Below are 57,671 nucleotides of genomic sequence, written 5' to 3'. Positions count from 1 at the left end.
TTCAGGTACGGCACCGACTCGATGGCCTGAACACGGCCACCCTGCAGGTCCGACACCCGGGCGGAGGCCTCCGACGTGGTGTTCCACGTCATCGTCTCGACCTTGGCCGGCTTCGGGCCGTTGTAGTTCGGGCTCTTGCTGAGCTTGACGCCCGACTCCTTGGACGCGCTGTCCAGCTTGAACGGGCCGGAGCCGATCGGCGCGGTGTCGAAGGACTTCGACGCGGCGGGGTCCGCGGTCTTCGCCTTCGGCACGATCTTGATGACGGAGATCCGCTCGGAGAACAGGGCGAACGGGTACTTCAGCTTGAACTCGGCGGTCGTCGCGTCCTTGGCGGTGACCGAGTCGATGAACGACACGAACCCCTGCATCAGCGGCGGGGCCTTGGGGTCCGCCGGCTTCAGCACGCGCTGGAAGGACCAGGCGACGTCCTCGGCGGTGACTGGCGTGCCGTCGGAGAACTTCGCGCCGTCACGAACGGCCACCGTGTAGGTGAGCCCGTCCGGGCTGGCCACCGGGTCTTCCTTGGCCAGGGCACGGTAAGGTTCCCGCGTGACCGGGTCGAGATCGATCAGACCCTCGAAGATGTGCTGGTTGACCGCGGTCGCCACCGCCGACGAGGCGTTCCCGGGGTCGAACCCGCTGGAAAGGGTGAACGCCAGAGTGGTCTCGATCGAGGTCGCACCCCCGTTACCGCCTTCGACGGCATTGGTCGAGGCGGGGCCGCCACTGCACGCGACCAGCCCGAGTGCGAGGGTTGCCGCGGTGGATGCGACGGCCAACGAGCGGAACCGGCGCGGGGGGAAGCGCCGACTCTCCTTTGGCTCAACGGTGGTGCTCACGTAGCTGCCTCCATAGGCTCTTCATGCGCTCGCGTACCGCTCGCGCTGAGGGATTCGAAGGTAATGGGGTCTGACGTCAGACATCTGATGCCGATAGGGTGAGCGTGTCAGATCCGTGAACGAAGGGCAAGTGGCAGATGACGACCATTGACGCGTCCCCGCTGCGCGGTGCGGAGCGCCCGGGTCCCCGCCGGCAGGAGGTGGCGACCAAGGTCAAGGATTACATCCTGCGCAATCGCCTCAAGCCGGGAGACATCCTGCCCACCGAGGCGGAGCTGTGCGAGGCGGTGGGCGCGAGCCGCTCCAGCGTCCGTGAGGCCGTCAAGATCCTCTCGGCCCTCGACATCGTCGAGGTACGGCACGGTCACGGCACCTTCGTCGGCCGCATGAGCCTCGCCGCGCTCGTGGAGAGCCTGACCTTCCGCGGCCTGCTCAGCGGCGAGGAGGATCACCACGTGCTGGGGCAGGTCGTCGACGTCCGGCAGACCCTCGAACAGGGGCTGGCAGCCCAGGTCATCGCCGTCCTCGACAGCGGGCACCTGGCGGAACTCTCCACCCTCGTCGACGAGATGGAGACCCTCGCCGCCCAGGGGACGGACTTCCTCGACGTCGACCGCGCCTTCCACGTGAAGCTGCTGGAGCCCCTCGGCAACGACCTGATCCTCCAACTGACCGAGGCGTTCTGGCAGGTGCAGGCCATCGTCGCCCCCACGCTGCGCACCGAGCCGGAGGATCGGGTGATCACCGCCCAGCGGCATCGGGCAATCGTGAACGCGGTCGCGGCCGGGGATGCGTCGGAGCTACGCGCCGCCATCGCCGATCACTACGCACCCATCCGGGCCAGCATCGCGCGCGTCGTACAGGCTTGAAGCGACTCCGCCAACGCCGCCGGATTCGTGACCGCACCGATACGCCCCGGGCCGGAATCGCGCCCGGATGAGAGGGGCCGGACGCCCCACGGCCCGTCGTGACGCGGGTTCCGGGGCCCCCGTTCACAGCGTCCGGCGGAGCCACTCCTCGACACCGGCGACGTGCACGGTGGCCCAGGAGCGCGCCAGCTCGGGCTGCCCGGCCGTGATCGCGTCGACGATCGCCTGGTGCTGCTCACGGGTCCGGGTGACGGCGCCCTCCTGCGTGACCCCGCGCCAGATGCGGGCCCGGGTGGTGGGGCCGGAGAGCCCGTCGAGCAGCGAGCACAGCACCGCGTTCCCGGCGCCGACGGCGATCCTGCGGTGGAATTCCAGGTCGTTGGCGACCAGCGCCTCGACGTCGCTGGTGTCGCCGACGTCGTCGAGGACGGCCTGGAGGCCGGCGATGTCCTCGGCGACCATCCGCTGCGCGGCCAACGCCGTGGCGGCGGGCTCGAGGATCCGCCGGACCTCAAGGAACTCCAGCACGGTGTCGTCGCGGTGGAAGTCCACGACGAAGCCGAGCGTGTCGAGCAGCAGGTGCGGGGCAAGGCTCGTGACGTAGGTGCCGTCGCCCTGGCGGACGTCCAGGACGCGGATGATGGACAGCGCCTTCACGGCCTCGCGCAGGGAGTTGCGGGACAGGCCGAGCCGCCGGGCCAGGTCCGCCTCCTTGGGCAGTCGATCGCCGGGGCCGAGTTCGCCCGAGGTGATCATGCTCTTGATCTTGCCGATCGCCTCGTCGGTGAGCGCCATCGCTACCTCCGCGTCGGTTCGAGCCCGTTGCCGTGACCGCGAGGATTCCATTCCTAGCTGATGGATGCCGACAGCGACACCCGAAGAGCGTCTGGGAGCCATACATCGGATGTTTTTTGCCTCCGGAGCTCTGACATCGGACGTCTACCAGGAGACTGCCCCTTCGGCGACAGGCCGATGAGCTGATGATTGGCCACCAAGCCCGCGATCTTCCTCCTCGAAGGCCACAGTAGAACTTAAGTATCCGGTCCATTGACAATAATAAACATCCCACGTTAACTCTCCTCTACATAGAGGAGGTCCTATGTTCGGGAACAGCAGTCTCCGGAGGATCCTGCGGGCGTCAGCCGCGCCCCTTCTCGTCGCCGCGTGCCTGACCTCCGTGTCCGTCGGCACGCCTCCCGCCCGTGCCGCAGCCGACCCGAGCCTGGCGCTCTGGTACGACGAGCCCGCCGCCGCCTGGGAGAGCAACGCGCTGCCGCTGGGCAACGGCGCGCTCGGCGCCATGGTCTTCGGCGGCGTCCAGACCGAACACCTCCAACTCAACGAGAAGAGCCTCTGGACGGGCGGACCGGGCGCCACTGGCTACAACCACGGCAACTGGGCGTCACCACGGCCCGGTGCCCTGGCCGGCGTACAGGCCCAGATCGACCGGGACGGACGGATGGCGCCCGGCCCGGTGGCGACCGCGCTCGGGCAACCGGCCACCGCGTTCGGCTCGTACCAGAACCTCGCCGACATGTACCTCGACATGACCGGCACCCCGACGACGGTGAGCGGCTACCGGCGCGAGCTGGACCTCGCCGAGGCGACCGCCCGCGTCGCGTACTCCCACGGCGGGGTCACCTACCAACGCGAGTACGTCGCCAGTTACCCCGGCAACGTGATCGTCGCCCGGCTGTCGGCGAGCCAGGCCGGGAAGGTCTCCTTCGTCCTGCGGACCGTCCCGGCCCAGCCCGGCAGCACCGTCACGGTGGCGAACAGCCGGATCACCGTGCGGGGCACCCTGCCCGGCAACGGGTTGATCCACGAGACGCAGTACCGGGTCGTGACCACCGGCGGCACCCGGACCTACGGCGGCGACCGGGTCACCGTCACCGGCGCGGACTCGGCGTTCGTCGTGCTGTCGGCCGGCACGTCGTACGCCGACACGTACCCCACCTATCGCGGCGCGGACCCGCACACCCGGGTCACCCAGGCGGTCGACGCCGCGGCGACCTCGACGTGGGCGGCGCTGCGCGCGGCTCATCTCGCCGACTACCAGCGGCTCTTCGACCGCGTCCGGCTCAACGTGGGCGGGCAGATGCCCAACGTTCCCACCGACGAGCTGCGGTCGGCCTACACCGGCGCCGCCGAACGGGCCCAGGACCGGGCGCTGGAGTCGCTGTACTTCTCCTTCGGCCGGTACCTGCTCATCGCGTCGTCGCGCGACGGCTCCCTGCCGGCCAACCTCCAGGGCATCTGGAACAACTCCAACAACCCGCCCTGGCAGGCCGACTACCACACGAACATCAACGTGCAGATGAACTACTGGCCGGCGGAGACCACGAACCTCACCGAGACCGCCGCACCGCTGTTCGACTTCATCGACGCCCTGCGGGCGCCGGGCCGGACCACCGCGCAGACCATCTACGGCACGACCGGCTGGGTCACCCACCTCAGCACCAACCCGTACGGCTTCACCGGTGTCCAGGACTGGGCCACCGCATTCTGGTTCCCGGAGGCCGCGGCCTGGCTGTGCCAGCACCTCTACGAGCACTACCGCTTCACCCGCGACACCGCGTTCCTGCGCGACCAGGCGTACCCGGCGATGAAGGAGGCCGCCGAGTTCTGGCGGGCCAACCTGCGCGTCGACCCGCGTGACGGCAGGCTGGTCGTGACGCCCAGCTACTCGCCGGAGCAGGGTGACTTCTCGGCCGGCGCGTCGATGAGCGAGCAGATCGTGGGGGACCTGCTCACCAACACCATCGAGGCGAGCACCACGCTCGGCGTCGACGCCACCCTGCGCGCGCAGTGGCAGACCACGCTGAGCAAGCTCGACCCCGGCCTGCGGGTCGGCTCCTGGGGCCAGTTGCAGGAGTGGAAGGCCGACTGGGACAGCCCGACCAACGACCACCGGCACGTCTCGCACCTGTTCGCCCTGCACCCGGGCCGGCAGATCTCGCCGCTGACCACCCCGGCGCTCGCCGACGCCGCCCGGGTGTCCCTCACGGCGCGCGGCGACGGTGGCACCGGCTGGAGCAAGGCGTGGAAGATCAATTTCTGGGCTCGGCTGCTCGACGGCGACCACGCCCACAAGATGCTCGCCGAACAGCTCAAGAGCAGTACGCTCGCCAACCTGTTCGACACCCACCCGCCGTTCCAGATCGACGGCAACTTCGGGGCCACCGCCGGCATCGCGGAGATGCTGCTGCAGAGCCAGAACGGCGTGGTCGACGTGCTGCCCGCCGTGCCGGCGGCGTGGCCCACCGGCTCGGTCAACGGCCTCAGGGCACGCGGCAACGTGACAGTGGACGCCGAGTGGCGCAACCGCCTGGCCAGCCGGATCACGCTCACCGCCGGCAGCGGCGGCGCCCTCACCGTCCGCAACCCCATGCTGGCCACCGCCTCGCTGGTGGACCTGAACACCAACCAGACCGTGCCGGTGACCCGCAACGGTGACCGGGTGACGTTCACGGCCGTGGCCGGACACCGCTACCAGGCCGTCTCCACGGCCGCGACCGGCACGATCGCCGGTGTGGCGAGTGGCCGTTGCGTCGACGTGCCGGGTGCGGCCACCGCCGACGGCACCGCACTCATCCTCTGGGACTGCTCCGGCGCCGCCAACCAGACCTGGACCCGACAGGCCGACAACACCATCCGCAACCGCGGCAAGTGCCTCACCGCCGCGAGCACCACCAACGGCGCCGCGGCGACCATCACCACCTGCGGCACCGCCACCAACCAACGATGGACGTACGACACCACAGCGAAAACCCTGCGCAACCAGGCCACCGGCACCTGCCTCGACGCCAACGGCGGCGGCACCACCAACAACACCGCGGTCATCCTCTGGACCTGCACCACAGCCACCAACCAGCAGTGGCTGATGTAGCACCCGCCACCCACCCGTACCGCCCCTGCCTGCCCGTTCCCGGGAAGGACGCCCCCATGACCCGTACCCTGCGCCGTCATCGTCCGCACGCGAGCGGGGCCGTCCTGGCCGCCGTGGTCCTGCTCGCCACCTGCCTGATCCAGCTCACCCCATCGGCAGCGCCGGCCGCCGCGGCCCCGGGGGACGGCACGATCACGGGCGTGGCCAGCGGTCGCTGCGTCGACGTGCCCGGCGGCGCCACCGCCGACGGCACCGCAGTCATCCTCTGGGACTGCACCGGCGCCGCCAACCAGACCTGGGCCCGACAGGCCGACAACAGCATCCGCAACCGCGGCAAGTGCCTCACCGCCGCGAGCACCACCAACGGCGCCGCAGCCACCATCACCACCTGCGGCACCGCCACCAACCAACGATGGACGTACGACACCACAGCGAAAACCCTGCGCAACCAGGCCACCGGCACCTGCCTCGACGCCAACGGCGGCGGCACCACCAACAACACCGCGGTCATCCTCTGGACCTGCACCACAGCCACCAACCAGCAGTGGCGGGTGGCCGCCGCGGACTACCAGCCGCTGCTCGACGTGGGCTTCAGCGGCACCTTCACCTCCGCCACCGGCTACACCCCCTCGACCGGGGAGCTGGTCGACGGGCAGCTCACCCGGCTGGCCGGCAGTGAGGCGATCAGCGGGACGTCGGTCACGCTCACCGGCGGGGGCACCGGCATCGGGTTCTCCCCACGGATCCCGGTGACCAGCACCAAGTACGTCAACCGGAGCCTGTTGGCCGAGGCGGTGGTACGCCGCCAGAGCGGCGCCACCCTGACCTTCGACACGGTGCTCAGCCTCGCCGGTGGCGGCTACTTCCGGTACGCCAGCGGCTCGCAGACCACCACGGAGTTCGGCATGTACGGCCCGGACTCGCCGTACCACGACACCCGGCAGAGCGGGCCCAACCTGTCCGACACCCAGGACACCCACGTGGCGTTGGCCTACGAGTACGTGAGCGACACCTCGGCCCGGCTCGTCGCGTACGTCAACGGCTGCCAGGTGGGCAGCACCGTCACCACTCCGGTCGCCGCGGCCAACGCGTCGCAGGGCCTGCTGGCCTTCGGCAACGACGCCGGAACCCGTAACCGTGGCTGGCACGGCACCGTGGACGCCATCGCGCTGGCGACGATGACCGGCGCCGCCGGCCCGGTCGACTTCCAGCTCGACGCGCCGGTCTGCGGCGGCACCCCGCCGCCACCCGGTTGCGCCGGCAATCCCGGCAGCAGCGGTCCGGTCACCCCGGCCACCGTCATCACCGTCGACAGGTGCGACACGCTCGACCGGATCCGGCAGAAGGCCGCCCAGGTCGTCCCGTCGGCCGCCCAGCTGGCCTGGCAACAACGGGAGCTGACGGCGTTCCTGCACTACGGCATGAACACCTTCACCGACGTCGAGTGGGGCAGCGGCAACGAGGATCCGGCCCTGTTCAACCCGACGGCGGTCGACCCGGCACAGTGGATGGACGTCCTCAAACGCAACGGGTTCAAGCAGGTCATCCTCACCGTCAAGCACCACGACGGCTTTCTGCTCTACCCGTCGCGGTACAGCACCCACTCGGTGCGCAGCAGCCCCTGGTGGGGTCGTACCGGCCAGAGCGACATCCTGCGGGCCACAGTCGACGCCGCCCGCTCGGCCGGTCTGGCCGTGGGCTTCTACCTCTCCCCCGCCGACGGCGCGGAGATCCCCGGCCGACGCGGTGGCGACCGGTTCGGCAACGGCAGCGCCAAGCGGGCGGTGAGCATCCCGACGCTCGTCGCCGGCGACACCCGCACCCCGACGCAGACGTACGCCTACCAGGCCGACGACTACAACGCCTACTTCCTCAACCAGCTCTACGAACTGCTCACCGAGTACGGGCCGATGGCCGAGGTGTGGTTCGACGGCGCCAACCCGTACACCGCGTACCCGCAGCCGTACCAGGTCGGCGACTGGTACCGACTGATCCGGGCGCTGCAACCGAACGCCACGATCGCGATCAACGGCCCGGACGTGCGCTGGGTCGGCTCGGAGTCCGGGGCGTTCCGGGCCGACGAGTGGAGCGCGCTGCCGTTCCGGGGCACCGATCCCGGCGCGCTGAACCGCGACGACGACCTGCTCGCCGGTGCCTCGTCGAGCGACCTGGGTTCCAGTGCGCTGATCGGCCGGAACCTGGGGACGGTCACGTACCTGTCGTGGTATCCGGCCGAGGCGGACGTGTCGATCCGGCCCGGCTGGTTCTGGCACTCCGGGCAGAACGGCTCGGTGAAGCAGCCGGCCGCGCTGATGCAGCTCTACGAGAACGCGGTGGGCCGCAACGCCAACCTGCTGCTCAACGTCCCGCCGAACCGGGCCGGTGTGATTGACGCGCCGGACGTCACAGCCCTCGACGGGTTCGGCACCGCCCAGCGCGCCCGGTACGGCCGGGAGCTGTTCGCCAGGGCGGGCGCGACCGGCACCCCCGCCGCCCTCACCGACACGGCACTGAACACGTACTGGTCGCCTTCGGGGGGTGCCACCACCGGCGCGGTCGAGCTGACCGCCTGCCGGGCCCGCACGTTCGACCGGCTCCTGGTGCAGGAGTCGGTCGGCAACGGCCAGCGCATCGAGGCGTTCGCCGTGGACGCCTGGATCAACGGCGGCTGGCAGCAGGTCGCCGCCGCCGGAACTGTCGGCTACAAGCGGATCGTGCCGCTGTCCACCGCCGTGACAAGCGACCGGCTGCGGCTGCGGGTCACCGCCGCGCGCGGCGTACCGCAGGTCGCGACGCTCACCGCGTACGCGACCGACAGCACCGCCAACCCGGCGTCCTGCTGAATTCCCCGCCCTATCCCGAGAGGAACGGTTCATGCGTCTTCGACGTATCAGCGTCACCGGAGCAGTGGGGGTCCTCGCCACCGCACTGCTGACCGTGCCGGCGACGCCGGCCTCGGCCGTACCGGGTGACCTACAGGTGATCCCGGCGCTGAAGCAGTGGACGGCGGGCACCGGCAGCTACACCTTCGGCGCCGCGACCCGGATCGTGGTGGACCCCGCCTACACCGCCCAGCTCAACGACGACGCGGCCACCTTCGCCGCCGACCTGCGGGACCTGACCGGACGCACCGTGCCGGTCGCCACCGGAGCCGCCGCCACCGGCGACATCCGGCTGACCCTGGGCGGCAGCCAGCCCGCCGAGGGCTACACCATGACCGTCGGGTCGAGCATCGCCATCCAGGGCTCGACCGACGCGGGCGCCTTCTACGGCACCCGCACGGTGCTGCAACTGCTCAAGCAGTCGACAACGGTCCCGGCGGGAACGACAACCGACTCCCCGACCAAGTCCGAACGCGGTCTGATGGTCGACGTGGGCCGCAAGTACTTCACCGTCGACTGGCTCCGCCGGCACGTCAAGGAGCTCGCCTACCTGAAGATGAACCGGTTGCACCTGCACCTGTCCGACTCGCAGGGGTTCCGGCTGGAGAGCACCACCCACCCGGAGGCGATGTCGGAGCAGTACTACACCAAGCAGCAGATCCGCGACCTCATCGCCCTGGCCACCCAGTACCACATCGAGGTCGTGCCCGAGATCGACATGCCGGGCCACATGAACGCCATCCTGGAAGACCACCCGGACCTGCAACTCGCCGACACGGCGGGCAACCGCAACCCCTACTACCTCGACCTGTCCAAGCCGGGCGCGTACACCCTGGCCCGCGACCTCATCACCGAGTTCCTGCCGCTGTTCCCCGGCCGGTACTGGCACATCGGCGCGGACGAATACATCGGCAACTACGCCGCCTACCCGCAGCTGTTGACGTACGCCCGCGCGACGTACGGGCCGAACGCCACCGCCAAGGACGCCTACTACGGCTTCATCAACTGGGCCAACGACATCGTCCGTGCCGGTGGCAAGACGACCCGGATGTGGAACGACGGAATCGGCACCGACGGCACCATCCGTCCGGCGTCGAACATCCACGTCGAGGTCTGGTACAACTACGGCATCTCGCCGCAGGCCCTGCTGGACCGCGGGCACACGATCTCCAACCAGGCGTGGAACCCCACCTACTACATCCTCGGCGTCGGGAAGCCGAACGTGACGTGGGGCTACGAGACCTGGAACCCGGATCTGTTCCAGGGCAACAACACCATCAACACCCCCTCGCGCAATCTCGGCACTGTCGTGCACGTCTGGTGCGACAACCCGAACGCCGAGACCGAGGAGCAGGTCACCGCGGGCATCCGGACGATCCTGCGGGTGGTGGCCCAGCAGACCTGGGGGTCGCCGAAGCCGGCCGCCACGTACACCGCCTTCAGCGTCATCATGGACCGCATCGGTCGGGCTCCCGGCGGCCCGGCGGCGACGACCGGCAGCCTGTCGCTCAACCGCCCGGTGACCGCGTCGTCGACCGAGACTCCCAGCTTCCCGGCCTCGGCGGCGGTGGACGGTGACCTCAGCACCCGCTGGTCGTCGGCCTACACCGACCCGAGCTGGATCCAGGTCGACCTCGGCAGCAGCCAGGAACTCTCCCGCGTCGCACTGCGCTGGGAGGCCGCCTACGCGAGGGCGTACCAGATTCAAACGTCGACCGACGGCACCACCTGGACCACCGCGGTGACCGTCACCGCCGGGGACGGCGGCCTCGACGAGCACGCGCTCAACACCACCGCCCGGTACGTGCGCATGCAGGGCACCGCACGGGCCACCACCTTCGGCTACTCCCTCTGGGAGTTCGAGGTCTATGGGCCGAAGAAGGGCATCATCACCGGCGCCGCCAGCAGCCGCTGCATCGACATCCCGGGCAGCAACACCACGAACGGCACCGCGGTGAACCTCTGGGACTGCAACAGCGGACCCAACCAGACCTGGACCCACCGCAACGACGGCACCCTCACCGCCCTCGGCAAGTGCCTGGAACCGGCGAACGGAAGCGTCGCCGACGGCACCACGATCGTGATCAACGCCTGCACCAGCGCCACGACCCAGCGCTGGACCTACGACGCCACCTCGGGCAGCTACCGCACCGGCGGCAAGTGCCTCGACGCCAACGGCGGCGCGACCGCCAACGGCACCCGCCTCATCCTCTGGCCCTGCACCAACGGCGCCAACCAGCGCTGGAGCACCCCCACCGTCTGACCACCGATGGAGGCACGATGCAGCACGCCATGCCCCTGCCATCCTCATCGACAACACGGCCACGGCGGTTCGTCGTGCACACCATCGTCCTGGGTCTGATCGCCGGAGCCGTCGCGACGGTCGGGGGCCATCCGGCCCCGGCCGGCGCGGCGGTCCCGGCGGACCCGACCTACACCGACGCCGCCGGCCTGGTCTTTCCCGGCGTTCAACCGGGCGCGGCGACGGCGTCGCTCTCCGGCGGCAGCTTCACCCTGGCCAACGCGGCGCTCTCGTCCACCTGGAGCGTGCAGGGCAGCACTGTGTCGCTGACCCGGTTCGACAACCGGGCGGCGAACGCGACAGTGCCGATGAGCCTGCGCGGGCTCTTCACCCTCACCCTGGCCGACGGCAGCACCATCACGACGGCGAACACGAGCGTCTCGGCCGGTCCGGTGGTCAGCGACCTGGCGGCGAACGCCGGGTCGGCACGGCTCGCGGAACGCTTCGCCGGCAAGGCGGTCACCACCACCTTCCGGTACGGCGGCGGCACCCGGACACTCGACGTGCAGTGGCAGGTGCGGCTGCGCGGCGGGGCCAACTCCGTACAGCACAGCTTCACCGTGCGTTCGGTGGCCGGCACGTTCGACGTGACCTCCCTGCGCCTGGTGGAACTCGGCCTCACCAACGCGCGGGTCCTCGGCAGCGACGACGGCAGCCCGGTGGTGCACGGCGCGGCCGGCAGCGAGACGGTGTTCGTCGGCATCGAGAACCCGATGGCGAAGGCGACAGTGAACGGGTCCGCCGTCGACATCGCGGTGCCGCGCGCCGGTGACCTCACCACCGGCGCCTCGTGGGTCTACACCGCCTCCACCGGCGTCTCCCCCGCCGGGCAGTTGCGCCGCTCGTTCCAGTACTACCTGCAACGCGAACGGGCCCACGACCGCCGGACGTTCCTGCACTACCAGAGCTGGCTGGACCTCAAGCCACCCGGCGAGGTCATCAACAGCGCCGAGCTGACCCGGGCCATCAACCTGTTCGGCACCCAGTTGCGCAACCGGGGGGCCACCATCGACAGCTTCTGGGTCGACGACGGCTGGGACTATCTGCGTACGCCCCAGGTCGACGAGACGAACCTGAACGTCTGGTCGTTCGACCCGACCCAGTTCCCCACCGGCTTCGCCCCACAGAAGGCCGCCGCCGCGCAGTACGGGGCCTCGATGTCGGTGTGGATGTCACCGTTCGGCGGGTACGGCACCAGCGCCGCCACCCGCCAGGCCATCAACGCGAGCAAACCCGCCGACCAGCGGTTGGAGACGCACAGCGGCGGCCAGTTCAAACTCGGCGGCGCCCGCTACCACGACCGGTTCCGGTCGGTCGCCTTCGACATGATGGACAACCAGGGGGTACGCGGCTTCAAGCTCGACGGCATCGGCGGCGGGCTCTACCAGTCCGGCCCGAACGCGAACTACATCGCCGACTACGAGGCCCTGCTCGGGCTGACCGGCGACCTGCGCGCGCACCAGAAGGACGTGTTCGTCAACGCCACGGTCGGCACCTGGGGCTCACCGTACTGGTTGTGGTTCACCGACTCGATCTGGCGCGACGGGCACGACGCCAGCCTGGTCGGCGCGGGCAGCGCGCAGCAGCGCTACGTCAACTACCGCGACTCGGAGACGTTCCGCAACAACGCCACGCAGAACCCGCTGTTCCCGATCCCGAGCCTGATGAACCACGGGATCATCTTCTCCGACCGCACCCCGCAGTTCACCGCCGACTACGACCTGACCAAGCCCAGTGTCCAGGCCGAGGTGTCGCAGGACATCCGTGCCTACTTCGCGCTCGGGCTGAGCCTTCAGGAGCTGTACGTCCGCAACACGCTTGTCGACGCGAGTCGGCCCGGCGCGGCCTGGTTCTGGGACACCGTGGCCGCCAACGCGAAGTGGGCCCGCGCCAACCAGGGGCTGCTCAGCGACGTGCACTGGGTCGGCGGTGACCCGGCGGCGGGCGCCGTCTACGGCACGGCCGCCTGGAACTCCTCGGCCGGCGCGTCGAAGGGCATGCTGATGCTGCGCAACCCGTCGGCGTCCGCGCAGAGCTTCACCGTCAATCCGCAGACGGTCTTCGAGCTGCCCGGTGGGACCCACCAGCGGTACCGGTTCACCGAGCGCGACGGGCGGCGGGCCGGCTTCGTGTCGGGTCCGGCCGCACCGGTGAGCATCACGCTCGCGCCGTTCGAGGTCGCGATCTTCCAGGCCAACCCGACCGACGAGCCGATCGGTGGCGGGGACAGCCCACAGCTGCCCCGCACCCGGTGGACCGCGACGGCGGACAGCGTCGAGACCGCCGGCGAGAACGGCGTCGCCGCCAACGCCATCGACGGCAACCCGGCCACCATCTGGCACACCCGCTACGTCGGCGGGGTCGCACCCATGCCGCACCAGCTCACCATCGACCTCGGCGGCAGTTTCCGCGTCGACAGACTCGACTACCTGCCCCGTCAGGACGGAGGCACCAACGGCACCATCGCCGACTACCAGATCCTGACCAGCGTCGACGGCACCACCTGGACGCAGGTCACCGCCGGCACCTTCGGCGCCGGCAGCACCCTGAAGACAGCGGTCTTCGCGCCCACCACGACCCGGTACGTGCGCCTGCGCACCACCCGCGCCGCGAACGGGGCCGGGTACGCCTCGGCCGCCGAGATCAACCTGTACGGATCGACGGCCTGACCGAATTCGCCGTCCCGGGGCGCCCCCTGTCGACGCCCCGGGACGGCAGCACCTGTCGCCCTCAGCGGGCGAGGACGTGGGCGAGGATCGCCATGCCGCCGACCGCCACCAACGCTCCGGCAGCAGCCAACGGTGCCGCGCCGTCGGGACGCCCGAGCCCGGTGGGCAGCCGCACGGTGCGGTACCGGCGTCGGGCCACCGTGACCACCGCGACGGCCAGCGGCGCGCAGGCCAGCACGATCCCCGCGGCGAACGGACGAGTCGGCAGCAGCTCCCGGCCGACGGCCACCAGCACGGCGGCCGTCGCCAGCGCCGTGCGTAGCCACGCCAGCAGGGTGCGTTCGGCCTGCGCCCCCCGGTCGGCGGGACGCGGTGGTGGATCCGTCACCTCAGCACCACGACATCAGAGCAGCACCACGACGGCGATCGTCACGCCGGCCGCGACCACCCCCACCGCCGACACGGCCACGACAGGTGTGGACGGCAGCGGCATCTGGAGCCGCAACGCCCGTTCGTTGCGGCTCCAGCGGGGGAACGCCTCGGCGGCCACCCCGACGGCGAGCACCGCGAGCACGACCGCCGCCCACTGCGAGCCGTCCGTACCGAAGGCCTTGACCGCCGCGGCGGCCACCATGAGACCCAGCGCGGTCCGCAGCCACGCGAGGAACGTGCGCTCGTTGGCGAGGGTGAACCTCGGGTCCGGCTCGGTGCCCACCCCGTAGACCCGGCGTGGCCAGCGGCGGTCGGCTCGTCCCGCCGACTCGTCAGTCACCCGGTGACCGCTGCCGGCGGCTGCCAGGGCGTGTCACCACACTCCTGCTGGACGCGGGCGAGCTCGGCGGTGAGGGCCGCCCGGATCGGCGCGTACGCCGGGTCGTCGTAGACGCTGCGCATCTCCCACGGATCGGCCCGCAGGTCGAACATCTCCCACTCCGGCTCCTGCGCCGTGTCGGAGGTGCCGGGCAGACCCAGCCCGTCGGCGTAGTAGTAGACGAGCTTGTGGTCGTGGGTGCGGACGCCGTAGTGCGCCCACACGTGGTGCTCGTCGTCGTCGTGCTCCCAGTAGCGGTAGTACACCGACTGCCGCCAGTCGTCCACGTCCTCGCCGCGCAGCAGCGGGCGCAGTGAGCGCCCCTGCATGCGGCTGTCGGCCGGGACGCCGGCGTAGTCGAGGAACGTCTGGGCGAAGTCGACGTTCATGGCGAGCGCGCCGGTGGTGGAGCCGGCCGGGATCTCCGCTGGGTAGCGGATGAGGAACGGCATGCGCAGCGATTCCTCGTACATGAACCGCTTGTCGTACCAGCCGTGGTCGCCGAGGAAGAAGCCCTGGTCGGACGTGTAGACGACGATCGTGTCGTCGGTCAGCCCGTGCTCGTCGAGGTAGTCGAGCAGGCGGCCCACGTTGTCGTCGACGCTGGCGACGCAGCGCAGGTAGTCCTTGATGTACCGCTGGTAGGTCCAGAGCGCCGCCTCGTCCGGGTCGAGGTGCGGCGGCAGCATCTCCTTGATGTCGTTGGCGGTCAGGTCCCGGTCCACCCGCATCCGGGCGGCCCGGGCGGCAGCGGCGTGCCCGGAGTGGTCGTCGTCGAACGAGCCCGGTACGGCCACGTCGTCGACGTACATGTCGCGGTGTTTGTCGTCGGGCTCCCAGTTGCGGTGCGGCGCCTTGTGGTGCACCAGCAGGCAGAAGGGCCGCTGCGGGTCGCGCCTGTCGAGCCAGTCGACGGCCAGGTCGGTGATGATGTTCGTGCAGTAGCCGGGGCGGACCTGCTCGGTGCCGTCCATGCCGATGAACACGGGGTCGCGGTAGTGGCCCTGACCGGGCACGACCTCCCAGTAGTCGAAACCCCGGGGGTCGTGCTCCGGGCCGTGCCCGAGGTGCCACTTGCCGACCAGCGCGGTCTGGTAGCCGGCGCCGCGCAGCAGCTCCGGGAAGACGAGCTGGCGGTTGTCGAACTCGGTCGACAACGTCTGCACACCGTTGACGTGGTTGTAGGTGCCGGTGAGGATGGTGGCCCGGCTGGGCGCGCACAGGGAGTTGGTGCAGAAGCAGTTTTCCAGCAGGGCGCCACCGGTCGCGATGCGGTCGATGTGCGGCGTCTCGTTAATCTTGCTTCCGTAGGCGCCCACCGCGTGCGCGGCGTGGTCGTCGGCCATGATGAAGACGATGTTGGGCCGCACGGGTTGATCCCTTCTCACCGGACTCAGGACGCGTACGCGGCGGCGTCGTAGTAGGTGCCCGGGTCCACGACGTCCGGCAGCTTGCCGAGGTCCTTGAACAGGCCGTTGAGGCCGGTGAGCCAGCCCGCGACGGTACCGTCGGTGGACTTGGCGGCGAGTTCGGCCGACGGCAGGAACCTTGCGTTGCTGGCCTCGGCGCGGAGTTGCTCGACCGGCGCCGACTTGAGGAACTTCGCGGTGACCTCGACGGCGCGGTCCACGTTGGCCGCCCGCTCGTCGTTGGCGGCGCGCAGCACCGCGAGCACCTTCCTGACCAGCTCCGGCTTGCCGGTCACCACGTCGTTGCGCCCGACATAGGCGGACGGGAAGCTGATGTCCGGGTAGAAGTCGTCGTTCTTGGCCAGCTCGGCGAGGTTCGGGACCCGCTTCTTGATCGTGCCGATGAGCGGGTACCAGATGCCGGCGGCGTCGATCTGGCCGGACCCGAACGCGGTGACGACGGTGCTGGGATCCATCGTGACCTTCCTGACGTCGTCGATGGAGAGTCCGGCGCGTCGCAGGGCCAGCCGCACCATCATGTCGCCGGAGGTGCCCTCGGGTACGCCCACCTTCTTGCCCTTGAGCGCGGCCATGGAGGTGATGCCCGGCTGGGCGATGACCCGGTCGGCGAAGCCGAGCGAGTTGATGGCGATGACCCGGGCCTTGCCGGACGCCGGCAGCCACAGCGCGCCCGGACCCAGGTAGCCGAAGTCGAGGTCGCCCGCTCCGAGGGCCTGCACCTGGAGCGGCCCGTTGGTGAAGACCTTGAGGTCCGGCTTCAGGCCGTGCTGCGCCCAGAGCTTCTTGTCCTCGGCGATCGCCATCAGGCTCGCGCCGGTGAAGTCGGCGATGTAGCCCAGCCTCACCGGTTCGGTGGCCGAGCCGCCCGAACCGGACTTGTCGTCGTCGCCGCAGGCGGCGAGGGCCGCGGTGGCGCCGAGGCCGGCGATGCCGGCGAGCAGGGCGCGACGGGAGAGAGTGCTCATCGGGATGCACCTTCCTGAGGGGTCTGGTGGTAGACAGCGCGCCAGACCCGATTGCGGATCCGGGAGAATTCCGGGGAGAGGCGGACCGCTTCGGTCCGCGGGTAGGGCAGGTCGACGTCGATGACCTCGTGCACCCGGCCCGGCCGGGCCGCCATGACGACGACCCGGTTGGCGAGGTAGACGGCCTCGTCGACGTCGTGGGTGATGAACAGGACGGTCCGTCGCTCGGAGCCCCAGGTGGCCAGCAGCTGATCCTGCATCTGCACCCGGGTGAGGGCGTCGAGGGCGCCGAAGGGCTCGTCCATGAGCAGGACGCCCGGGTCGACGGCGTACGCGCGGGCGATGGCGCACCGCTGCCGCATCCCACCGGACAGCATGCGGGGCAGCGCGTCGGCGAAGTCGGTCAGGCCCACGAGGTCGATGAAGTGCTGCGCCCGTCGGCGCCGTTCGGCCCGCCCCACCTTGGCGATCCGGAGACCGAACTCGACGTTCTCGCGCACGGTGAGCCAGGGGAACAGCGCGTACTGCTGGAAGATGACGCCGCGTTCCGGGCCGGGCCCCCGCACCTGTCGTGCGTCGACGAGCACCTCGCCGCCGGTGGGTTCGACGAGGCCGGCGGCGATGTTCATCAGCGTCGACTTGCCGCAGCCGGACGGCCCGACCACTGTGACGAACTCCCGGTCGGCGATGTCCAGGTCGACGTCGCGCAACGCGTGGAACGGCTTGCCGCCCACCTCGAACGTGCGGCTGGTGGAGCGGAAGGAGATCTTCTCGGTCATCGGCGTTCCTGCCATCCGGTGAGGCGCTTCTCGGCGGCGAGCAGGAGCCGATCCATGACCAGGCCGAGCACACCGATGGTGATCAGGCCGACGAAGATGCTCGGCAGGTCGTAGTAGATCTGCGCCTGCTGCATCCGGTAGCCGAGGCCCTCCTGCGCGGCGATCAACTCGGCGGCGACGAGTGTCGCCCAGGCCGCGCCGAGGCCGACGCGCATGCCGACCAGGATGAACGGGGTGGACGCGGGGACCACCACCCGGCGGAACACCACCGCGTCGTTGGCGCCGAGCACCCGGGCAGCGTTGATCATGGTTTTGTCGACGTTCACCACGCCCTGGAACGTCGACACGACGCAGGACAGGAACGCGGCGAGGAAGATGACGAAGATCTTCGGGGTCTCCCCGATGCCCATGAGCAGGATGGCCAGCGGGATGACGGCCAGGGGCGGGATCGTGCGGAAGAACTGCACGTAGGGCTCGATCAGCCCGCGTGCCGTCCCGTACCAGCCCATGAGGAAGCCGACCGGGATCGCGAGGGCGCTGCCGAGCGCGAAACCGATGAGCACCCGACGCAGGCTGGCGAGGCTGTCGTCGAGGAGGGTGCCGTCCATGGCCAGCTCACCGGCGCGGACGGCGACCTCCTGCGGTCCCGGGAGGCCCGAGACCCCGATCTGTGCCAGCACGGTCCAGATGCCGATGCCCAGTACGACGGCGATCACGTTCCACACCAGCAGCGGTACGGCGCGGCGCGGCGGCGACGCCGCAGCGGTGGTCTCCGGCCCTCGGGGTGGCGAGGGTTGAACGTCTATCGCCACGGTGGTGCTCCGTAGCCCAGCTCGGACATGGGGCCCCTTTCCGGTTGGCGGCGCTGAAGATAAGCGAATCTTTGGGGACGCGGCGAATCATGTCAACCCTTCGGACTAAAAAGCCCGAGCTGGGAGCGGTGCGGTGGTTCATAAGATGTCAGATCTCTGGCCCGCAGCCTAGGGCTGGCCGCGCCACGTGACAACGCCCGGCCGGCATACCCGTTTATTGTCCGGCCCATTGACTAAATTGAACGGCTTGACCAGACTGCGGCTACCCGAGCCACCAGTCTCCCGGCGAGCCGGGCGACGGACGAAGGAGTCCCATGTCGATTCCGCGCTCCCGCCACATCCCTGGATCCCGACGCCGCCTGAGCGCGGCGAAGCTCGCCGTGCTGGTCACCGCGTCGCTGCTCGCGCCGCTTCCGGCCGGCACGCCGGCCGTGGCCGCGCCGGTGAACCTGGCCCGCACCGGCACCGCCACCGCGTCGAGCGTCGAACTCGACCGCGCCGACTTCGTCGCCGCACACGTCAACGACGGCGACCGCGGCACCAGGTGGTCGTCGAAGTACCAGGACGACAGCTGGGTCCAGGTACGGCTGGCCAGCGCCGCCCGGGTCGACCACGTGACGCTGACCTGGCCCAACGCGTGCGCCCGCGACTTCTCCCTGCAGACGTCGACCGACGGCGTCGCGTGGACCACAGTGACCCGCCTCCAGCGCGACACCTGCCCCCGCACCGACGTCGTCGCGGTCAACTCGTCCCAGCCGGTGTCCTACGTACGGATGCAGGGCCACCAGCGATGGGCCGGTTACGGCTACTCGATCTCCGAGTTCGAGATCTGGGACGGCACCGAGCCGGCACCGGCACCCTCGCTGGGCCTGCTGCCCAAGCCGGTGTCGCTCGCGGAGAACGGCGGCACGCCGTACACCCTGAACCCGAGCACACCGATCGTCGCGGTCGGATCGCCGGCGACAGCACCCGCCACCTACCTCGCCGGGCTGCTCCGCCCCGCCACCGGGTACGCCCTGCCGGTGGTCACCCAGAGCACCGCGCCCGCGCCCATCGTCGTGGAGGTGGGGGCCGGCAAGGGTCCGGCCGGCCACGCCGCCGAGGGGTACCGGTTGGTCGTCACCAGCGGCGCGGTCCGGATCAGCGCCGACACGGCGAACGGCGCGCTCAACGGGGTGCAGACGCTGCGGCAACTCCTGCCCCAGTGGGTGGAGTCCGACACCGTCGTGAGCACCGCGTGGACGGTGCCGGCGGTGACCATCACCGACTACCCGCGCTTCGCCCACCGCGCGATGATGCTCGACGTCGCCCGCAGCTTCTACCCGATGAACGAGATCAAGGCGTACATCGACAGCGCCGCGCAATACAAGATCAATCGTCTGCACCTGCACCTGACCGACGACCAGGGCTGGCGGATCGCCATCGACAACCCGGCGAGCAACCCGGCGGGCATCGACTACGGCCGGCTCACCTCGGTCAGCGGACGCACCGCCATGACCTACAACGACAGCGGTCAACTGATGGGCACCGAGCTGGGTGTCACCGGCTTCTACACCCGGGCCGACTACGCCGAGATCGTGCGCTACGCCGGACTGAACGGCATGACGGTCATCCCGGAGATCGACATGCCGGGGCACACCAACGCGGCGCTGCACGCCATCCCCCAGCTGAACACCGCCGGCGCCCAGCCCAAGCCGGCGTCCGGCCAGCAGACCGCGCCGGCCAACGGCACCGGCAACGTCGGCTACTCGACGCTCGACTCCGCCAGCGCGACGACGTACGAGTTCGCCACGCAGGTCCTGACCCAGATCGCCGCCATGACGCCGGGGCCCTACCTGCACATCGGCGGCGACGAGGCGCACGTGACCAGCCACGCGAACTACACCACGATGGTCGACGCCTTCACCGCGACTGTCGCGTCGCTCGGCAAGACCGTGGTCGGCTGGAACGAGTACGCCGGCACGGCGCTGCCGCAGGGCAACGCGGTGGTGCAGTACTGGAACGGCGACCGCACGGCGGTGGCCAACGCGGTGAACGGCCGCGGCGCCCGGGTCGTCCTCTCCCCCGCCGCCCACACGTACGTGCCGCAGAAGCAGGATTCCCGCCAGCCGCTCGGCGGCACCTGGGCGTGCGGTGGACCGTGCGGGCTGGACCGCCACTACAACTGGGACCCGGGCACCTTCATCCCGAACATCGCCGAGACCAGCGTGCTCGGGGTCGAATCGGCCCTGTGGGGCGAGTTCATCCGCCGCGTCGGCCAGGCGCAGTACTACAGCTTCCCGCGCCTCATCGCCACCGCCGAGGTGGGGTGGACGCCGCAGGCGCAGCGCGACTACGCCGACTTCACCACCCGCCTGTCCGTGGCCGGGGGACGGTTGACCGTCGAGGGCGTCAACTTCTTCCCCACCGCCGACGTGCCGTGGCGCCACCACGCGATCGGCCGGCCCACCGCCGTCGTCGTCGGCGCACCGGCCGGCGCCACCTGGACGATCACCGCCCCCGGGCTCCGCAGCACCGACCTGGCCGCCACGATCACCTGGAGCGACGGCCGGGTGGAGGCGTTGACGCCCACCGCGACGCGCGAGCCGAGCATCCCGGCGATGCAGATCAACAGCGCGTTCACCGTGGTGTCCCGGCGCACGTTCGGCGCGGCGGGGACGTACACCGGGACGTTGTCCGTGCGGTCGGCCGGGCTGGCCCCGGTCCAGGCGGCCCTGAGCGTCACCGTCCGCGCCAGCTGACCGCCGGCCGGCGCCGCCACCTCACCACGTGGCGGCGCCGGCCACCGCGCCGTACGTTGCCGCGACGACACCCGGAGGCAGGCGTCGGTCATGATGGTGCCGTGATCGAACGCCCGGATGCCATGCAGCGCGTGCGGCTGGCGCACACGGAGGCCCTGCTGGCCCAGCTCCGCAGCGCCGGCCCGCTCAGTCGGGCCGACCTCATCCGGCTGACCGGGCTGTCGCGCACCACCCTCTTCGACATCATCGCCGACCTCATCGCCCGCGGTGTGGTCGTCGAGCGGGAACCCGCGCTGTCCGGCCACCGGGGCCGGGGACGGCCGTCCACGACAGTCAGCCTCAACCCGTCCGCCGGCCGCATCGTCGGCATCGACCTCGGCCGGGCGACGATCACCGTCATCGTCGCCACACTGGGGCACGACATCCTGGCCCGGGGCAGCCGCCCCGTCGCGCTGGCGGCGGGGCCGGCCCGGCGGGCCAACGCCGCGATCAAGCTGATCGACGACCTCGTGCAGGAGCACGACATCGACCTGCGGGCGCTGGAGGCGATCGGCCTCGGCCTGCCCGGCCTGGTGGCCGGCCCGGCTCGTCCGGCGGGCGGCGCCAGCCCGTCGGCGGCCGCCAAGCAGGTCCGCACGCGGATCCAGGACCGGTACGGCGTCGCCGTCGTCACCGACAACAACTCGCGGCTGGCCGCGCTCGCCGAGGGCACCTGGGGAGCGGCCCGCGACGTGCGGGACGCCATCTACGTCCGGTGGAGTGACGGCGTCGGTGGCGGCCTCATCGTCGATGGCCGGCTCGCCCGCGGGGCGAACGGCGCGGCCGGCGAGATCGGCCACGTCAGCGTGGATCCCGACGGGGACCCGTGTCCCTGCGGTGGCCGCGGATGCCTGGAACTGCTGATCCGTCCGTCGGCGCTCATCGAGCGCTGCGCCGCCCGGGGCGTGACCGTCAGCGACCCGGCCGACCTGGTGGCGCGGGCCCGCGCCGGCGAGCCGACAGTCGAGGACGTGGTGCGGCACGCCGCGACGCTGCTCGGTCGCGTGCTGGCGGGCATGGTGGTGCAGGTGGATCCGGGCACGGTGGCCATCGGCGGCACCCTGGCCCACGCCGGCGAGGTGGTGCTCGGGCCGGTCCGCGCGGCGATCGCCGAACTGGCGATGCCCCGACACACCCGCCACCCGGACGTCGTGCCGGCCCAGTTCGGCGACGAGGGCGGTGCCCTCGGCGCCGTCGCGGCCGCCCTGCGGCTCAACCTGTCCGAGCCGGCACCCGCCTTCCCCGCCTAGAAGCGGGCCCTGGGAAGGAGCGTGAGCAGCCGCTCGACGTTGTCGGTCACCGCGTCCCGGCCGGCCGCGAGGTATCGGCGCGGGTCGCGGGAGTGCGGCACGGCGGCGCGGACCGCGTCGGTGAACGCCACGTTGAGGGCCGTACCGACGTTGATCTTCACCATGCCACGGGTGACCGCGGCGCGGATCTGCTCCAGCGGCACCCCGGAGGAGCCGTGCAGGACCAGGGGCACCGGTACGGCGTCGCGGATCGCGGCCACCAGGTCGAGATCCAGCGAGGCGGTCCGGTCGGCCATCGCGTGGGAGCTGCCCACCGCGACCGCGAGGGCGTCGACGCCGGTCTCGGCGACGTAGCGGGCGGCCTCGGCCGGGTCGGTGCGGACCCCGGCGGTGTGGGCGCTCGCCGGGGCGTCCGGTTTACCGCCGACGTAGCCGAGTTCCGCCTCCACCCACAGCCGGTGGTCGTGCGCCCACTCGGTCGCCTTGCGGGTGGCGGCCACGTTCGCGGCGTACGGCAGCGTGGACGCGTCGACCATCACGGAGCTGAATCCGGCGTCGGCCGCCTGCTCCAGCAGGGTGGTGTCCTCGACGTGGTCCAGGTGCAGCGACAGGGTGGCGCTGGAGCGCCAGGCGACCTCGGCCGTCGCCGCCGCGATGGCGGACACGCCGGAGTGGTAGCGCGCGGCGTTCTGACTGATCTGCAGGATCGCGGGACGACCGGCACGCTCCGCCGCGGCGGCGATCGCCTGGGCGTACTCGATCGTGATCACGTTGAACGCGAGCACGCCGGTACCGGCGGCCCGGGCCGCCGCTACCAGGTCGGCGGTGGGAACGAGGGTCATCTCGGGTCCTCAGGCGACCGGCGCGGTCAGGACGACGGACCGGGTGAGCAGCCGGGGCTGGTCCGGATGCAGGCCGCGACGCACGGCGAGTTCGACGGCGACGCGCTGCGCGGTCGTGAGGTGTGCCATGGCGTCGATGTCCTCGTGCACCACGATCGCCCCGGTGGCGGCCAGGTCGTCGAGGAGGCCCGGCACCACCGGCCCGAAGATCCAGACCACCGACCGGTGGTCCACCACGCTGATCGGACCGTGCCGGAACTCCATCGCCGGGTACGACTCGGCCCACATCTGTGCCGCTTCCCGCAGCTTGAGGGCCGCCTCGTGCGCCACGCCCACCGTCCAGCCGGTGCCGAGGAAGGTGAACTGGTCCCTACCGACCACTGCCGGGTCGAGTGGTGTGGCCAGCTGGGTGCGCGCCTGGTCGATGGCCTGGGTGAGGTCCTCGCCGAGACCGGCACGCCAGAGGGCGAGCGCGGTAGTGGCGAAGCGGGTCTGCACCACCGACTGCTCGTCGGCGAAGTCGAGGACGACGCAGTCGCTCACGAGCCGGGTCACCGGCCGGTCGGCGTCGGTGGTGAGCACTGTCGAGCGGCTGCCGGGCGGCACCTGCTCAAGGAGCCGGATCACCTCGGTGGTGGTGCCGGAACGGGTGATGGCAACCACGCGGTCGTACCGTCGCCCGGTGGGGAACTCCGACGCGGCGAAGGCGTCGGTCTCACCCTGGCCGGCCGACTCCCGCAGCGCCGCGAAACTCTGCGCCATGAAGTACGACGTGCCGCAGCCCACGACGGCGACCCGTTCGCCCGGTTGGGGCAGGGCCCGCGCCACGGCCGGTCGGGCGACCAGATCCACGGCGCGACGCCACGTCTCGGGCTGGGAGGTTATCTCGGAGGCGACGTGCGACACGGTTCCTGCTCTCTGTCGGTGTGGTGCTCGTGCAGTTCGTCGACAGTGGTTCCGGGCAGCAGCCGGGAAGCCACGGCGTCGTCGTACTCGCCTGCCCACGGGCAGGCGACGGCGGCCGCCGAGACGGCCGCGCCTCGGGCGAGGACGTCCCGCCAGGGCGCGCGGGTGAGGAGCCCGTGCGCGAGCACTGCCGCGAGGGCGTCGCCGGCGCCGGTCGGGTTGCCGGCCACCCGTTCGGGCGCGCGGGCGTCGTAGGCGGTCCCGCCGTTGACCGCCACGAACCCGTCCGCGCCACGGGACACGACGCCGGCGTCGGCGCCGAGCCGGACGAGCCGGTGCGCCACCTCGACGGCGTCGTCGCGGGTGCGCACCGGGCGGCCGAGCAGATCCGCAGCCTCGTGGGCGTTGGGTTTCACCAGCGTCGGGGTGGCGGTGAGCGCGTGGCGGAGCGCGGCACCCTCGGTGTCCACGATGGTCTCGGCACCGCCGGCCCGCGCGATGGTGACGAGATCGCGGTACGCGGTCTCGGGGACGCCGGGTGGCCGGCTGCCGGACAGCACCACCACCCGGGCCGCCCGGACCCGCTGGGCGAACACGTCCCGGAACGCCACCCACTGGGCGGCGGTGACGTACGGACCTGGTTCGTTGAGGACTGTCGCCGTATCCCGCCCGAGGACGGTGACCGTGCGGCGGGTCTCCGCGTCGAGGCGGGTGAACTGAGCCGGTACGCCGGCGGTCGCCAACTCGGCCTCGATCTGCTCGCCGGCGGCGCCGCCGGCCAGGCCGAGGACCATCGTCTCGGCGCCCAACTGCCGCAGCACCCGGGCGACGTTCAGGCCCTTGCCGCCGGCGCGGGAGACCACGTCCGTCACCCGGTGGGAGGTGTCCGGCACCAGGTCGGGCACGGTGTAGGTGACGTCCAGGGCCGGATTGAGCGCCACCGAGATGATCAGCTCGCCGGGCATCCCGGACTCCGGCGGACCGCCGTCCAGGTCTCGTTTCATGTCCGCCTCTTCCGACGATGCCGGCAACACGAGCGCGCATGATCTGTCATGACGTCCAAGCGCCAGAATCACTCACGATGTTGCAGACACTAGGATCTGGCATCGGCGGCGTCAAGGTCGGTCCCGAGCGCTCACACGCGCTCACGGCCTCCGTTGGCACCAACATCCAGGAAGCCACAGCGTGCTGGCAGGTCCGCGTGCCACGCTCGAACCCCAGTCAAAAGTTGCACCAACTTGCACGGCCCCGCGAGACCGGCGGCCGGAGCGCCGCCGGTAACGGCGGCCGAGAGCCGGGAACCCCTCCCTTGACGGGCGTCGATATCCCTCGTAAGTTCGTCCGACATCAGACGTAGGACAATCCCCCCGCTGTCCGAAGGACCACCCATGACCACACGACTCCCCCGCCGCGCGGTCGCACTGGCGGGCGCCGCCGGTGCCCTCGCCGCAGTCGTTCCGCCCGGCCGCGCCGATGCCGCGATCGCCTCGACGTCCCTCCCGGTGCTCGGCGTCTCCGACGACTGGAACGCCGTCCTCGCCCGTACGCCTCAGGTGCAGCTCGCACCCGGCGCCACGTACACCCTCACCGCGCCGGTCGCCCTGCCCGACCGCTGTCTCATCGTCGGCAACGGCGCGACGGTGACCGTTGCCAACGACCAGAGCGGCGCACTGTCCATCATGGGCCGCAGCGGTGTCACCATCAGCGGCGTCCACTTCCTCGGCCGCCAGGCCAGCCCGGTCGGCACCGCGCCACAGTTCGCGCACGTCGCCGTCCGGATCAGCCGCAGCACCGGCGTACGCATCCTGGACTGCGACTTCACGAACTGGCGCGGCGCCGGCCTGGCGATCACCGGCTCGACCGCCGACGACTACTTCGGCTACCGGCTCAAGGTCAGCGGCAACGCCTTTCACCGCTGCTACTTCGGCGTCTCGCTGGCCGACCGCAGTGAGTACTCGCAGTTGACCGCGAACAGCTTCACCTCGTGCCGACTCGCCATCTGGAACTCGTCGGGGAACTGGACGATCAACGGCAACATCACCGTCGGCTGCTACGGCGCCTACTACTCGTTCGCCCAGACCAGCCCGTACGGTGCGCTCGCCGGTGACAACTGGGGGCACGGCAGCCTGACCGGCAACACCTTCAACCACTGCAACGGCGGCGTCCCCGTGCGCTGGAGCACCGCCCTGTCGTTTCCGATCGGCGCGACAGTCCGCGACCCGGGCACCGGTGTGGTCGTCGACGGTGTCCTGCCGCCGACCTTCACCGGCAACACCCTCTGGTACAGCGACATCCGCGCCACGAACCTGCTCGGCACCCGATGGCTGCTGTCCGGGTGCACGCTCTCCAACCTCGCCGTCACCTGCGCCGGCACCGCGCCGGTGCACCTGGTCGGCACGCAGTCCAACAGCGGCACCGCGCCCCTGTTGCAGGGCAACGTCAAGGACCTCCTACCGCTCTGACCGATCGGGGTACGCGACAGTGATCTCATCCCGCAAGCGGCTTCCTTCTCTCGTACTCGCCTCACTGCTGGCCGGCGTGGGGCTCGGAGTCCCGACGCCGGCGCAGGCGGCAGCCAACCCGGCACCCCAGGTCGCGCCGAGCGTCCGGGAGTGGACCGGCGGCACCGGCACGTACACGCTGACCCCGTCGTCCCGGATCCTGGTGGACCCCGTGTCCGGCGCCCAGTTGTCGTCGGCCGCGACGTCGCTGCGCGTCGACCTCGGCGCGGTGAGCGGCGTGGACGTACCTGTCGTCTCGTCGGCGACGCCCGGGACCGGCGACATCCTGCTCACCCTGGCGAGCACCGACGCCGGCATCGGCGACCAGGGCTACCTGCTGACCGCCGGCCCGACAGTCGTGGTCCGCGCGAACGCGGCGGCCGGCGTGTACTACGGCACCCAGACCCTGCTGCAAATGATCAAGCAGAGCGCGACGAGGACGACAGTGCCGGCGGGAACGATCCGGGACTATCCGCAGTACCGGGACCGGGGGGTGATGCTCGACGTCGGCCGGCACTTCTACGAGATGGACTACCTGGAGAACCTGCTCCGCCGGATGGCGTGGCTACGCCTGAACACGTTGCGCCTGCACCTCACCGAGTGGAACGGCTTCCGGCTGCGCAGCGACAGGTACCCGGGTCTGGCGTCGGCTCAGTCCTACAGCAAGGCCGACCTGCGCCGGTTGCAGGACGTCGCCAAGCGCTACCACATCACCATCGTTCCCGAGATCGACCTGCCGGGTCACGCGACCGCGATGACGAGGTACGACCCGACGATGCGGTTCAGCTGCGCGTCGATGGACTACGCGCCCTGGCCGGGCGGGTCGAACGGCGGCTGGACGCTGAACCTGACCAAGGACTCCGCCCGGACGTTCGTCATGAACCTGCTGTCGGAGTTCGTGCCGCTGTTCGACGGTCCGTACTTCCACATCGGCGGCGACGAGTACCAGACCGACAGCGCCAAGAACGCATGCCCCGAGCTGGTCAGCTACGCGCAGGCGCGGGGCTTCGCGTACCCCGGTGACGTCTTCACCGAGTTCATGAACCTGATGAACGACAAGGTGCGCTCGTACGGCAAGACGGCCCAGCTGTGGAACTGGTGGGAGACGAACGGCCAGCAGACCAGCATCAAGCCGGCGACCAGCATCGTCCTCACCCCGTACACCGGGTCGCTCAGCTACTTCTACAACCTGGGCTACACCGTGGTCGGCGTGCCGGAGGGCACCCTGTACGTGACGCCCGGCCTCAACCTCTACGTCAACACGAAGAACGTCTACGAGAGCTGGACGCCGGACACCAACGCCAAGGTCAACGGCTACCAGATGGCCCGCTGGTCGGACGCCGTGGAGTACCAGAGCGACGAGTGGTTCGACCAGTACGCCAAGCGGCCGGCCGAGGTCCTGGCCGAGCGCCTGTGGGGCGGGCCACGGTCGAGCACCGTGGAGGCGTTCTTCGCCCGCGTGGACGCGATCGGGGACGCCCCGGGCGTGCCGAGCGTGGTCCAGGTCAACGACAACACCGTGGGGACCGGCGACAACCAGTTCAGCTACTCGGGCACGTGGTCCTACGGGGCCGGCGGCACCCAGCAGTTCCAGCGCGACGACCACTACAGCAGCACGCTCGACAGCGCCTACCAGGTGCGGTTCACCGGCAACAAGATCAAGCTCTTCGTGGCCCGGGCGCCGAACCACGGCCGGGCGGGCGTCTCGATCGACGGCGGTCCGGAGACTGTCGTCGACCTGTACTCCCCCACCCGGGTGGACCAGTCGATGGTCTTCACCAGCGGACCGCTCGCGCAGGGCTCGCACGTCCTGAAGGTGCGGGTGCTGAACAGCAAGAACGCGAACTCATCCGGTACGGCGGTCACGGCGGACAAGGTCGAGGTGTCCACGGCGGCGATCCCGGTGGCCGCCTTCGACCCGTCGACCGAGTACCGCGTGGTCAACCGCAACAGCGCCAAGGTGCTCGAGGTGCCGGCGGGCAGCGGGGACGGCGGCGGTGCCGTCCAGTGGTCGGGCAACGGCGGGGCGCACCAACGCTGGACGCTCGTCGAGGCCGGCGGCGGCTACCACCGCATCGTCAACCGCAGCAGCGGCAAGGTGCTGGACGTCTCGGGCTCGTCCACCGCCGACGGGGCGAGCGTCGTGCAGTGGACCTACCACGGCGGCGCGAACCAACTGTGGAGCGTCATCCCGGTCGGCACGTACTTCAAGATCATCAACAGAGGTTCCGGCAAGGCGCTCACCGTCGCCAACGCCGCGACCACCGACGGCGCGGCCGTCGTCCAGTCGACCTACCGCGGAGGTACCGAACAGCAATGGACCATCACCCGATGAACTGCCGATCGAGGGCGCCACGGGGCGCGCTGGCCCGGACCGGTACCGCCGCCACCGCCGCGCTCGCCCTCCTGCTGAGCCTGCTGATGCCGGTGTCCGCCGCTCAGGCGGCCACGGCGACGCTGAACTACGCGGTCAACCAGACCTTCAACGGCAGCAGTACCTTCCTCGACAGGTCGGCGGACCTGCCCGCCGTCGCGAACCTGACCCAGGGAGCGATCGCGGTCCGGTTCCGGTCCACGAGCACCGCCGTCGCGAAGAGCTTCTTCAGCGCCTCGCACACCGCCGACGACTCCAGCAACCTGTCGTTCTCCCTCAACGGCGGCGCGGTGTACTTCGAGAACCGGGAGAACGGGGCGTACGCCACGCAGGTGACGTCCACCGGCGGCCCCTACAACGACGGGGTCTGGCACACGGCGATCCTGACCGTCGGCAGCGAGGGCACCCGCCTCTACGTCGACGGGACGGTACGCGCCACCAACCCCTCCACCCGGTTCTTTTCGAACGTCCGGGACCTCACCGGCATGTGGGTCGGCCGCAACGTCGATGCCCAGGGACCGCAGTGGCACTACAGCGGCGACCTCGACTACGTGCGCGTCTACGGCACACCGTTGACGGCGGGTGAGATCAGCGACCTCAGCATGCGCATCGACTACACGATCCCGTTCCTGGACCTGAAGGACGACACGCGCCGCCAGGTGCTCACCGACCGTCAGGCCGGCCAGTACCTCGGGCACCCCGACACCGTCCTGCTCGACGACGGGCGCACGATGTTCGCCGTCTACCCCATGGGCCACGGCACCGGCCAGATCATCCTGAAGCGCAGCGACGACGGTGGCCGCACCTGGACCGGCCGGCTCCCCACGCCGGCGAGCTGGGCCACCAGCAAGGAGACGCCGACCCTCTACAAGGTGGTGAAGCCGAACGGGACGACCCGGCTGCTGCTGGTCAGCGGCCTCCCGGCGAGCCCGGGCGGCTTCAAGACCGCGTACTCCGACGACAGCGGCCGGTTCTGGTCGGAGTTCACCCACCACTTCGCCGATGCCGGCTTCGCCGGGTTCGTCGCCCACGCCACACTGGTGCGCCTCGAGAAGGCCGACGGGTCCTGGGACTTCCGGTACCTGGGCGTCTTCCACGACGGCGGCTACAACAACTGGAAGACCTACCTGAGCTTCGACGCCGCCGGCAACGCCGTCTGGAGCACCCCCACCCGGCTGCTCGCCGCGCACAACGCCATCGAGAAGTACGCCGGCCTCTGCGAGATCGAGATCATCCGGTCGCCGGACGGTCGCCAGCTCGCGCTGCTCGCCCGCGCACAGCACAAGCGCACGAACGCCATGGTCGCGTTCTCCAACGACGAGGGCAACACCTGGACCGAGCCGCGCGAGATGCAGGGCGCGCTGATGGGCGAGCGGCACGCCGCCACGTACGACCCGGCCACCGGGCGGCTCGTCATCACCTTCCGCGACATCATCCGCAACAGCGTGAGCAACACCGGCGCGTGGGTGGCTGGCGACTGGGTGGCCTGGGTCGGCACGTACGACGACCTGGTCAACTCCCGCGAGGGCCAGTACCGGGTGCGGCTGCTGGAGGACTTCACGCCCTCGGTCAAGAGCGGCGACACCGGCTACGCCGGCAACGTGGTGCTCCCCGACGGGACCTTCGTGCTGACGTCGTACGGATACTTCGACCCGGCGGACACGAGCTACCCGTACATCATGACCGTCCGGTTCAGCCTCAAGGAACTCGACGCCCTGAACGGCTCGTTCGACCCGAACGCGAGCTACACGCTCACGAACCGGGCCAGCGGGAAGGTCATGGAGGTCGCGGTCGCCGCACCGGCTGACGGCGGCGACGCCGTCCAGTGGGCCGACAACGGTGGTCTGCACCAGAAGTGGTCGGTAGTTCCCCTCGGCAACGGCTACCACCGCATCGTCAACCGCCGCAGCGGACGCGCCCTCGACGTGGCCGGCAGCTCGACGGCGGACGGCGCGGACGTGATCCAGTGGACGTACTCGGGTGCGGCCAACCAGCAGTGGCGGATCACGCGCGTCGGCACCCACGTCACCATCACGAACCGCAACAGCGGCCAAGTGCTCGACCTCGACGGGACGATCACCGACAACGGCGCGGACGTCGTCCAGCGCACCGCCACCGGCGCGACCCGCCAGCAGTGGTCACTCTCCTAGGACCGTCGTCGCAGGACGCCGCGGGCTGCTCCAGCAGCCCGCGGCGTCGCTTGCACAGGGGTACGGAGTCAGCTCCCCGACGCTGACGCCACAGCTCTGCCGGTGACCGTCAGGTCGGCCACCGTGGTCCACGGCCCCCGGCCGCCGGCCTCGCTCAGTGCCCGCAGGCGCACGTACCGGCCGCTGCGGGCGGCGGTGAACGGCACCACCTTCTGCGTCGACGTGTCGGCGAAGGTTCCCGACGCCACCGGCGTGCCCCAGTTGCTCGGGCTGTCGGAGACGTACACCTCGTAACCGCCGATCCGGCCGTTCACTCCCCCGTCCTGCCGGGGCAGGTACCGCAGCCCGTCGACCTGGTACGTGGCACCCAGGTCGAGCTGGATCTCGTGCGGCAGGGGCGCGGGGGTGGACGACCAGGCGGTGTGCCAGAAGGTGGCCGTACTCCCGTCGAAGGCGTTGGTGGCCGCGCCGTTTTCCGCGCTGGTCTCCTCGCTGTCGGCATACACGAGTCGCCAGTTGTCGCGCGGGATCGGCGGCGGCGTCGTGCTGGTGCCAGCAACGGGCAGCACCGCGCTGTCGATCCGGGTCTGGAACGCGGCGCTCCGCGACCCGGCCTTGATCCGCAGCACGCCGTCCGCGTAGAACCAACCAATGCCCGCCGAGTCGTAGGCGGTCCGGGTGGCGAGCGACGGCAGGGTCTGCCCGGCGACCGTCACCGCGCGGGGAGCTGCCGCCAGGTGCGCGGTGAACTCGTAGGAGCGTGACGACGGCTTGCCCGCGTACGTGCCGGTGGAGGCGCCCACGTCCACGGTGACCGTCCCGGTGCCGGACGTCGGTGCCGTCATGCCGACCTGCTGGGTGGCGTACGCCCCGCCCTGGTAGGCGCGGGTGACGCCGTCGTCCTCGTAGAGCGTGAAGCTCGACGAGCCGCGCGGATACAGGTCGTAGGTGAGCGTGGAGACCGGCTTCTCGCCGGTGTGGTTCATCTGCGGCCACATCGGCACGATCGAGCCGCCCTTGACGAACAGCGGCAGCCGGTCGAGCGGTGCCGCGTACCCGTTCAGGGTGAGCGGGCCCTGGTACACCCGCCCGGTCCAGTAGTCGGTCCAGGTGCCGGCCGGCAGGTAGATGCCGTCGCGCAGCTCGGTGTCGGAGACCACCGGCGCGACCAGGAACGCGTCGCCCGCCATGAACTCGCCCGACGTGGCGTTGCCCCGGGCTACCGGGTCGTTGGGATACTCCAGCACCAGGGCCCGGGTCGCCGGCACGCCTGTCACGCTGGCCACGCGGCTCATTGTGTAGTGGTAAGGCATCAGCCGCATCTTGAGCTGGAGGTACCGGCGGTTGATCGACAGGTACGGCTCGGCGTACCGCCAGGGCTGCTTGTCCTGGTAGCCGGCCGCCGGGTTGGTAGCACCCCAGCCGGACATCGTCATGAACGCCGGCGTGAACGACTTCCACTGCAGGTCCCGCACGTAGGTGTTCGGGCTGCCCCCGAAGATCCCGTCGACGTCACCGGTGGCGTAGTTGAGGCCGGACAGCCCCGCGCCCGCGACGGCCGGTACGGTCCACCGCATGTCGTCCCACCGCCCGTACGTGTCACCGGTCCAGACCACGGCGTTGCGCTGGGTGCCGGCCCACCCGTCGACGGTCCACACGTAGCGACGCGCGTCGGAGTTGCGCTCGATGCCGTCCACCGCCTGCTGAACGCCACGGAAGGCGTTCTGGTAGCCGCCACCCACCCACGCGACGTCGGTCTTGACGCCACGCGTACCGGCGGTGCCCACCTCGTAGTCGATGGACGACAGGCCGCTGGAGGTCCACAGGCCGGTCTGGAAACCGAGCGCCTTGGCGCCGGCGACGGTCGCGGGCAGGTCGCTGTAGCCGCAGCCGTACCCGTCGTTGGGCAGGAACCAGCCCGACGGCATGTCCTTGGCGCGGGCCTCCCGCGCGTACGACAGCACGTCGGGGGTCCGCTGGTGCCCGGCCCGGTTGTGGTCGCCCTGGTAGGCCGGGTTGGACGCGTTGAAGCAGTCGGCGTTGCCGAGTTCGAGGCCCCACATCGGGCTCAGGAACGGTTTGCCGGTCACGTCGGTGTACGCGCCGAGCACGCCCTTGAGCGAGTCACCCACGAAGTAGTACGCGTCGAACCGTTCCTCGTTGTGGGTGGTGGTCACCGGCGCGGTGAAGCCGTACGAGCCGGACGCCCACGTGTTGCGCAGGACGCCGTAGCCGTTGGTGGACAGGTAGAAGGGCGCCGGACTGGCGTTGGTGTTCTCCCGCCACTGGTTGTCCACGGCGATCGGCACCGTCCTGTCGCGCAGCGCCCACTCGCCCAGGCGCAGGCCGGTGCCGTAGAACTGCTCGTCCGCGGCGCGGGCCAACCGTTGCGTCGTGCGGCCCGAGCCCCAGTCGAGCGGTTGCGACTCCCGCCAGATCAGCCTCCCGTCCGGTCGCTCGACCTGCATCGTCAGAGGGCTCTTGACGATCCGGATGACCACCGCCGCGGTGGCGATGCGAAAGGCGGTGCCCTCGTCGGTCGCCGTGCTGGTGACCGCACCGAAGTCGGTCCGTACGGTGATCTCGTTCGCCGCCGGTTCGGTGAAGGTGCCGTTGGGCGCGACCCAGACGCGGAAGATGTCCGCGCGGGCCAGGGTGAGCCGGATGCGGGCGGCCGTGCTGGTGGTGATGGTGTACGTGTTCCCGGCCCGGGTGAGGCCGGTCGCGCTTCCCGGTGTGCTCGCCCGGGCGGGTACGGCGTGCAGCATCGCGGCGAGCAGGATGAGGACCACGACGGCGGCCCGGGCGGACGTACGGCGGGTGGGCGCGGGCAGCGATGACCAGATCATCGTTTTCTCCCGGTGTGGTGAGGACGACATTCACAGGGACCGATGAAATGGAATGCTGCACCCGCTTGACTCAAGATGCAATAAGTAGCCCGCGATTTTGCATCGAGTTACATCTTTGCCCGGTGCCCGTGCTCACACGAGTGCGCCGGCCGACGATCCAGGCAGCCGACCGTCAGACCTGGAGGACCGTGACCCCGGCCTGCTCGACGAGGCTCACCTGCCGCGGGTCGGCCGACCGGTCGGTGATCAGGGTGTCGATGTCGCCCAACGGGCAGATCCGGTTGAAGCTCCGGCGGCCCAGCTTCGAGGCGTCCGCGACGACTATCGTCCGCGCCGCGCTGGTCACCATGACATGGTTGACCGCCGCCTCGCCGTCGTTGTGCGCGCTCGCGCCGTGCTGGTGGTCGATCGCGTCCACCCCGAGCACGACGACGTCCAGCGCCACGGACGCGAGCATCGTCTCCGCGATCCGGCCGACCAGCTCGTACGACTGGGTTCGGGCCGTCCCGCCGGTGAGCACCACCCGGATGTGCGGACGCACGATGAGTTCGTGGGCGATGTTCAGCGCGTTGGTCACCACCGTGGCCGCCGACAACTGCCCGTCGGGGTCGGTGCGCAGCGCGAGCGCCCGGGCGACCTCGGTCGTCGTGGTGCCGCCGTTGAGCCCGACCGTGCTGCCCGGCGGGATCAACGCGAGGGCGGCAGCGGCGATCCGCTGCTTCTCCGATGCCTGCCGTACCGCCTTGTAGCGCAGCGGCAGGTCGTAGGAGACGTTGGTGACGACCACGCCGCCCCGGGTGCGCGTCACCAACTGCTGGGTGGCCAGCTCGTCGAAGTCACGACGGATGGTCGCCGTGCTCACGCCCAGCTCACGGGCGGTGGACTCGATGTCGAGCTGGCCCTCGACCGCGACCATCTCCAGGAGCCGGTGCCACCGCTCGCGCTGGTTCACGTCCCACTCCGGTCGCTCCGCCTGCCCATGCGGCCATCTTCGCATCTCCGGTGCGTGGGCAGTTCACGGGAACGACTGCGTGGGCAGTTCCCGGGAACGACGCGGGGCCGGTGGGCGACCTGCGCGGCCGCCGCACCGCAACAGGTCGCACACCGACCCCCACCACCCCGGGCCGACCGGTGGTCGCCGCCGGGGTCTGGCCGCCCGGGCGGCGTCAGGACGGCGTGAGCCGCCAGTGCTGGGAGGCGCTGCCGGTGTCGGTCTGCTGCACGATCGTGGCTCCGTTGGTGGTCGCGCCGCCGGCCACGGCCAGGACCTTGCCGGTCTGCACGTTGACGAGCTTCACGAACTCGCCGGACGCCGTCACGACCCGCCACTGCTGGTTGCCGCCGCCGGTAGCGGTCCACTGGATGACCCGCGCCCCGTCGGCCGTGGAGCTCGCCTCGACATCCGCGAGCAGACCCGAGCTGACGCTGGTCATCGTGGTGACGGCACCCACCGCGCCGGCCATCAGCCACGCCTGGTTGGCGCCGCCGTTGGGGGTCCACTGGATCAGCTGCACGCCGGTGACCCGGGACAGGTCCGGCACGTCGAGGGCCTTGCCGCTGGCCCGGTTGACCACCGTGTGGCGGACGGCGCCCGACTGGCCGCTCAGGCTGGCTTCGAAGGAGATCGGCTGGGCCTGCACCTGGTGCAGGTCGAAGACGACGATCTCGTTCGCGCCGACCCGCAGCCACGGCGCCGGGCAGTAGAGCCGCTGCTGTGGCCCCACCTTCCAGTAGCGACCCAGGTTGCGGCCGTTGACCCAGACCACGCCCTTGGTCCAGCGGGACATGTCGAGGTACGTGTCGCCGGTCTGGGTGAGGTTCACGGTGGCCTTGAAGAAGATGCCGGGCCGCGAGCTGTTGGTGAGCACCGGACGGAGGCCGGCCACGAACGCCTCGTCGACCGGCAGCAGGTGCGTCTGCCAGTTGGTCAACGTGCCGGTCAGGGTGCCCGCGTCGATGAGGGACACGCGTTCGGTGATGCCCTTGCGGTCGACGAGCGCCTGGCCGTAGTTGTTGCGGCCCATGCCCTCGACCAGGATGTCGAGCGTGGGGCTGCCGCTCGCCGAGGTCTTCAACGCCAGTGGCGCGTCCTGCACCGTCACGCCGAGCGGCGTCGTGTAGGCCGCCGGGAGGTTGCTCCGGGACATTCCGCCCTGGTAGACGCCGTCGAGGAACACCGTCGCGTAGTCGCGTACCGACCTGATGTCCAGCGTCGCCCGGGTGTAGCCGGGCAGGACCCGGCGGTAGAGCATGAAGCCGGAGTTCTGGCCGTACATCTCCATCGGTTGCGGATTCGTCTGGGTCGGCAGCGCCGCCGGCAGGTTGTCCCACAGCGAGGCGTACGGCGTGGGCAGCACCGCCTGCCCGCCGGTACGCACGATGGTGGGGATCGGCGCCGGCACGGCCGGCAGCGTCACCCCGAGGGCCGTGCCGATGATCTCGCGGTAGGTCGGATACAACCGTGAGGGGGCGCCCTGCTCGGTGATCGGCGCACCGTAGTCGTAGGTGGTGATGTCCGCCTGGTAGCCGGAGCCGTTGTCGGCGGCGTTCGCACCCGCGGAGTACCCGAAGTTCGTTCCACCGTGGATCATGTAGATGTTGAACGACAGCCGGCCGGCCATCAGGCCCCGCAGCTGGCTGGAGATGTCGGTGTTCGAGCCGGCGAAGCCACCGTCGCCCCAGTGGGTCAACCAGCCCGGATAGAGCTCGCCGGACATGGCCGGGACGGTCGGGAAGGACTGCCGCGCGGCGGCGATGGCGGCGGCGTCACCACCGCTGAGCGCGATCGCGCCACCGGTGACGACAGTCCGGTTGCCCTGCACCTGACCGAGGCCGTCCTCGGTGTAGAACGGTCCGGTGATCCCGGCCCGCAGCCACAGCTGTCGCAACTCCTCCAGGTAGACGGCGTCGTTGCCGTACGAGCCGTACTCGTTCTCGATCTGGACCATCAGGATCGGCCCGCCGTTGGCCACCATGAGCGGCTTGACCACCGCGGCGAGCGCGGTGATGTAGCGCGTGACGGCGGCCATGTAGTTCGGGTCGGCGGCGGTGCGGACCCGCAGCCTGATGCTCGGGTTGCGCAGCAGGTACGGCGGTAGACCACCCAGGTCCCACTCGCCGCAGACGTACGGGCCGGGACGCAGCAGCACGTACATGCCCTCGGCCTGGCACAGGCGGATGAAGCCGGCGATGTCCCGCCGATCGGTGGTGAAGTCGAAGACGCCAGGTCGTTCCTCGATGTGGTTCCACATCACGTAGATGGCGATCGTGTTCATGCCCATCGCCTTGGCCATCTGGATCCGGTGCCGCCAGTACTGCACCGGGATGCGGGCCGGGTGCATCTCGCCGCTGCGGATCTGGAACGGCTGGCCGTCGAGCAGGAAGTTGCTGCCGTCAGCGGAGAACCCGAAGGTCTGCGCCGCCGCCGCGGCGTTGGCCGGGCCGCCCGAGGTCAGCATCGCCGCGAACGGACTGAGCACGCCGAGGGTGAGGAGTTGGCGCCGTTCCATGGGGTCTCCTTCGGACAGGCGTCGCCGGCGGCGGTCGCGGGCCGTGGACGGGCCCGATCGCCGGGATGACGAAGGTGGTCGATGCGGTCGAGCCTGCCAGACGACGCAACATGATGTAAATATGTACGCCCTATCCGGCATCTTCGATCAGAGCGGCCGTCCACCCTGGACGCCCACGCCCCCGCGCACCGTCCCGCGTCGATCTATTGACGACCGGCCGACGTCCGGTTAGCGTCCCGACATCAGATATCCGACGTCTTACGCCCTACTTCCCCCGTTCGCACCCCCGTCCCCCGGAAGGAATCTTGTGTCTCCTGTCCGAGCACTGTCGCGCCGAGTGACAGCTGTCGTGGCCGCCGTCCTCGGTGTGGCCGCGATCCTGCCCGCCACGCCAGCTGACGCCGCCCCCGCCGGCGTGAGCGCCACCGCCAGCGCCGACTGCACGACCGGCCGGCTCAACCTGCGGCTCACCAACGGCAGCACCACCGCGCAGACCTTCACCGTCACCTGGCCGGGCCGCACCAACTCGCCCTGGACCCGGACTGTCGCAGCCGGCAGCAGCAGCAACGAGCTGTACTGGACCCTCCCCGCGGGCACCCCGTACACCCTGCGGACGACCACCCCGACCGGGCTGGACGACACCTCCGCCGGCATCTTCCACTGCGGCACCGGCATGTCCGCGCTCGCCAGTTACGACTGCACGGCCGGCCGGCTCCAGCTCGCCCTGGAGAACCGCACCACCACCGCCCGCGACTTCACCGTCACGTGGCCCGGGCGCACCGGATCCCCGTGGACGCGCAGCATCGCGGCCGGCGGCAACTACCTGCACTACTGGACCGTCGGCGCCGGCACCGCGTACACCCTGCGGGTCACCGCTTCCGGGTTCGACACCACGGTGCGCGGCACCGCCGGGTGCGGCCTGGCCGCCGGCACCCCGCAGATGAACAGCACGGCGGTGCTGACCACCCAGAGCGTCATCCGCAACCTCAACGGCGCCAACGGCCGGTACGACGGAACGGTGGCCTCGGTTCGGATCCCGGGCATGGCCGTCACCAACAACGGCACCGTCATCGCCGTCGCGGACGCCCGGGTCAACGGCTCGTACGACCTGGGTGGCGGCACCAACAACATCCAGATCGCCATGACCCGCAGCACCGACGGTGGACGCACCTTCGACCAGCCGCGCGTCATCCACGCGCCGGCCACCATCAGTGAGGGAGCGGGCGACCCGAGCCTGCTGGTGGACCGCACCACAGGTGTCGTCTACTGCTTCTACACCCGCTCCCCCAAGCCGGGCATCAGCTTCTGGTCCGGCTCGTCGGGTCTCAACACCGCCGACGACCCGAACAGCCTGCACCTGCAATACATCACCAGCCGGGACAACGGCGCCACCTGGAGCGCCCCGGTGGAGCTGAACCCGACCATCAAGGTGGCGACCTGGCAGCAGGCGTTCTTCTCCTCCGGGCACGGCATCCAGAGCAGCACCGGACGCCTCATCCAGCCGTTCGTCTACCGGGACGCGGCGGGCCTCACCCAGACCGGCAACATCTACAGCGACGACCACGGCGTGACGTGGCGGCGCGGCGGACCGGCGGGCGGGAACATCAACGAGAGCAAGGCGATCGAGCGCGGCACCGGCGCGATCGTGCAGAACATGCGGCACAACAGCACCCGCAGCCGGTTCTACTCCACGTCCACCGACGGTGGCGTGACGTTCGGCCCGGCCACGGCCAGCGCCGTGCTGACCGATCCGCTGTGCAACGCCGACGAGATCTCCTACCTGCGCCCGTCCGAGGTGGGCACGAACGGCGCTCCGGTACGCACCCGCACCGCCCTGTTCAGCAACAACGCCGCCCCGGCCGCACGCAACGACCTCACGGTCCGGCTCTCCACCGACGACGGCGCCAGCTGGCCGGCCCGTGCGCTGGTCAAGCCGGGCGGCGCGGGCTACTCGACGATGGCCGTGCTGAACGACGGGACGGTCGGCAACCTGTACGAGGTGGGCGACACCGGCGGGATCTTCTTCGCCCGCTTCACGGTGGACTGGGTCAAGGGGGCCTGACCCGCGACCTTCCGTCCCCGGCGCCGGCGTTCCTCCGGCACCGGGGACGGTCCCGTCTTCCCGGTCAGCAGTCGAGGGTGCGGATCACATCCCCGGTGTCCAGCCGGGGCAGACGTGCCGGCCCGGTGTACGGGGCCGGGTGCCCGAGGTTCAGCAGGAGCAGCACCTCGTGCCGACCGTCGGGGAGGAACTCCCGCTGGACGCCCGCGACGTCGAAACCGGCCATCGGGCCGGCGGCGAGACCGGCGGCGCGGACACCGACGATCAGGTAGCCGATCTGCAGGGTCGCGCTGAACCGGGCCTGCTCGACGCGCGCGGCCCGGTCCGTCAGCCACTCCCGGGCCTGTGGACGGTGCGGATACAGCTCGGGCAGCCGCTCGTGAAAGTCGACGTCGGCGGTGAGGATCGCGGTCAGCGGCGCGCTGGCCGTCTTGGCCCGGTTGGCGCTGGACAGGTACGGCAGCAGCCGGGCCCGGGACTCCGGCGAGCGCAGCAGCAGCACCCGCAGCGGCTGGCCGTTGTACGCGGTCGGCCCGTACCGGATCAGGTCGTGGATCGCCGCCACCTGCGCGTCGGTGACCGGCTCGTCGGTGAACGCGTCGGCCGTTCGGGCCGCCCGGAACAGCAGGTCCTGGGCGGCCCGGTCCAGCGCGAGCAGGTCGGACGTGGTCGGTGCGGTCATGCCGGCGCTGCCGTGGTGTACCCACCCCGGTGGTGCACCAGCGGGGCACCGTCGCCGCCGTCGCTCAGGGCGAGCGGTTCGGCGATCACCAGCATGTGGTCGCCGGCCGGGACGCGGTGCACCACCCGGCAGAGCAGCCGGGCCAGCACCCCGCTCAGCAGCGGCACCCCGAACGGGCCGGGTGTCCAGTCCGGGTAGGCGGCGAACCGGTCGATGCCGCTGGTGGCGAAGACCGTCGCGGCTTCCCGCTGCTGCGCGGCCAGCAGATGCACCGCGACGTGCTCGGCGCGGGCCAGCACCGGCCAACTCGACGACGCCGTGCCGAGGCAGAACGAGACGAGCGGCGGATCCAACGAGACCGAGGTGAACGAGGTGGCGGTGAACCCGGCCCGCACGGGTGCGCCGATCCCACCCAGGCAGGCCGGGTCGGTGGTCCGGGCCACGGCGGTGACCACCGTGACGCTGGTGGCCTGCCGGCGCAGCAGCGCGCGGAACAGGTCCCGGTCCACCGGTCGCAGCTCGGTCGCGTCCGTCGTCGGACGCTCCACGGTGGTCACGCCGGCACCAGGGTCGGCGCGGCGTACGAGCTGGCCGGCCGGGGCAGGCCGGTGAGGTCGATGCCGAGCATCCCGGAGAGCTGCGCGAGGGCGTACTCGGGGACGATCAGCTCCTCCAACTCCGCGGCGAGCGTCCGTGCCTCGGCCTCGGTGCCACCGATTACGGGCGCGATGCCGGGCAGCACCTTCACCAGGTCGGGGTCCCGGCCGGCGGCGGTGACCTGGCGGCGCAGCTCGGCGTGGGCCACCTCGTGCACCCGGTATGTGTCGGCGAAGATCCCGCCGGAGGTGTCGAAGACCAGCGCGTCGTCATCCCAGCCGTCCCAGAGCCGGTCGACGTGCACGCAAGCGATGAGGAGGAGCTCATCCCGCTGCGACATGACCTCATGCTGCCGCCGGTCGCAGCGACCGGTCAACGGTCTTCCAGAAGGTGAGACTTTCATCGCCAGCGATGTTACGAAGCGTCTCTAGCAGCGTTTACCGCCGCGCAACACCTATCTGATGAATAGAGATTGCCGCCTCGTGCCGCAGCACCGTCCACCGGGGACGACGAGGGGGTTTCGGATTTCGTCCGTTCGGGCATGTTCGATCTCGACACGGCAGGGAACGGTGACGAGGGGAGACCTCCGATGGGCCTCATGTTTCGCAAGCGCAAGAAGTACGGTCCGATCATCCTGAACTTCACCGAGAACGGCTTCTCCTCGTGGAGCATCAAGATCGGGCGCTGGTCCTGGAACTCGAAGGCCCGGGCGCACCGCGTCGACCTGCCGGGTCCGCTGTCCTGGAAGCAGGACAAGTCCCGGTCGTAGCGTCCCGGGAGTCGAGCGGGGTGCCGGTGATTCACCGGCACCCCGCTCGGCGTCCACCCACCCGCACCCGCCCGCGCACCCCGCCCCGCCCCGCCCCGCCCCGCCCCGCCGATCTTGCAGTTTCGGTCTTTGTTTTGGGCGGTATCTCCGGTATGCCGGGACAGAAAGTGCAAGATCGCGGGGGCCTCAGCGCGTGGGCGTGATGATCTCGTCGCCGGCCAGGCGGCCCGTGTCGCGCTCGCGGCGTACGTCGCCCGTCTCGACCAGGTTGGCCAGCGCGCGGTTGGCGTCCGCGGCACGGTAGACAGTTGCGGTGAGGGTGTGCCGGCGCAGCTCGGTGACCGGCCGTGGCCCGCCCCGGCGCAGCTCGGCCAGCAGCTTTCCGGCCAGCGGTTCCAGGACCGGATCCCCGGCCACGTCCACCGGCGGGACCGTCGGGTCGGCGGGGTCGCGGTAGCGCACGCCGAGGTCCGCGCCGACCGTCCAGAGCGCGTCATGCACCGCCTCCAGACTGCGGTCCGAACGGCTGCCGAACGCGACCACGCCGACCGCCGCGTCATCCGTCGCGCCGGCCGGAGCTGTCGCGCCGGCCGCAGCGTCGGTCGGGAGCACCGGCGCCACCTCGGCGACCAGCGGGAATCCGGCGGCGACGAGGGCCGCACGGGCGACGTCGCCGGCGTGCAGCAGCACCTCGCCGGTGCGGCCGTTGGCGGCGGCGCCGAGCAACTGCGGGGACACCTGGCCGGGCAGGTCCAGGAAACAGAACAGCGGCGACCCGGCCGCGCCGGCCGCCTTCACCGCGACCGGCAGCCGGTCCGGACCGCCGGGCAGCAGGTGCACGGTCACCTCGGCAGGCAACTCCGCCTCGATCGGCCCGAGCCGGGCCGGCAGGTCGGCAGCGTCGTCGGCCAGCACCAACACCGTCACCTGCCGACCCCGCACCTGGGCGGCGTGGCCGGCGACCACCCGCAGCACCGCCTCGGCCGCGCCGCCGTCGGCGCCGGCCCAGGCCAGCGCGATGGTTGCCCGCCGGGAGCGGTGCAGGGCGGCGGGCAACCAGGTCGTCACCTGACGGACCAGCAGCTCACGAAGGAAGTCGGTGGTCCGGTTGGTCGGCATCGGTCCGTTCTACCCTATGGCCGGCTCAGGCCGGCACGGAGATCCCCACGCCACCGCGGGTCTGCCCGCCGTAGCGCTGCCGCTCGGCGTCCAGGTCGAGCCGACCGATCTGCTTGCGGGCGGCCAGGGCGGTGTCGTCGAGCAGGTCGGCCGGGATCAGCCAGACCACCTCGAACTCCAGGCCGTCCGGGTCCTGGCCGTAGAGGCTCTTGGTGGTGCCGTGGTCGGACGTGCCGACCAGCGCCCCGGCGGCGGCGAGCCGCTCGGCGGTGGCGGCCAGCTCGTCGAGGGTGTCGACCTCCCACGCCAGGTGGTAGAGCCCGACGGTGGCCCGGCCGGCGGTGGAGCGGCCGGCCGCCGCGCCGATCTCGAACAGGCCGAGGTCGTGGTCGTTGGTGGAGTCCGGGGCTTGGAGGAAGGTGGCGCCCCGGAAGCCGTCCGGGGTCATCGCCACCGGGCGGAAGCCCAGCACGTCGCGGTAGAAGGCGACGCTGCGGGCGAGGTCACTGACGTAGAGGACCGCGTGGTTGAGTCGGTGGATACCCATGGCCCCAGACTAGCGCGATTTAGTTGAGCGTTCAACCACTGCAGGTATGATGGTCGTCATGACCCGCTGGTTGGACCCCGATGAGCAGCGCACCTGGCGGGCGTTCCTCGCCGCCTCCCGGGCGCTGATGGACACGCTCGACCGCGAGCTGCAACGCGATGCCGGCATGCCGCACGCCTACTACGAGATCCTGGTCCGGCTCTCCGAGGCCCCGGGCCGGCAACTTCGGATGAGCGACCTGGCCGACGCGGCGGGGTCGTCCCGCAGCCGGCTCTCGCACGCCGTGGCCCGCCTCGAGGCGGCCGGCTGGGTACGCCGCGAGGACTGCCCCACCGACCGGCGCGGGCAGATCGCGGTGCTCACCGACGACGGTTTCGCCACCCTCGCCGCCGCCGCCCCCGGCCACGTCGAGGGGGTACGCCGACACCTGTTCGACCCGTTGAGCCCGGCCCAGGTCGACCAGTTGCGCCGGATCAGCGAGACGTTGGCCGAGCACCTGAGGAGATCCTGACCGATCGGCACCGGCGCGGGTCTTGTACTTACCGTCGTCGGATGAGCACGATGGGGCGTGTCCTCCGGCTTCGACGAGTTGACTGACCAGGCGCACCACCTCGTGTCCACTGGCGACGTGGCTGGCGCGCAACGGCTGCTCTCCGACGCGCTCACCGACGCCGACCCCCGCCCGGCCAACGCCACGCCCGAGCTGGCCGAGGCGGCCAGCCTCCAGGCGCGGGTGCTCGTCGCCCTGGGCGAGCCGCACTCCGCCCGAGGCTGGGCCGCCTTCGCGTACGCGGCCACCACCCGGTTGCACGGTCGCTCCGACCCTCGCACGGTGGCCGCCGCGGCCACCCTGGCCGCCGTGCTGCACCGGGTCGGCAGCCACTCCCGGGCCGCCCGGCTGTACCAGGAAGTCATCATCGAGCTGACCGCGCAGGACGGGCCCGAGTCGCTGCGGGTGCTGGCCGCACACGCCGACCTGGCCACCGTCGAGTACGCCCGGGGCCAGTGCACGGTGGCCCGCGACCGCCTCCAGGACGCCTGGGAGCTGCACCGCGAGGTGTACGGCGACGGTCACCCCAGCGGGATCAAGATGCTGGCCCGGCTCGGTGCCATGCAGCGCGACTGTGGGCAGTTCGCCGAGGCGCACGACAACCTGGCGCTGGCCCGCGAGCTGTGCCGGCAGCACCTGGCCGCCGACGACCCGCTGGCGCTGCAGGTGGCGGCTCTTGCCCGGGCGGCGGCCAACCCCGACCATGTCTGCGCCGACGACGCACCCGCCGACCGGGACGCCCCGGTGGTGCCCGCCGCGCGTACCGCGCCGCACAGCGACCGGCCGGTCGAGTCCGCGTACCACCCACCCGCGCCCCCGCCCCGCTCGGTGGACCCGGGGGTGACCGGTCCGGTCGATCACGACGACGAGGGCCGGCCGGTGCACGGGGTCGGCTCGGTGCCGAACCCGCGGGTGCCGGCCGACGAGCCGGACGGGTCGCCGGGTTTCCGCTGGCCACCGGACCCGACGGACGACCCCGTCCCGCACTCCACGGTTCCGCCGGTGCCCCCGTCGGTGGCCGGGTTCACGGGCGGCACCGAGGAGACGTCCGGCGTCTACCGGCTGCACCGCCCCGGCGCGTCGGCCCAGCCGGACCAACCGGCGCAGCCGTACGCCCCGCTGGAGCCGTACACGCCGTCCCGGCTGTTGCCGGTGCCCGTGCACCGGGCGAAGACGTCGCCGCGCAGCCGGCTGGTGCCGGTGCTGGTGGCCGGCGTCGTCGTGGTGCTGCTGGGCACGGCGGCGGTGATCGCCGGGGTGGCGCGGGTCGGCGACGGGGACGACCCGAAACCCGGGCCGGACAGGGGCTCCCCCAGCACCGGCCCGAGCGGCACGGGTGCGCCGGCCGCCACCGGCACCGCTGCCGCCGGCACGGCGGCGCCGGTCGCCGCTCCCGGCACCCCGCCCGGGGCGGTGAGTCTGCGCGACAACCGGGACAACATCGCCCTGCGCTGGACGTACCCGGCCGGCGGCGAGGGACCGGTGGTCGTGTCGGCCGGCCGGGCCGGGCAGGAGAAGACGGCGATCGCCACGCTGCCCGCCGGCACCGACAGCTACATCGTCTACGCGCTGAACCGCGCCAACGACTACTGCTTCACCGTGGCTGTCGTCTGGTCCACCGACACCGTCGCGAGCGCCAACCAGGTCTGCACCGAGCGCCGCTGACGACCCGACCGACTCGCCGCCGCCGTCATGGTGTGTCGACCGCCGCTTCCTGCGCATCCCCGGTCGGCGTCCTCGGCAGCAGCAGACGCACCCGCAGCCCCTGCGGGCCGTCGGTGTCGGCCAGGGTGATGGTGCCGCCCGCACGGCGGACCAGCTCCCACACGATGGCGAGGCCCAGGCCGGCGCCACCGTCGTCGCGGCCCCGGCCGTCGTCCAACCTGGTGAAACGGTCGAAGACCCGCCGCCGGTCGGCCGCCGGAATCCCCGGGCCGTCGTCGGTCACCGTCACCAGGTGGTACGCGGCGTCGTCGTGCGGCTCCGCGGCGAGGACCACGCTGCCGCGTGCGTGCCGGACCGCGTTGTCGACGAGGTTCGACAGCACCCGCCGCAGCTCGGCCGCGTTTCCGGTCGTCCACAGCGGGCCGGGCGGCGGCACGAGGAGCACCGGTGGCGACGGGTACCGGGCGGCGACCTCGGTCAGCAGGGCGGTCAGGTCGACCGGGCCGGTCCCCCGCGCCGGTGGCATCTCGTCCAGGCGGGCCAGCAGCAGCAGGTCGTCGACCAGCCGGCTCAACCGCTCGGTGTCGGTGAGCAGGTTGACGGTCACCGCCGTCCAGTCCGTGCGGTCGGCGAGCCGCTGGGCCACCTCCAGCTCGGTGCGGATGTTGGTGAGCGGGCTGCGCAGCTCGTGGGCCGCGTCGGAGACGAAGGCACGCTGCCGGATCCGGGCCGACTCCATCCGGTCCAGCATCCCGTTGAGGGTGACCGCCAGCCGATGGATCTCGTCGGCGGAGGCGGGCACCGGCAGGCGACCGCCGCCCGCGCGGCCGGTGATCTCCTCGGCGCCCCGGCGCAGCGCCTCGACGGGACGCAACGTCGCACCGATCACCCGCCACGCCACCCCGGCCAGGATCGCCACCAACAGGGGGAACGCCACCAGCAGGATGGCGCGTACGACGTGCGTGCTGTGCCGGACGTCGGCCATCGACCGGGCGACCAGGACGGTGAGCGGATCCGCGTCGGTGCCGGCCGGTACGGCGACCACCCGCACCGGGCCGGCGAGTCCGACGCGCTCGGCCGGCACCACCAGGCGTTGACGGTGACCTGTGTCCAGCCGCTCGGGGCGGACCATCGGGACCAGCCGGTCCGCGTCGATCGAGGCGGCCCGGATCCGACCCTGCGCGTCGATCACCTGGACCCGGACCTGCCCGCCCGCCACCGGCAGCGGGTCGGGCAACGCGTCCTCGGCGGCGAGCAGGACTACCGCGTCGGCGGTCCGGAACGCCTCGGTGTCCACGGTGCGCTGGAGCACGAAGCCGAGCGCGCCCAGCAGCACCGCCCCGCCGAGGGCCAGCCCGACGGTGAGGCCGAGCACGCCGAGCGCCGTGAGCCGCCCGCGCAGACCCAACCCGCGCAGGCCCCACCCGGGCAGCCGGCGGACCGGACCGGCAGGTGTCACGTCGCCAGCCGGTAGCCGGCGCCCCGGACGGTCTCCAGCCGGTCGCGGCCGAGCTTGCGGCGCAGATAGCCGACGTACACCTCGACCGCGTTGGGCGCCGTCTCCAGGCTGGCGTCCCACACGTGGTCCAGCAGCTCGATCTTGGAAATCACCTGGCCGGGACGACGCATCAGATAGTCCAGCAACGCGAACTCCCGCGCGGTCAACGTCACCTCGGCGTCGGCGCGGGTCACCCGTCGGCGGGCCGGATCCAACCGCAGGTCGCCGACCGTCAGCACGGTGGGGCGTTCCGGCGCTCCCCGACGCAGCAGGGCCCGCAGGCGGGCCAACAGCACCACGTACGAGAAGGGCTTGGTCAGGTAGTCGTCGGCGCCGCAGTCCAGGCCGTCGGCCTGGTCGTACTCGCCGTCCTTGGCCGAGAGCATCAGGACCGGCAGCCAGTGCTGCTCGGCGCGCAGTCGGCGGACCAGCTCGTAGCCGGACAGCCCGGGCAGCATCACGTCGAGGATCATCGCGTCGTACCCACCGTGCCGGGCCGCGTCCAGGCCGGCGGGGCCGGTCGCCGCCACGTCGACCGCGAACCCCTCCGCCTGCAGGCCGCGTTGCAGGGCAGCCGCCAGCCGGGCCTCGTCCTCCACCACCAACAACCGCACGGTCCAAGGGTGCCACCTGGGTCAAAGTCGAAGGTTCGGCGTCCTCAGCGCCTTCACAGCGCGGACCGGGCAGGATGTCTGGCAGGAGGTGCACCATGTCGATCCTGAGAAGCCGTCCCGTCCTGCGCTGGCTGGTCCCGGCGGCCGCTGGCGTCGTCGTCATCGGTGGAGGCGCCGCGATCGGCACGTTCGCCGCCGAGGCGGAGCCGAGCCTGCCGCCGCGTACCGCAGCCCAACTCCTGGTGGATCTTCAGACGTCCCGGCTGGAGGGGCTGTCCGGGACGGTGGTGCAGCGCGCCGACCTCGGTCTGCCGCCGCTGGTCGGGCTGATCCCCGGCAACGATCTGAGCGCCCTGCTGACCGGTACGCACACCCTGCGGGTCTGGTATTCCGGTCCGGAGCGGCAGCGCGTCGCGCTGGTGGACACCCTCGGCGAGCAGGACGTGATCCGCAACGGCCGGGACGTGTGGACCTGGGAGAGCCGGGGCAACACCGCGCGCCATCGCACGTTGGGCGACGCGGGCACGACCGGACAGCCGGGTCCCGCGGCGACGCCGAGCCTCCCCGCCACCCCGCAGGAGGCCGCCGACCTGGCGTTGGGCGCGATCGATCCGAGCACCGAGGTCAGCGTCGGCCGCTCGGCCACCGTCGCCGGCCGGGACGCCTACGAGCTGGTGCTCCAGCCGCGCGACAGCGACTCGCTGGTGCACCAGCTGCGGATCGCCATCGACGCCACGCAGCACGTGCCGCTGCGCTTCGAGGTGCTCGCCAAGGGCAGCGACCAGCCGGCCTTCGAGATGGCCTTCACCCAGGTCGACTACCGGCGTCCCGACGCCGACCAGTTCGCCTTCAACCCGCCACCGGGGGTGTCCGTCACCGAGGAGACCGCCGAGCGGCCGTCGGCGGGCCGGCCCGCGCAGGCGGCAAGGGGCGGCGACCCGCAGGTGCGTACCGTGGGCGACGGCTGGACCACAGTCCTGGTCGCGCGCCTGGACGGGGCCCCGGGCAAGGCGGCCGCCGGCAAGCCTGCCGGTGCGACGCCGGACGCGGACGTGTCGAAGCTGCTCGGCGGGCTGCCGGCCGTCAGCGGGGACTGGGGCAGTGGCCGACTGCTCGCCGGCAAGCTGTTCAGCGTGCTGCTCACCGACGACGGTCGGGTGCTCGCCGGAGCGGTCACCCCCGAGCGCCTCTACCAGGTGGCCCGCGGCTGATTTCCCGAAGCTCTCGCGCCGGGTCGACCTGTTGGTCGGCCCGGCGTTGTGTGACTCGAATCGGCCCGGTCGGCTTGGTGACAGCCGCCGGGCCGCGCTATCTTCAACAATTCGAGGGCACAAAAAAGAACGGCATAAAAGCCGTTCCTGCAGAGCATTCTAATCTTTAGGGAGACGGCTTGTCAAGGCACTCCGGCGGTACCGGTGAATTGCCGCTCGACGACGAGATCGGCCGCGAGCAGGAGTACGTCTCGATGCTCTACGACCGGCTGGACGGGCTGCGTGAGCAGGCCGCCCACCGGCTCACCGCCGAGCTGCGCAACACCGGCGGCACCCTGCAGGACCGCTCCCAGCGCGACAGCTCCGTGGCGATGTACGCCGACCAGGTGGAGCAGTTCTCCGCCGTGGAGAATGGTCTCTGCTTCGGTCGGCTCGACGGCGACGACGACTCCCGCCGATACATCGGCCGAATCGGGATCTTCGACACCAGCGGTGACTACGACCCGCTGCTGATGGACTGGCGGGCCCCCGCCGCACGTCCCTTCTACCTCGCCACCGCCGCCAACCCGCAGGGCGTACGCCGGCGGCGGCACCTGCGCACCCGCCAGCGCAAGGTGACCGGGCTCAACGACGAGGTGCTCGACATCGACAGCGCCTCGCCCGGCGGGCACGAGGAGCTGACCGGTGAGGCGTCGTTGCTGGCCGCCCTCAACGCCGGTCGGACCGGCCGGATGCGCGACATCGTGGAGACCATCCAGGCCGAGCAGGACCAGATCATCCGCGCCGACCTGCCCGGCGTCATGGTGGTCCAGGGCGGCCCCGGCACCGGCAAGACGGCTGTCGCGCTGCACCGGGCGGCGTACCTTCTCTACACACACCGGCGGGAGCTGTCCAGCCGGGGTGTGCTGCTGGTCGGCCCGAACGCGACGTTCCTGCGCTACATCTCCCAGGTGTTGCCCACACTGGCCGAGACGGGCGTGCTGCTGCGTACCCAGGGTGATCTGTTTCCCGGGGTGAGCGCCCAGCGCGTCGAGCCGGCCGAGACCGCGGCGCTCAAGGGCCGCGCTGTGCTCGCCGAGGTGCTGGCGCTGGCCGTTCGGGACCGGCAGTGGGTGCCGGACGAGCCGCTGGAGATCGAGGTGGAGCGCGAGGTGCTGACCCTCGACCCGGAGACGGTGCGCGCCGCCCGGGACCGGGTGCGCCGCACCGACCGGCCGCACAACCTGGCCCGGGCGCTGTTCGACGTGGAGATCGTGCACGCGCTCGCCGACCAGGTGGCCGAGCGGATCGGCGCCGACCCGCTGGGCGGGGACAACCTGCTCGACGAGGCCGACCGCGCCGAGATCCGCCGCGAGCTGCGCGAGGAGACGGAGATTCAGGCCGCCCTCGACCGGCTGTGGCCGGTGCTCACCCCCCAGCGCCTGCTCGCCGACCTGTATGCGGACCCGGACCGGATCGCCGCCGCCGCGCCGATGCTCACCGACGGCGAGCGGGCCCGGCTGCATCGCGAACCGGGCGGTTGGACGCCCGCCGACGTGCCGCTGCTGGACGAGGCCGCCGAGCTGCTCGGTGAGGACGAGCGGGCGGCCGCGGCCCGCCGGGACCGCATCCGCATGATGGAACGGGAGTACGCCGAGGGCGTTCTGGAGATCGCCCGGGGTTCCCGCTCGATCGACGTCGAGGACGAGGCCGAGGGCGGTGAGATCCTCGGCGTGACCGACCTGATCGACGCCGACCGCCTGCTGGAGCGGCAGGAGGAGGCCGACCGGCTGACCACCGCGCAGCGCGCCGCCGCCGACCGGACCTGGGCGTTCGGGCACGTGATCGTGGACGAGGCGCAGGAGTTGTCGCCGATGGCGTGGCGGCTGCTGATGCGCCGCTGCCCGAGCCGGTCGATGACGATCGTCGGGGACGTGGCGCAGACCGGCGCGCTCGCCGGCACGCCCTCCTGGGCCGATGCCCTCGCCCCCTACGTGGCGCGGCGCTGGCGGCTGACCGAGCTGACGGTCAGCTACCGCACGCCGGCCGAGATCATGGCGGTCGCCGCCGACGTGCTGGCCGAGATCGACCCGGCGCTGCGGCCACCGCGCTCGGTGCGCGAGAGCGGCGTACCACCGTGGGACCGGGCGGTGCCCGACGAGCAGCTGCCCGCGGAGCTGGTGTCGGCGGCGACGCGCGAGGCCGCCGGGCTGACCGACGGGCGGCTCGGCGTCATCGTGCCGGCCAGCCGGGTGGACGCGCTCGGCGCGGCGTTGACCGCCGCGCTGCCGGAGGCCACCGTGGGCGAGCACCCGGAGCTGGAGAGCCGGGTGGTCGTGCTGACTGTCGCGCAGGCCAAGGGGCTGGAGTTCGACTCGGTGCTGGTGGTCGACCCGGACCGGATGGTGGCGGAGTCGCCGCGCGGGCTTAGCGACCTGTACGTCGCGCTCACCCGGGCCACCCAGCGCCTGGGCGTCCTACGCCCCTGCCGCTGACCGACGGCACCCCCGCCGACCGGCCGGTCGGCGGGGGCGGGCTCACCGTCGGTCAATCGGTCGAGCGGTCCCGGATGGACTTGCTCGGCCCGGTGGCGGACGTGGACTGGTCGCTGGTGCCGCCACCCATCGGGGTGCTCAGACCGCCGGTGGTGGCGTCCCCGGTCGTCGTCGGGGCCACCTTGCCGGGGTGCCGCTCCGGCTGGCGGGCCACCCGTCGCACGCTCGCCGGGCCGGCCGTGCCACCGGTGGTGGTCACCGCGCCCTGTCCGCCGACGGGGCCACCGTCGCGCAGCACCTGCGGATCGATCCGCTCGTGCGCCGGGTCCATGGGGTCCACCCGCTGGATCTCGCTCTCGATGTCGGTACGGGGCAGTGTCACCTCGTCGACGGCACCCTTGCCGTACACACTGTCGGTGATCCGGTCCTCGGCCCGCCGGGCGGCCTCCTGCCGCATGTCGTCCTCACGCACGTTCATCACCTCGCAGAAGCTGTGGAACTGACGGCGTGCCCGGTCGCCGGTCGGCCAAACCCGCAGCGCCGCGTGCCGAGGGGGAAACGGACATCCGCCCCGACCGGTCGTGAACCGCCCGCGCCGTGCGGGTCGCGCCGGCGCCGTCGTCGGCCCGGCCGCTGTCGATTCTTTTCCGGCCGAGGGAGTGTTACCTGGTCCCGGGCCTCGGGTAGTCGGGGGGTGTCCCCGCCGTGAAAGCGAACCGTGCCGTGACCGAAACGCGGTAGCGGGGCGAGGGAATGCAGGTACGACTCATCGCATCCTGAGGAGGACCAGATGAGCACGCAGGCTGCTTCCACCCGGCCGATGAACCGGCCCATGAACGACCCGCAGAACCCCGCCATGATGCGGGACACGCAGCAGATGCCGGCAATGCGCGACGGGCACCGAGACCCGATGCCGTCGCCGGGCACGGAGACCAAGCAGGCGTTCCTGACGACGGAATTCTGGGTCTACGCCGCCGCTGTCGCGCTCGTGGTGATCGCCGCGTTCTGGCGGGGCGCCGCCACCAACGGGTTGAACATCAACAACCCGAACCAGGCATGGTGGTATCTGACCATCCTGACCGGTGGTTACCTGGTCAGCCGTGGTCTGTCGAAGGCCGGCTCCGCCCGCCGGTCCGGCAAGGAGCGGAGCATGCGCTGACGCCTCCTGCGTGAACGGTGGCCTCCGGGAGAATCTCCCGGAGGCCACCGTCGTCTGTGGAGCCGTTACTCGTCGCCGCCGAAGTCGCCGAAGTCGCCCTCGAACGCGTCCTCGATCATCTCGCCGGCGATCATGCCGCCGGCGACGCCGAGCGCCGCGCCGGCGACCATGCCGCCCACGCCCATGCCGCCACGGCCGTGACCGTGGCCCGGACCGTAGCCGTGACCGTGGCCGTACTGCGAGCGCAGGCTGCCGTAGCGGGACGTGGTCTCGCGCAGCCAACCGTCGACGACCTGCGCCCAGTCGACGCGGTCGACGTCGGCGTGGGACACCTGGTAGCGGCCGAAGGCGTCGTGCCCGGCGCTGAGGAAGCCGCCGCGCTTGTCACACTCCAGGATCACCTCGACGCCGCGCTGGCTCGTCACGAAGGTCAGCTCGACCTCGTTGATGGTGCGCGCGTACTGCGGGGACGCGAAGAACTCGATCTCCTGGTAGAACGGCAGCGTCTGCTGCACGCCCCGGATGTGACCGCGCTCCAGGTCGGCGTGCTTGAACCGGAAACCGAGCCGCTGGAACGCCTCCAGGATCCGCTCGTGCACCGGCAGCGGGTGCACCGCCACGTGGTCCAGGTCGGTCTTGTCGACGGCGCGGGCCACCGACAGCTCCGTGCGCAGGCCCATCGTCATGCCGTGCAGGCGCTGGCCGTACACGTCGGTGATCGGGGTTTCCCACGGCACCGGGAGCTGGAACGGGATCGACAGCTCCTGCTTGGGCGCGAGCTGGAACGCGCCGCTCACGGCCATCCGGTGGAACTCCATGGTGCCGGCGTACTCCGTGTCGTGGCCCTCGACCTCGACCCGCGTGACGAGGCCGATCACCACCTGTTCGATGGCCGCCGGGCTGTCACCGCCGACAAGGTTGACCTGACCGTCGAGGGTCAGGCCGGGCCGGGTGTTGGGGTTGGTCAGCACGGTGTCCACACTGGGACCACCCACACCGAACGCGCTCAACATCTTCTTGAAGACCATCGAAAACTCCTGTGTTGGAGTCGGACGTTGACTCGAAGGGCACCCTATCCAGCACCCCTGTGAGGTGGCTGTGAGCGTGCCACCCGCCCGCGCGCGCCCCCGCCCGCCCGCCCCGCCCGCCCCGCCCGCCCGCCCGCCCGGCATCGTTGATCATGGAGTCGTGGTGGGGACCAAAGGTCCGTGAGTTACCGAACCGGGCACCACATGTCCATGATCGACAAACCGTGCGCTTTTCACGGCCAGGATGGTGCCGGCCGGTCAGGGCATGCCGCCAGCGACTTTTGATCGACTCGACATCGCCGATGTCGGGGTATCAACGCGACCGGGACACCCCGATATCGGCGATGTCGAGTCGATCACGGCTCGGCGCGGCCGAACGTGCCGTCTTTGACCCCATTGACGAAGGCAGTCCAGTCGCTGACGCCGTAGACGAGGGTCGCCGCCGCGCGGTTCTTGCTGTCGCGCACCGCCACCCGACCAGAACCGTCGAGAACAGGCCCCGCCTCGACGCAGTTGCCGCCGTTGTCCGGGCTCCTGGTACTGATGCGCCAGGCGACATCAGGCGTGGACTCGCTCATGACAGCTCCTCCGCGAGTGCTGTGATCAGCTTCGCCGACTCAGTCGCACTGAGTGCGGCCTCCCGGAGGCGATCGTACGCGCGGACGTAGCGCGAGGCATTGCCCGATTCCAGGAAGAGCCGTCCACCGAGGGTTTCGGCATGGGCGACGTCTGAGTAGGGAGAAGGCATCCTGAAGAGCCAGAAGGTGCCGTCTAGGCCCGCGTGCAGCCCGAGGGTCAGCGGAAGAACACGGATCTCGACGGTCGGCTTGACGGCGGCGCGCGCCAGGTGGACCAGTTGAGCAGCCATGACGCTCCTACTCATGACGGGACGCCGCAGGGCCGTCTCCTCAATGATCACGGCGAGTCTCATCGGTGAAGGACCATCCAGCAGCAGCTGCCGATCCATCCGCAGTTGGACCCACCTGCGGATCTCGACCTCGCTCGCGGAACTGGGCTCGGCATTCCTGATGACCGCCTCGGCGTAATCGCGCGTCTGAAGCAGACCGGGTATCAGATGCGCCGCGTAGGTACAGACCTCATCTGCTCTCGATTCCAACCACGGGAAGTCAATGAACGAGTTGTCGTAGATCGTCTTGTCGAAGCCGTTGTCCCAGCGGTCGACGCGCCAGGCGTCCTGCGCGAGCTGGATGAGCCGCTCCCGTTCTCGCTCGTCGTAGACGCCGTAAAGGTCCAGCAAAGCCACGACGAGATCTCTCCGGAAGGGCCATTCCGCTCTCTCGTAGCGAGCCAGCGACGAGAAGTCACGCTCAAGATACTGCGCGACGTACTTGAGGGTGAGCCCACGCTTCTCGCGCAGCTCACGCATCTGCTGGCCCAGCCATTGGGCACGCAGGGTTCGAACGAACGGCTCTCTGTTCGCGGCCATGCTCACCTCTCCAGGGCACCCAAAGAAGGATTCCGTTGGTGTCGTTGCACCAATGCCGGGGCCACTGGAAACGTGGCCTGCGGGTGAGGGTGATCGCCGGCCCCCGGGGAAGCCCGGTGCAAACACGGCAACCGCGGCTGTGCCAACAGCCGAGAAGGTGACGAGAGGCGGCGCCGCGAGTGGCAGTCGCATACCGGCTCTCGTCGGGTCTCAACTAGAGCGTCGGGATGTGCGAATCCCGGCTCCGAACCGACTTCGACGAATACCTACCACGAAAAGGGCGCTCTCGCGACCCCGACGCACCATCGACAGACGACAGAGGTGACCGATGACCAGAGGCACGCGCCACGACGGCGGCCGGCTGCATCCGCGGCACGTACGCGACCACCAGTTCGCCACCGTCGGCTTCGGCCGCAGGGGCCTCGACCCTCGTGAGGTGCGGCGGTTCCTGCATCGCGTCGCTCTCGACCTGACGGCACTGCACCACGATCTGGCGCTGCTGAGCGAGGAGAATGCGCGGGTCAAGCGGGCGCTGCGTGCCCGGCACAGCGCCTGGCCGGAGAGGCGTCAGTGGTGATCCCACCGGACCGGATCTTCGTGCCGCTGCCTCGGGCCGTCGTGCTGGCCTTCACCGAGCCGGCCGAGCCACCGCCCCGACACGTTATCCACCTGCCGGTGGCGGTGGCCGACCTGGCCGAGGCGCTGGACCTGGCCCGTTGGCTCGCCCGTGCGCTGACCTCGACACCGCAGGTCGACGTCGCCGGGGCCACCGTGTCGGCCGAGGACGCGCAGCACGTACGACATTGGGTCTTCTGCGACCGGATCATGCCTGATCGCCGCCGGTGTGGGCGGCAGGCGGACCACGACGGACCCTGCCTTCCCGTCGGCGGCCCCTAGCCGCCCTGCCAGCCGGTGACCGGGTGATCCACTCGTGTTCCTGGAAGGCGGGGTGTCCCGCCGAAGAGGACACCCCGATTTCCAGGAAGCCGAGTGGATCACGGTCACGTCTCCACGACGACCAGTTCGCCGACCTGTTCGCCGATCGTGGTGCGGGCCTCGGGGGGTATCCCGACGTCGGTGATCAGCACGTCGGCCGCCTCCAGCGGGGCGATGGTGGCGATGCCGATCGTCTCCCACTTGGTGTGGTCGGCGAGCACCACGAGCCGGCGGGCCGCGCCGATCAGGCACCTGTTGACGCCGGCCTCCAGCAGGTTCGGCGTGGTGAAGCCGGTACGCGGGCTGAGCCCGTGCACACCCAGGAACAGCAGGTCGACGTTGAGCGCGCTGATCGCCGCCTCGGCCACCGGACCGGTCAGCGCGTCCGACGGGGTACGGATGCCGCCGGTCAACACGACAGTCTGGTCGGCACGCGGGTTCTGGTAGAGCGCGTCGGCCACCGGGATCGAGTTGGTCACCACTGTCAGTCCGTGCACATCGGAGAGCAGGGTGGCCAGCGCGGCGGTGGTCGTCCCGGCGGACAGCGCGATGGCCATCCCCGGCTCCACCATCGTTGCCGCCCGCTCGGCGATGGCCCGCTTCTCCGTCTGCTGGCGGATCGATTTCGCGGCGAACCCGGGCTCCTCGGCCGAGCCCGGCCCGGCGAGGGTCGCGCCGCCGTGGACCTTGTCCACCAGACCGCGCTCGGCCAGCACCTCCAGGTCGCGCCGGATCGTCATGTCGGACACGCCGAACCGGCTGACCAGGTGGCTCACCCGTACGCCGCCACGCTGGCGGATCAGATCGAGGATGGCGGTCTGCCGCTGCTGGGCCAGCATCTGGGGAACCTCCTTCGCATCGTGGGTGTCGCCCAAGTCAGGCCCGGTCCTCACGGACCACGGCAACCTCGCCGGCCGGCACTGTCAGCTCACCCGCACACCGCGTCCCGGTCAACAGCTCGGCGCCGCTTGCCGCGACGCGTACCTCGGTATCGGTGTGGTTGATCGCGAACAGCCAGCTCCGCTCGCCGTCACGTCGTCGTACCACCTCCACCCCGGTCGGCGCCTGCGCCACCGGACGGACCCCGGCCTCGTCGAGCAGCCGGGCGACGAGCCGGTCGGTGGCCGGCTCGTCCAGCCGGGTGCCGACGTACCAGGCGGCGCCCGCGCCGACCGGCCGCCGGGTCAGCGCCGGCACGCCCGGCAGAGGCCCGTCGGTGTACGACGCCAGCACCTCGGCGTCCTCGGCGTGCAGCCATTCGGTCCACACGTCTGCGGTGCTGCCGTCGTCGAGCCGGACCCGCTCGCCCTCGCGCAGCGGGAAGAACTCCTCGGTCCGTACGCCCAGCAGGTCCCGGAAGGCCCCGGGGTACCCGCCCAGCCGGATGTGGTCGTTGGGGTCCACGATGCCGCTGAAGTAGGTGACGGCCGCCGTGCCACCGCCCTCGACGAACCGGTGCAGCGCCTCGGTGTCGGCGTCGCGGACCAGGTAGAGGGTGGCCACCAGCACCAGACGGTAGCCGCTGAGGTCGGCCGACGGGTGGACGATGTCAGCTGTCACGCCGGCCCGCCACAGCGCGCCGTAGAGGGCGTTGATCCGGTCGGCGTAGGTGACGTCGGCGCTGGGGTGCGAATCCAGCTCGACCGCCCACCACGCTTCCCAGTCGAACAGGATCGCCACGTCGGCGTCCACGCGGCTGCCGCGGATCTCGGCCAGCGCTTTCAGGTCCGCGCCGAGCTGGCTGACCTCGCGGAACACCTTGGTGTCCGGGCCGGCGTGCGGCAGCAGCGCGGAGTGGAACTTCTCCGCGCCGGCCCGGGAGGCCCGCCATTGGAAGAACAGCACCCCGTCGGCGCCGCGGGCGACGTGCGCCAGGCTGTTGCGGCGCAGTTGGCCGGCCAG

Annotated in this window: 46 protein-coding genes (2 of these 46 cut by a window edge); 19 read left to right on the top strand and 27 right to left on the bottom strand. The window is 71.1% G+C overall.

From position 1 onward, the window contains the following. Positions 1–842, bottom strand: the 5' portion of a protein-coding gene (locus ACLQ27_RS28745) for an ABC transporter substrate-binding protein (protein WP_357495525.1). Its footprint begins 787 nt before the window's first position; the window shows 842 of its 1,629 coding nt (coding positions 1–842); its start codon is at positions 840–842; the stop codon falls past the left edge of the window. Between the two features lie 137 nt (positions 843–979). Between ACLQ27_RS28745 and ACLQ27_RS28740 the strand changes: the two genes are divergently transcribed. Then, a complete protein-coding gene (locus ACLQ27_RS28740) occupies positions 980–1,711 on the top strand; it encodes a FadR/GntR family transcriptional regulator (RefSeq protein ID WP_357574547.1) in 732 nt (243 codons plus the stop codon). 123 nt (positions 1,712–1,834) lie between these two features. On the opposite strand, the gene ACLQ27_RS28735 is transcribed toward ACLQ27_RS28740, so the two are convergent. Continuing rightward, the gene (locus ACLQ27_RS28735) at positions 1,835–2,506 is read right to left on the bottom strand and encodes a FadR/GntR family transcriptional regulator (protein WP_357495528.1); all 672 of its coding nucleotides are present in this window, start codon (positions 2,504–2,506) and stop codon (positions 1,835–1,837) included. Between the two features lie 304 nt (positions 2,507–2,810). Here ACLQ27_RS28735 and ACLQ27_RS28730 point away from each other — a divergent pair, with 304 nt between their 5' ends. From ACLQ27_RS28730 to ACLQ27_RS28715, 4 genes are all read left to right on the top strand, one after another. Further along, positions 2,811–5,600, top strand: a complete 2,790-nt coding sequence (locus ACLQ27_RS28730; RefSeq protein ID WP_425869640.1) for a glycosyl hydrolase family 95 catalytic domain-containing protein — start codon at positions 2,811–2,813, stop codon at positions 5,598–5,600. Positions 5,601–5,656: 56 nt separating this feature from the next. Further along, a complete protein-coding gene (locus ACLQ27_RS28725; RefSeq protein WP_425869638.1) occupies positions 5,657–8,443 on the top strand; it encodes an alpha-L-fucosidase in 2,787 nt (928 codons plus the stop codon). A 31-nt stretch (positions 8,444–8,474) separates the two neighbouring features. Then, on the top strand, positions 8,475–10,745 hold the full coding sequence (locus tag ACLQ27_RS28720) for a family 20 glycosylhydrolase (protein ID WP_425869636.1): 2,271 nt from the start codon (positions 8,475–8,477) through the stop codon (positions 10,743–10,745). A 74-nt stretch (positions 10,746–10,819) separates the two neighbouring features. Then, entirely contained in the window at positions 10,820–13,453 is a 2,634-nt protein-coding gene (locus tag ACLQ27_RS28715) for a discoidin domain-containing protein (RefSeq protein WP_425869634.1), read from the top strand. Positions 13,454–13,514: 61 nt separating this feature from the next. Here ACLQ27_RS28715 and ACLQ27_RS28710 read toward each other — a convergent pair whose 3' ends face one another. Genes ACLQ27_RS28710 through ACLQ27_RS28685 form a run of 6 tightly spaced genes read right to left on the bottom strand, consistent with a single transcriptional unit; the run spans position 13,515 to position 18,250 of the window. Further along, entirely contained in the window at positions 13,515–13,841 is a 327-nt protein-coding gene (locus ACLQ27_RS28710) for a DUF202 domain-containing protein (protein WP_425869633.1), read from the bottom strand. 15 nt (positions 13,842–13,856) lie between these two features. After that, positions 13,857–14,225 (bottom strand): YidH family protein, encoded by a 369-nt coding sequence (locus ACLQ27_RS28705; RefSeq protein WP_357574553.1) that lies wholly within the window; start codon positions 14,223–14,225, stop codon positions 13,857–13,859. Continuing rightward, entirely contained in the window at positions 14,222–15,634 is a 1,413-nt protein-coding gene (locus ACLQ27_RS28700) for a sulfatase family protein (RefSeq protein ID WP_425869631.1), read from the bottom strand. Before ACLQ27_RS28700 ends, ACLQ27_RS28705 begins: the two co-directional genes overlap by 4 nt. 23 nt (positions 15,635–15,657) lie before the next feature. Continuing rightward, complete coding sequence (locus ACLQ27_RS28695) at positions 15,658–16,659, bottom strand: aliphatic sulfonate ABC transporter substrate-binding protein (protein ID WP_425869629.1); 1,002 nt, start codon at positions 16,657–16,659, stop codon at positions 15,658–15,660. Then, entirely contained in the window at positions 16,656–17,438 is a 783-nt protein-coding gene (locus ACLQ27_RS28690) for an ABC transporter ATP-binding protein (protein WP_357495546.1), read from the bottom strand. Before ACLQ27_RS28690 ends, ACLQ27_RS28695 begins: the two co-directional genes overlap by 4 nt. Next, positions 17,435–18,250 carry an ABC transporter permease gene (locus tag ACLQ27_RS28685; RefSeq protein WP_425869627.1) on the bottom strand — a complete coding sequence of 272 codons (816 nt, stop codon included), beginning with the start codon at positions 18,248–18,250 and terminating at the stop codon, positions 17,435–17,437. Before ACLQ27_RS28685 ends, ACLQ27_RS28690 begins: the two co-directional genes overlap by 4 nt. Before the next feature lie 314 nt (positions 18,251–18,564). On the opposite strand from ACLQ27_RS28685, the gene ACLQ27_RS28680 reads away from it, so the two are divergent. Both ACLQ27_RS28680 and ACLQ27_RS28675 read left to right on the top strand, forming a co-directional pair. Then, positions 18,565–20,991 carry a family 20 glycosylhydrolase gene (locus ACLQ27_RS28680; RefSeq protein WP_425869625.1) on the top strand — a complete coding sequence of 809 codons (2,427 nt, stop codon included), beginning with the start codon at positions 18,565–18,567 and terminating at the stop codon, positions 20,989–20,991. A 101-nt stretch (positions 20,992–21,092) separates the two neighbouring features. Then, entirely contained in the window at positions 21,093–22,280 is a 1,188-nt protein-coding gene (locus tag ACLQ27_RS28675; RefSeq protein WP_425869623.1) for an ROK family protein, read from the top strand. Here ACLQ27_RS28675 and ACLQ27_RS28670 read toward each other — a convergent pair. Genes ACLQ27_RS28670 through ACLQ27_RS28660 form a run of 3 tightly spaced genes read right to left on the bottom strand, consistent with a single transcriptional unit; the run spans position 22,277 to position 25,032 of the window. Beyond that, the gene (locus ACLQ27_RS28670) at positions 22,277–23,122 is read right to left on the bottom strand and encodes a class II fructose-bisphosphate aldolase (RefSeq protein ID WP_357574558.1); all 846 of its coding nucleotides are present in this window, start codon (positions 23,120–23,122) and stop codon (positions 22,277–22,279) included. The genes ACLQ27_RS28675 and ACLQ27_RS28670 overlap by 4 nt on opposite strands. A 9-nt stretch (positions 23,123–23,131) precedes the next feature. Beyond that, positions 23,132–24,028, bottom strand: a complete 897-nt coding sequence (locus tag ACLQ27_RS28665) for an SIS domain-containing protein (protein ID WP_357574559.1) — start codon at positions 24,026–24,028, stop codon at positions 23,132–23,134. Then, positions 24,004–25,032, bottom strand: a complete 1,029-nt coding sequence (locus tag ACLQ27_RS28660) for a 1-phosphofructokinase family hexose kinase (RefSeq protein WP_425869620.1) — start codon at positions 25,030–25,032, stop codon at positions 24,004–24,006. The genes ACLQ27_RS28665 and ACLQ27_RS28660 overlap by 25 nt, the downstream gene beginning before the upstream one ends. A 384-nt stretch (positions 25,033–25,416) precedes the next feature. On the opposite strand from ACLQ27_RS28660, the gene ACLQ27_RS28655 reads away from it, so the two are divergent. From ACLQ27_RS28655 to ACLQ27_RS28645, 3 genes are read left to right on the top strand one after another with little or no spacing between them, the layout of a single operon-like run. Continuing rightward, entirely contained in the window at positions 25,417–26,490 is a 1,074-nt protein-coding gene (locus tag ACLQ27_RS28655; RefSeq protein ID WP_425869618.1) for a right-handed parallel beta-helix repeat-containing protein, read from the top strand. A 19-nt stretch (positions 26,491–26,509) separates the two neighbouring features. Then, complete coding sequence (locus ACLQ27_RS28650; RefSeq protein WP_425869616.1) at positions 26,510–28,864, top strand: family 20 glycosylhydrolase; 2,355 nt, start codon at positions 26,510–26,512, stop codon at positions 28,862–28,864. Continuing rightward, positions 28,861–31,053: an RICIN domain-containing protein gene (locus tag ACLQ27_RS28645; RefSeq protein ID WP_425869615.1), complete on the top strand. Its 2,193-nt coding sequence runs from the start codon at positions 28,861–28,863 to the stop codon at positions 31,051–31,053. The genes ACLQ27_RS28650 and ACLQ27_RS28645 overlap by 4 nt, the downstream gene beginning before the upstream one ends. Positions 31,054–31,121: 68 nt before the next feature. Here the strand turns inward: ACLQ27_RS28645 and ACLQ27_RS28640 are convergent, their stop codons facing one another. From ACLQ27_RS28640 to ACLQ27_RS28630, 3 genes are all read right to left on the bottom strand, one after another. Beyond that, the gene (locus ACLQ27_RS28640; RefSeq protein ID WP_425869613.1) at positions 31,122–33,902 is read right to left on the bottom strand and encodes a discoidin domain-containing protein; all 2,781 of its coding nucleotides are present in this window, start codon (positions 33,900–33,902) and stop codon (positions 31,122–31,124) included. 172 nt (positions 33,903–34,074) lie between these two features. Then, on the bottom strand, positions 34,075–34,854 hold the full coding sequence (locus tag ACLQ27_RS28635; RefSeq protein ID WP_234581657.1) for a DeoR/GlpR family DNA-binding transcription regulator: 780 nt from the start codon (positions 34,852–34,854) through the stop codon (positions 34,075–34,077). Between the two features lie 214 nt (positions 34,855–35,068). Beyond that, positions 35,069–37,411 (bottom strand): beta-galactosidase, encoded by a 2,343-nt coding sequence (locus ACLQ27_RS28630; protein WP_357495567.1) that lies wholly within the window; start codon positions 37,409–37,411, stop codon positions 35,069–35,071. A gap of 337 nt (positions 37,412–37,748) precedes the next feature. Here ACLQ27_RS28630 and ACLQ27_RS28625 point away from each other — a divergent pair, with 337 nt between their 5' ends. Beyond that, positions 37,749–39,473 (top strand): exo-alpha-sialidase, encoded by a 1,725-nt coding sequence (locus ACLQ27_RS28625; protein ID WP_425869611.1) that lies wholly within the window; start codon positions 37,749–37,751, stop codon positions 39,471–39,473. Between the two features lie 64 nt (positions 39,474–39,537). Here the strand turns inward: ACLQ27_RS28625 and ACLQ27_RS28620 are convergent, their stop codons facing one another. Genes ACLQ27_RS28620 through ACLQ27_RS28610 form a run of 3 tightly spaced genes read right to left on the bottom strand, consistent with a single transcriptional unit; the run spans position 39,538 to position 41,092 of the window. Beyond that, positions 39,538–40,155, bottom strand: a complete 618-nt coding sequence (locus ACLQ27_RS28620; RefSeq protein WP_425869609.1) for a malonic semialdehyde reductase — start codon at positions 40,153–40,155, stop codon at positions 39,538–39,540. Further along, positions 40,152–40,712, bottom strand: a complete 561-nt coding sequence (locus ACLQ27_RS28615) for a flavin reductase family protein (RefSeq protein ID WP_357574565.1) — start codon at positions 40,710–40,712, stop codon at positions 40,152–40,154. Before ACLQ27_RS28615 ends, ACLQ27_RS28620 begins: the two co-directional genes overlap by 4 nt. Next, positions 40,709–41,092, bottom strand: a complete 384-nt coding sequence (locus ACLQ27_RS28610) for a hypothetical protein (RefSeq protein WP_425869607.1) — start codon at positions 41,090–41,092, stop codon at positions 40,709–40,711. Before ACLQ27_RS28610 ends, ACLQ27_RS28615 begins: the two co-directional genes overlap by 4 nt. A 249-nt stretch (positions 41,093–41,341) precedes the next feature. Between ACLQ27_RS28610 and ACLQ27_RS28605 the strand changes: the two genes are divergently transcribed. Next, a complete protein-coding gene (locus ACLQ27_RS28605) occupies positions 41,342–41,521 on the top strand; it encodes a DUF4236 domain-containing protein (RefSeq protein WP_030333600.1) in 180 nt (59 codons plus the stop codon). A gap of 186 nt (positions 41,522–41,707) precedes the next feature. On the opposite strand, the gene ACLQ27_RS28600 is transcribed toward ACLQ27_RS28605, so the two are convergent. Both ACLQ27_RS28600 and ACLQ27_RS28595 read right to left on the bottom strand, forming a co-directional pair. Next, positions 41,708–42,640, bottom strand: a complete 933-nt coding sequence (locus ACLQ27_RS28600; RefSeq protein ID WP_425869605.1) for a hypothetical protein — start codon at positions 42,638–42,640, stop codon at positions 41,708–41,710. 25 nt (positions 42,641–42,665) lie between these two features. Continuing rightward, entirely contained in the window at positions 42,666–43,187 is a 522-nt protein-coding gene (locus ACLQ27_RS28595) for a VOC family protein (RefSeq protein ID WP_357495579.1), read from the bottom strand. Positions 43,188–43,236: 49 nt separating this feature from the next. Here ACLQ27_RS28595 and ACLQ27_RS28590 point away from each other — a divergent pair, with 49 nt between their 5' ends. Beyond that, entirely contained in the window at positions 43,237–43,698 is a 462-nt protein-coding gene (locus ACLQ27_RS28590; protein ID WP_357495706.1) for a MarR family winged helix-turn-helix transcriptional regulator, read from the top strand. A gap of 57 nt (positions 43,699–43,755) precedes the next feature. Further along, on the top strand, positions 43,756–45,402 hold the full coding sequence (locus ACLQ27_RS28585) for a tetratricopeptide repeat protein (RefSeq protein ID WP_425869603.1): 1,647 nt from the start codon (positions 43,756–43,758) through the stop codon (positions 45,400–45,402). Between the two features lie 25 nt (positions 45,403–45,427). Here the strand turns inward: ACLQ27_RS28585 and ACLQ27_RS28580 are convergent, their stop codons facing one another. Both ACLQ27_RS28580 and ACLQ27_RS28575 read right to left on the bottom strand, forming a co-directional pair. Beyond that, positions 45,428–46,834: an ATP-binding protein gene (locus ACLQ27_RS28580; RefSeq protein ID WP_425869731.1), complete on the bottom strand. Its 1,407-nt coding sequence runs from the start codon at positions 46,832–46,834 to the stop codon at positions 45,428–45,430. A gap of 23 nt (positions 46,835–46,857) precedes the next feature. Next, the gene (locus ACLQ27_RS28575) at positions 46,858–47,514 is read right to left on the bottom strand and encodes a response regulator transcription factor (RefSeq protein ID WP_234581645.1); all 657 of its coding nucleotides are present in this window, start codon (positions 47,512–47,514) and stop codon (positions 46,858–46,860) included. A 95-nt stretch (positions 47,515–47,609) separates the two neighbouring features. Between ACLQ27_RS28575 and ACLQ27_RS28570 the strand changes: the two genes are divergently transcribed. Together ACLQ27_RS28570 and ACLQ27_RS28565 are read left to right on the top strand one after the other, a co-directional pair. Further along, entirely contained in the window at positions 47,610–48,725 is a 1,116-nt protein-coding gene (locus ACLQ27_RS28570) for a LolA family protein (protein WP_357495583.1), read from the top strand. Positions 48,726–48,979: 254 nt separating this feature from the next. Then, positions 48,980–51,199, top strand: a complete 2,220-nt coding sequence (locus tag ACLQ27_RS28565; RefSeq protein WP_425869729.1) for a HelD family protein — start codon at positions 48,980–48,982, stop codon at positions 51,197–51,199. Positions 51,200–51,251: 52 nt separating this feature from the next. On the opposite strand, the gene ACLQ27_RS28560 is transcribed toward ACLQ27_RS28565, so the two are convergent. Beyond that, positions 51,252–51,671: a hypothetical protein gene (locus tag ACLQ27_RS28560; RefSeq protein ID WP_234581643.1), complete on the bottom strand. Its 420-nt coding sequence runs from the start codon at positions 51,669–51,671 to the stop codon at positions 51,252–51,254. A 405-nt stretch (positions 51,672–52,076) separates the two neighbouring features. Between ACLQ27_RS28560 and ACLQ27_RS28555 the strand changes: the two genes are divergently transcribed. Continuing rightward, on the top strand, positions 52,077–52,358 hold the full coding sequence (locus ACLQ27_RS28555) for a hypothetical protein (RefSeq protein WP_425869727.1): 282 nt from the start codon (positions 52,077–52,079) through the stop codon (positions 52,356–52,358). Positions 52,359–52,423: 65 nt separating this feature from the next. Here ACLQ27_RS28555 and ACLQ27_RS28550 read toward each other — a convergent pair whose 3' ends face one another. From ACLQ27_RS28550 to ACLQ27_RS28540, 3 genes are all read right to left on the bottom strand, one after another. Continuing rightward, positions 52,424–53,386 carry a sporulation protein gene (locus ACLQ27_RS28550; RefSeq protein ID WP_234581641.1) on the bottom strand — a complete coding sequence of 321 codons (963 nt, stop codon included), beginning with the start codon at positions 53,384–53,386 and terminating at the stop codon, positions 52,424–52,426. A 356-nt stretch (positions 53,387–53,742) separates the two neighbouring features. Next, positions 53,743–53,964, bottom strand: coding sequence for a DUF397 domain-containing protein (locus ACLQ27_RS28545; protein ID WP_234581638.1), 222 nt, complete (start codon positions 53,962–53,964; stop codon positions 53,743–53,745). Then, positions 53,961–54,833: a helix-turn-helix domain-containing protein gene (locus tag ACLQ27_RS28540; protein ID WP_425869600.1), complete on the bottom strand. Its 873-nt coding sequence runs from the start codon at positions 54,831–54,833 to the stop codon at positions 53,961–53,963. Before ACLQ27_RS28540 ends, ACLQ27_RS28545 begins: the two co-directional genes overlap by 4 nt. 328 nt (positions 54,834–55,161) lie before the next feature. Between ACLQ27_RS28540 and ACLQ27_RS28535 the strand changes: the two genes are divergently transcribed. Together ACLQ27_RS28535 and ACLQ27_RS28530 are read left to right on the top strand one after the other, a co-directional pair. Next, positions 55,162–55,410 carry a DivIVA domain-containing protein gene (locus ACLQ27_RS28535; RefSeq protein ID WP_425869598.1) on the top strand — a complete coding sequence of 83 codons (249 nt, stop codon included), beginning with the start codon at positions 55,162–55,164 and terminating at the stop codon, positions 55,408–55,410. 44 nt (positions 55,411–55,454) lie between these two features. Further along, positions 55,455–55,730, top strand: a complete 276-nt coding sequence (locus tag ACLQ27_RS28530) for a hypothetical protein (RefSeq protein WP_357575599.1) — start codon at positions 55,455–55,457, stop codon at positions 55,728–55,730. A gap of 104 nt (positions 55,731–55,834) precedes the next feature. Here ACLQ27_RS28530 and ACLQ27_RS28525 read toward each other — a convergent pair whose 3' ends face one another. Both ACLQ27_RS28525 and ACLQ27_RS28520 read right to left on the bottom strand, forming a co-directional pair. Further along, the gene (locus ACLQ27_RS28525) at positions 55,835–56,608 is read right to left on the bottom strand and encodes a DeoR/GlpR family DNA-binding transcription regulator (protein WP_357495597.1); all 774 of its coding nucleotides are present in this window, start codon (positions 56,606–56,608) and stop codon (positions 55,835–55,837) included. Between the two features lie 37 nt (positions 56,609–56,645). Beyond that, positions 56,646–57,671, bottom strand: the 3' portion of a protein-coding gene (locus tag ACLQ27_RS28520) for a beta-galactosidase (RefSeq protein WP_425869595.1). Its footprint extends 966 nt past the window's final position; only the last 1,026 of its 1,992 coding nucleotides appear in the window; its start codon lies off the right edge, out of view — the gene reads right to left on this strand; the stop codon is at positions 56,646–56,648.

It is taken from the genome of Micromonospora sp. DT63, from assembly GCF_049841615.1.
Classification (GTDB): domain Bacteria; phylum Actinomycetota; class Actinomycetes; order Mycobacteriales; family Micromonosporaceae; genus Micromonospora.
Note: the sequence above shows the minus strand (reverse complement) of the source record. Positions and strands in the feature narration are given on the sequence as shown.

What these genes read in the sequence shown, in the direction of transcription:
- ACLQ27_RS28690 (WP_357495546.1), bottom strand. Translation starts at nt 17,438, where the DNA reads ATGACCGAGAAGATCTCCTTCCGCTCCACCAGCCGCACGTTCGAGGTG.
- ACLQ27_RS28605 (WP_030333600.1), top strand. Translation starts at nt 41,342, where the DNA reads ATGGGCCTCATGTTTCGCAAGCGCAAGAAGTACGGTCCGATCATCCTG.
- ACLQ27_RS28640 (WP_425869613.1), bottom strand. Translation starts at nt 33,902, where the DNA reads ATGATCTGGTCATCGCTGCCCGCGCCCACCCGCCGTACGTCCGCCCGG.
- ACLQ27_RS28720 (WP_425869636.1), top strand. Translation starts at nt 8,475, where the DNA reads ATGCGTCTTCGACGTATCAGCGTCACCGGAGCAGTGGGGGTCCTCGCC.
- ACLQ27_RS28695 (WP_425869629.1), bottom strand. Translation starts at nt 16,659, where the DNA reads ATGAGCACTCTCTCCCGTCGCGCCCTGCTCGCCGGCATCGCCGGCCTC.
- ACLQ27_RS28595 (WP_357495579.1), bottom strand. Translation starts at nt 43,187, where the DNA reads ATGGGTATCCACCGACTCAACCACGCGGTCCTCTACGTCAGTGACCTC.
- ACLQ27_RS28565 (WP_425869729.1), top strand. Translation starts at nt 48,980, where the DNA reads ATGCTCTACGACCGGCTGGACGGGCTGCGTGAGCAGGCCGCCCACCGG.
- ACLQ27_RS28545 (WP_234581638.1), bottom strand. Translation starts at nt 53,964, where the DNA reads ATGAGCGAGTCCACGCCTGATGTCGCCTGGCGCATCAGTACCAGGAGC.
- ACLQ27_RS28680 (WP_425869625.1), top strand. Translation starts at nt 18,565, where the DNA reads ATGTCGATTCCGCGCTCCCGCCACATCCCTGGATCCCGACGCCGCCTG.
- ACLQ27_RS28725 (WP_425869638.1), top strand. Translation starts at nt 5,657, where the DNA reads ATGACCCGTACCCTGCGCCGTCATCGTCCGCACGCGAGCGGGGCCGTC.
- ACLQ27_RS28570 (WP_357495583.1), top strand. Translation starts at nt 47,610, where the DNA reads ATGTCGATCCTGAGAAGCCGTCCCGTCCTGCGCTGGCTGGTCCCGGCG.
- ACLQ27_RS28620 (WP_425869609.1), bottom strand. Translation starts at nt 40,155, where the DNA reads ATGACCGCACCGACCACGTCCGACCTGCTCGCGCTGGACCGGGCCGCC.
- ACLQ27_RS28525 (WP_357495597.1), bottom strand. Translation starts at nt 56,608, where the DNA reads ATGCTGGCCCAGCAGCGGCAGACCGCCATCCTCGATCTGATCCGCCAG.
- ACLQ27_RS28630 (WP_357495567.1), bottom strand. Translation starts at nt 37,411, where the DNA reads ATGGAACGGCGCCAACTCCTCACCCTCGGCGTGCTCAGTCCGTTCGCG.
- ACLQ27_RS28600 (WP_425869605.1), bottom strand. Translation starts at nt 42,640, where the DNA reads ATGCCGACCAACCGGACCACCGACTTCCTTCGTGAGCTGCTGGTCCGT.
- ACLQ27_RS28540 (WP_425869600.1), bottom strand. Translation starts at nt 54,833, where the DNA reads ATGGCCGCGAACAGAGAGCCGTTCGTTCGAACCCTGCGTGCCCAATGG.
- ACLQ27_RS28735 (WP_357495528.1), bottom strand. Translation starts at nt 2,506, where the DNA reads ATGGCGCTCACCGACGAGGCGATCGGCAAGATCAAGAGCATGATCACC.
- ACLQ27_RS28655 (WP_425869618.1), top strand. Translation starts at nt 25,417, where the DNA reads ATGACCACACGACTCCCCCGCCGCGCGGTCGCACTGGCGGGCGCCGCC.
- ACLQ27_RS28610 (WP_425869607.1), bottom strand. Translation starts at nt 41,092, where the DNA reads ATGTCGCAGCGGGATGAGCTCCTCCTCATCGCTTGCGTGCACGTCGAC.
- ACLQ27_RS28730 (WP_425869640.1), top strand. Translation starts at nt 2,811, where the DNA reads ATGTTCGGGAACAGCAGTCTCCGGAGGATCCTGCGGGCGTCAGCCGCG.
- ACLQ27_RS28535 (WP_425869598.1), top strand. Translation starts at nt 55,162, where the DNA reads ATGACCAGAGGCACGCGCCACGACGGCGGCCGGCTGCATCCGCGGCAC.
- ACLQ27_RS28555 (WP_425869727.1), top strand. Translation starts at nt 52,077, where the DNA reads ATGCCGGCAATGCGCGACGGGCACCGAGACCCGATGCCGTCGCCGGGC.
- ACLQ27_RS28740 (WP_357574547.1), top strand. Translation starts at nt 980, where the DNA reads ATGACGACCATTGACGCGTCCCCGCTGCGCGGTGCGGAGCGCCCGGGT.
- ACLQ27_RS28645 (WP_425869615.1), top strand. Translation starts at nt 28,861, where the DNA reads ATGAACTGCCGATCGAGGGCGCCACGGGGCGCGCTGGCCCGGACCGGT.
- ACLQ27_RS28670 (WP_357574558.1), bottom strand. Translation starts at nt 23,122, where the DNA reads ATGACCCTCGTTCCCACCGCCGACCTGGTAGCGGCGGCCCGGGCCGCC.
- ACLQ27_RS28590 (WP_357495706.1), top strand. Translation starts at nt 43,237, where the DNA reads ATGGTCGTCATGACCCGCTGGTTGGACCCCGATGAGCAGCGCACCTGG.
- ACLQ27_RS28660 (WP_425869620.1), bottom strand. Translation starts at nt 25,032, where the DNA reads ATGAAACGAGACCTGGACGGCGGTCCGCCGGAGTCCGGGATGCCCGGC.
- ACLQ27_RS28550 (WP_234581641.1), bottom strand. Translation starts at nt 53,386, where the DNA reads ATGGTCTTCAAGAAGATGTTGAGCGCGTTCGGTGTGGGTGGTCCCAGT.